50 protein-coding genes and 1 pseudogene (2 of these 51 cut by a window edge) are annotated in these 57,671 nt (G+C 58.2%); 23 read left to right on the plus strand and 28 right to left on the minus strand.

The annotated features are described in order from the left end of the window. The 9 genes from R8871_RS03555 to R8871_RS03595 all read right to left on the minus strand — a co-directional run. Positions 1–466, minus strand: the 5' portion of a protein-coding gene (locus R8871_RS03555) for a sigma-54 interaction domain-containing protein (RefSeq protein WP_175049069.1). It extends 893 nt beyond the left edge of the window; 466 of the gene's 1,359 nt are visible here — the first part of the coding sequence; its start codon is at positions 464–466; its stop codon lies beyond the left edge, outside the window. Next, positions 463–3,519 (minus strand): peptidase domain-containing ABC transporter, encoded by a 3,057-nt coding sequence (locus R8871_RS03560; protein ID WP_175049070.1) that lies wholly within the window; start codon positions 3,517–3,519, stop codon positions 463–465. Before R8871_RS03560 ends, R8871_RS03555 begins: the two co-directional genes overlap by 4 nt. A gap of 22 nt (positions 3,520–3,541) precedes the next feature. Continuing rightward, positions 3,542–4,294 (minus strand): peptidylprolyl isomerase, encoded by a 753-nt coding sequence (locus tag R8871_RS03565; protein ID WP_175049071.1) that lies wholly within the window; start codon positions 4,292–4,294, stop codon positions 3,542–3,544. A gap of 37 nt (positions 4,295–4,331) precedes the next feature. Next, positions 4,332–5,705: an HlyD family efflux transporter periplasmic adaptor subunit gene (locus tag R8871_RS03570; protein WP_175049072.1), complete on the minus strand. Its 1,374-nt coding sequence runs from the start codon at positions 5,703–5,705 to the stop codon at positions 4,332–4,334. Beyond that, entirely contained in the window at positions 5,683–8,301 is a 2,619-nt protein-coding gene (locus tag R8871_RS03575; protein WP_175049073.1) for an FHA domain-containing protein, read from the minus strand. The genes R8871_RS03570 and R8871_RS03575 overlap by 23 nt, the downstream gene beginning before the upstream one ends. A gap of 211 nt (positions 8,302–8,512) precedes the next feature. Then, on the minus strand, positions 8,513–9,925 hold the full coding sequence (locus tag R8871_RS03580; protein ID WP_175049074.1) for an efflux transporter outer membrane subunit: 1,413 nt from the start codon (positions 9,923–9,925) through the stop codon (positions 8,513–8,515). Positions 9,926–10,254: 329 nt separating this feature from the next. Then, entirely contained in the window at positions 10,255–10,539 is a 285-nt protein-coding gene (locus R8871_RS03585; protein ID WP_175049075.1) for a hypothetical protein, read from the minus strand. A 268-nt stretch (positions 10,540–10,807) separates the two neighbouring features. After that, positions 10,808–11,251 carry a DUF4399 domain-containing protein gene (locus tag R8871_RS03590; protein WP_175049076.1) on the minus strand — a complete coding sequence of 148 codons (444 nt, stop codon included), beginning with the start codon at positions 11,249–11,251 and terminating at the stop codon, positions 10,808–10,810. A gap of 47 nt (positions 11,252–11,298) precedes the next feature. Continuing rightward, a complete protein-coding gene (locus R8871_RS03595) occupies positions 11,299–11,802 on the minus strand; it encodes a DUF4399 domain-containing protein (RefSeq protein WP_175049077.1) in 504 nt (167 codons plus the stop codon). A 516-nt stretch (positions 11,803–12,318) separates the two neighbouring features. Between R8871_RS03595 and R8871_RS38840 the strand changes: the two are divergent. Both R8871_RS38840 and R8871_RS38845 read left to right on the plus strand, forming a co-directional pair. Next, a pseudogene (locus R8871_RS38840) lies at positions 12,319–12,966 on the plus strand (caspase family protein); the annotation flags it as partial. Then, positions 12,946–14,190 (plus strand): formylglycine-generating enzyme family protein, encoded by a 1,245-nt coding sequence (locus R8871_RS38845; protein ID WP_407673118.1) that lies wholly within the window; start codon positions 12,946–12,948, stop codon positions 14,188–14,190. The pseudogene R8871_RS38840 and the gene R8871_RS38845, both read left to right, overlap by 21 nt. A gap of 104 nt (positions 14,191–14,294) precedes the next feature. On the opposite strand, the gene R8871_RS03605 is transcribed toward R8871_RS38845, so the two are convergent. After that, positions 14,295–16,499: a serine/threonine protein kinase gene (locus tag R8871_RS03605; RefSeq protein ID WP_175049079.1), complete on the minus strand. Its 2,205-nt coding sequence runs from the start codon at positions 16,497–16,499 to the stop codon at positions 14,295–14,297. A 415-nt stretch (positions 16,500–16,914) separates the two neighbouring features. Between R8871_RS03605 and R8871_RS03610 the strand changes: the two genes are divergently transcribed. The 6 genes from R8871_RS03610 to R8871_RS03635 all read left to right on the plus strand — a co-directional run bounded on the left by R8871_RS03610 (position 16,915) and on the right by R8871_RS03635 (position 22,302). Continuing rightward, on the plus strand, positions 16,915–17,202 hold the full coding sequence (locus tag R8871_RS03610; RefSeq protein WP_175049080.1) for a hypothetical protein: 288 nt from the start codon (positions 16,915–16,917) through the stop codon (positions 17,200–17,202). Between the two features lie 88 nt (positions 17,203–17,290). Further along, positions 17,291–17,575: a hypothetical protein gene (locus R8871_RS03615; protein ID WP_175049081.1), complete on the plus strand. Its 285-nt coding sequence runs from the start codon at positions 17,291–17,293 to the stop codon at positions 17,573–17,575. A 183-nt stretch (positions 17,576–17,758) separates the two neighbouring features. Further along, the gene (locus tag R8871_RS03620; protein ID WP_175049082.1) at positions 17,759–17,986 is read left to right on the plus strand and encodes a hypothetical protein; all 228 of its coding nucleotides are present in this window, start codon (positions 17,759–17,761) and stop codon (positions 17,984–17,986) included. A 487-nt stretch (positions 17,987–18,473) separates the two neighbouring features. Continuing rightward, entirely contained in the window at positions 18,474–18,758 is a 285-nt protein-coding gene (locus R8871_RS03625; protein ID WP_175049083.1) for a DUF3303 domain-containing protein, read from the plus strand. Positions 18,759–18,777: 19 nt separating this feature from the next. Continuing rightward, entirely contained in the window at positions 18,778–20,415 is a 1,638-nt protein-coding gene (locus tag R8871_RS03630; RefSeq protein ID WP_175049084.1) for an MFS transporter, read from the plus strand. Positions 20,416–21,351: 936 nt separating this feature from the next. After that, positions 21,352–22,302 carry a glycoside hydrolase family 26 protein gene (locus R8871_RS03635; RefSeq protein ID WP_175049085.1) on the plus strand — a complete coding sequence of 317 codons (951 nt, stop codon included), beginning with the start codon at positions 21,352–21,354 and terminating at the stop codon, positions 22,300–22,302. Here the strand turns inward: R8871_RS03635 and R8871_RS03640 are convergent. The 12 genes from R8871_RS03640 to R8871_RS03695 form a co-directional block, all read right to left on the minus strand. Continuing rightward, the gene (locus R8871_RS03640) at positions 22,288–23,388 is read right to left on the minus strand and encodes a glycosyltransferase (RefSeq protein WP_175049086.1); all 1,101 of its coding nucleotides are present in this window, start codon (positions 23,386–23,388) and stop codon (positions 22,288–22,290) included. The two genes, R8871_RS03635 and R8871_RS03640, sit on opposite strands and share 15 nt — an antisense overlap. An 8-nt stretch (positions 23,389–23,396) precedes the next feature. Continuing rightward, positions 23,397–24,341 (minus strand): glycosyltransferase family A protein, encoded by a 945-nt coding sequence (locus tag R8871_RS03645; protein WP_175049087.1) that lies wholly within the window; start codon positions 24,339–24,341, stop codon positions 23,397–23,399. Next, entirely contained in the window at positions 24,338–25,780 is a 1,443-nt protein-coding gene (locus tag R8871_RS03650; RefSeq protein ID WP_175049088.1) for an oligosaccharide flippase family protein, read from the minus strand. Before R8871_RS03650 ends, R8871_RS03645 begins: the two co-directional genes overlap by 4 nt. Before the next feature lie 4 nt (positions 25,781–25,784). Continuing rightward, the gene (locus R8871_RS03655) at positions 25,785–26,945 is read right to left on the minus strand and encodes a glycosyltransferase (protein WP_175049089.1); all 1,161 of its coding nucleotides are present in this window, start codon (positions 26,943–26,945) and stop codon (positions 25,785–25,787) included. Positions 26,946–26,956: 11 nt separating this feature from the next. Beyond that, positions 26,957–28,177, minus strand: coding sequence for a hypothetical protein (locus R8871_RS03660; protein ID WP_175049090.1), 1,221 nt, complete (start codon positions 28,175–28,177; stop codon positions 26,957–26,959). A gap of 5 nt (positions 28,178–28,182) precedes the next feature. Beyond that, on the minus strand, positions 28,183–30,408 hold the full coding sequence (locus tag R8871_RS03665; protein WP_175049091.1) for a polysaccharide biosynthesis tyrosine autokinase: 2,226 nt from the start codon (positions 30,406–30,408) through the stop codon (positions 28,183–28,185). A gap of 68 nt (positions 30,409–30,476) precedes the next feature. Further along, the gene (locus R8871_RS03670; protein ID WP_175049092.1) at positions 30,477–30,926 is read right to left on the minus strand and encodes a low molecular weight protein-tyrosine-phosphatase; all 450 of its coding nucleotides are present in this window, start codon (positions 30,924–30,926) and stop codon (positions 30,477–30,479) included. A gap of 732 nt (positions 30,927–31,658) precedes the next feature. Next, the gene (locus R8871_RS03675; RefSeq protein ID WP_175049093.1) at positions 31,659–32,966 is read right to left on the minus strand and encodes a glycosyltransferase family 4 protein; all 1,308 of its coding nucleotides are present in this window, start codon (positions 32,964–32,966) and stop codon (positions 31,659–31,661) included. Further along, positions 32,963–34,099 carry a polysaccharide biosynthesis/export family protein gene (locus R8871_RS03680; RefSeq protein ID WP_246287471.1) on the minus strand — a complete coding sequence of 379 codons (1,137 nt, stop codon included), beginning with the start codon at positions 34,097–34,099 and terminating at the stop codon, positions 32,963–32,965. Before R8871_RS03680 ends, R8871_RS03675 begins: the two co-directional genes overlap by 4 nt. Before the next feature lie 519 nt (positions 34,100–34,618). Beyond that, positions 34,619–35,353 (minus strand): carboxypeptidase regulatory-like domain-containing protein, encoded by a 735-nt coding sequence (locus tag R8871_RS03685; protein ID WP_175049094.1) that lies wholly within the window; start codon positions 35,351–35,353, stop codon positions 34,619–34,621. 19 nt (positions 35,354–35,372) lie between these two features. Then, positions 35,373–37,751: a YjbH domain-containing protein gene (locus R8871_RS03690; protein ID WP_175049095.1), complete on the minus strand. Its 2,379-nt coding sequence runs from the start codon at positions 37,749–37,751 to the stop codon at positions 35,373–35,375. A 24-nt stretch (positions 37,752–37,775) separates the two neighbouring features. Beyond that, positions 37,776–39,155, minus strand: coding sequence for an undecaprenyl-phosphate glucose phosphotransferase (locus tag R8871_RS03695; RefSeq protein ID WP_246287472.1), 1,380 nt, complete (start codon positions 39,153–39,155; stop codon positions 37,776–37,778). A gap of 956 nt (positions 39,156–40,111) precedes the next feature. Here R8871_RS03695 and R8871_RS03700 point away from each other — a divergent pair. Both R8871_RS03700 and R8871_RS03705 read left to right on the plus strand, forming a co-directional pair. After that, on the plus strand, positions 40,112–40,267 hold the full coding sequence (locus R8871_RS03700) for a DUF3309 family protein (RefSeq protein WP_175049097.1): 156 nt from the start codon (positions 40,112–40,114) through the stop codon (positions 40,265–40,267). Positions 40,268–40,870: 603 nt separating this feature from the next. Next, positions 40,871–41,242: a hypothetical protein gene (locus tag R8871_RS03705; protein WP_175049098.1), complete on the plus strand. Its 372-nt coding sequence runs from the start codon at positions 40,871–40,873 to the stop codon at positions 41,240–41,242. Between the two features lie 6 nt (positions 41,243–41,248). Here the strand turns inward: R8871_RS03705 and R8871_RS03710 are convergent, their stop codons facing one another. Continuing rightward, positions 41,249–41,869, minus strand: a complete 621-nt coding sequence (locus R8871_RS03710; RefSeq protein ID WP_175049099.1) for a LysE family translocator — start codon at positions 41,867–41,869, stop codon at positions 41,249–41,251. Between the two features lie 394 nt (positions 41,870–42,263). On the opposite strand from R8871_RS03710, the gene R8871_RS03715 reads away from it, so the two are divergent. Further along, on the plus strand, positions 42,264–42,737 hold the full coding sequence (locus R8871_RS03715) for an Lrp/AsnC family transcriptional regulator (protein WP_175049100.1): 474 nt from the start codon (positions 42,264–42,266) through the stop codon (positions 42,735–42,737). A gap of 118 nt (positions 42,738–42,855) precedes the next feature. Here the strand turns inward: R8871_RS03715 and R8871_RS03720 are convergent, their stop codons facing one another. Together R8871_RS03720 and R8871_RS03725 are read right to left on the minus strand one after the other, a co-directional pair. After that, positions 42,856–43,014 (minus strand): hypothetical protein, encoded by a 159-nt coding sequence (locus tag R8871_RS03720; protein WP_175049101.1) that lies wholly within the window; start codon positions 43,012–43,014, stop codon positions 42,856–42,858. Between the two features lie 69 nt (positions 43,015–43,083). Further along, complete coding sequence (locus tag R8871_RS03725) at positions 43,084–44,001, minus strand: ATP adenylyltransferase family protein (RefSeq protein ID WP_175049102.1); 918 nt, start codon at positions 43,999–44,001, stop codon at positions 43,084–43,086. 146 nt (positions 44,002–44,147) lie between these two features. Between R8871_RS03725 and otsA the strand changes: the two genes are divergently transcribed. Beyond that, positions 44,148–45,575, plus strand: coding sequence for an alpha,alpha-trehalose-phosphate synthase (UDP-forming) (otsA, locus tag R8871_RS03730; RefSeq protein WP_175049103.1), 1,428 nt, complete (start codon positions 44,148–44,150; stop codon positions 45,573–45,575). A gap of 55 nt (positions 45,576–45,630) precedes the next feature. Here the strand turns inward: otsA and R8871_RS03735 are convergent, their stop codons facing one another. Together R8871_RS03735 and R8871_RS03740 are read right to left on the minus strand one after the other, a co-directional pair. Next, positions 45,631–46,776, minus strand: coding sequence for an alpha-hydroxy acid oxidase (locus R8871_RS03735; protein WP_175049104.1), 1,146 nt, complete (start codon positions 46,774–46,776; stop codon positions 45,631–45,633). 87 nt (positions 46,777–46,863) lie between these two features. Continuing rightward, positions 46,864–48,099, minus strand: a complete 1,236-nt coding sequence (locus R8871_RS03740) for a YbfB/YjiJ family MFS transporter (RefSeq protein WP_175049105.1) — start codon at positions 48,097–48,099, stop codon at positions 46,864–46,866. Positions 48,100–48,342: 243 nt separating this feature from the next. Here R8871_RS03740 and R8871_RS03745 point away from each other — a divergent pair, with 243 nt between their 5' ends. The 3 genes from R8871_RS03745 to R8871_RS03755 all read left to right on the plus strand — a co-directional run bounded on the left by R8871_RS03745 (position 48,343) and on the right by R8871_RS03755 (position 50,488). Continuing rightward, complete coding sequence (locus R8871_RS03745; RefSeq protein WP_246287351.1) at positions 48,343–49,023, plus strand: nitroreductase family protein; 681 nt, start codon at positions 48,343–48,345, stop codon at positions 49,021–49,023. A gap of 127 nt (positions 49,024–49,150) precedes the next feature. Beyond that, positions 49,151–49,630 (plus strand): hypothetical protein, encoded by a 480-nt coding sequence (locus R8871_RS03750; protein WP_175049106.1) that lies wholly within the window; start codon positions 49,151–49,153, stop codon positions 49,628–49,630. 12 nt (positions 49,631–49,642) lie between these two features. Further along, positions 49,643–50,488: a 4'-phosphopantetheinyl transferase family protein gene (locus R8871_RS03755; RefSeq protein ID WP_246287353.1), complete on the plus strand. Its 846-nt coding sequence runs from the start codon at positions 49,643–49,645 to the stop codon at positions 50,486–50,488. Here the strand turns inward: R8871_RS03755 and R8871_RS03760 are convergent. After that, on the minus strand, positions 50,485–51,183 hold the full coding sequence (locus tag R8871_RS03760) for a 4'-phosphopantetheinyl transferase family protein (RefSeq protein WP_175049107.1): 699 nt from the start codon (positions 51,181–51,183) through the stop codon (positions 50,485–50,487). The two genes, R8871_RS03755 and R8871_RS03760, sit on opposite strands and share 4 nt — an antisense overlap. Positions 51,184–51,414: 231 nt before the next feature. On the opposite strand from R8871_RS03760, the gene R8871_RS03765 reads away from it, so the two are divergent. From R8871_RS03765 to dmpG, 8 genes are all read left to right on the plus strand, one after another. After that, positions 51,415–52,398, plus strand: coding sequence for an NADPH:quinone reductase (locus R8871_RS03765; protein ID WP_175049108.1), 984 nt, complete (start codon positions 51,415–51,417; stop codon positions 52,396–52,398). A 22-nt stretch (positions 52,399–52,420) separates the two neighbouring features. Continuing rightward, positions 52,421–53,233: an AraC family transcriptional regulator gene (locus tag R8871_RS03770; protein ID WP_175049109.1), complete on the plus strand. Its 813-nt coding sequence runs from the start codon at positions 52,421–52,423 to the stop codon at positions 53,231–53,233. A 260-nt stretch (positions 53,234–53,493) separates the two neighbouring features. Further along, complete coding sequence (locus R8871_RS03775) at positions 53,494–54,126, plus strand: alanyl-tRNA editing protein (protein ID WP_175049110.1); 633 nt, start codon at positions 53,494–53,496, stop codon at positions 54,124–54,126. Positions 54,127–54,193: 67 nt separating this feature from the next. Further along, positions 54,194–54,667 carry a RidA family protein gene (locus tag R8871_RS03780; RefSeq protein WP_175049111.1) on the plus strand — a complete coding sequence of 158 codons (474 nt, stop codon included), beginning with the start codon at positions 54,194–54,196 and terminating at the stop codon, positions 54,665–54,667. Positions 54,668–54,692: 25 nt separating this feature from the next. Beyond that, the gene (locus tag R8871_RS03785) at positions 54,693–55,679 is read left to right on the plus strand and encodes a pyridoxal-phosphate dependent enzyme (RefSeq protein WP_175049112.1); all 987 of its coding nucleotides are present in this window, start codon (positions 54,693–54,695) and stop codon (positions 55,677–55,679) included. After that, positions 55,676–56,458 carry a 2-oxopent-4-enoate hydratase gene (gene dmpE / locus R8871_RS03790; protein WP_175049113.1) on the plus strand — a complete coding sequence of 261 codons (783 nt, stop codon included), beginning with the start codon at positions 55,676–55,678 and terminating at the stop codon, positions 56,456–56,458. Before R8871_RS03785 ends, dmpE begins: the two co-directional genes overlap by 4 nt. Before the next feature lie 15 nt (positions 56,459–56,473). Next, entirely contained in the window at positions 56,474–57,391 is a 918-nt protein-coding gene (locus tag R8871_RS03795; protein WP_175049114.1) for an acetaldehyde dehydrogenase (acetylating), read from the plus strand. Positions 57,392–57,404: 13 nt separating this feature from the next. Then, positions 57,405–57,671, plus strand: the 5' portion of a protein-coding gene (gene dmpG, locus R8871_RS03800) for a 4-hydroxy-2-oxovalerate aldolase (RefSeq protein ID WP_175049115.1). 768 nt of this gene lie beyond the right edge of the window; 267 of the gene's 1,035 nt are visible here — the first part of the coding sequence; it begins with the start codon at positions 57,405–57,407; its stop codon lies off the right edge, out of view.

Raw genomic sequence — 57,671 nt, forward strand, 5'->3', positions numbered from 1 at the left:
AATTCACGGAGATAAACGGTTTGTCCGAGCGCGAACCGTTCGCGTGAATCACCTTTGCCATCAGTTCCTTGCCGGTACCGCTTTCACCGTCGATCAACACCGGCAAATCGGTGGGCGCCGCCTTCTCGGCGATTTCGAGCGATTCGAGCAAACGCGGATTGTCGCCGAACGTCCCTTCGAAAATGAAACTGCGCTCGATCAACGCCTTTCTGCGCGCGCCGCGCGATTGATCGGCAGAAGCAGCAGGCTCAGCAGCCGTTGCGGCCTGCACGAAGCGCTCCTTGTGCGAGAGCTGCATGACCTCGTCGCGCAACGAGGTGGCCTGCCGGAGCAGCTTGTCGATATCGGCGCGCTCGAGCCGGGACGACCAACGCAGCGTCGAGCGCAATATCTCGATGCGTTCGATCAAGCCCGCGTATGAAATCGCCGGGCTCAGTTCTTCTACCTGGTCGAGTATCTTCATCACGCACTCAGCTGTTTCTGGACCAGCTGGTAATACATACCGCCGCGCTGGATCAGTTCATCGTGACGGCCCTGTTCGACAATCGCCCCTTCGTACAGCACCAGAATCTTGTCCGCACGCATGATAGTACTGAGCCGATGCGCAATGATCACCGCCGTTCGACCCTTCAGAATATCGTGCATATTGCCAAGGATATTGCTTTCCGACTGCGAGTCCAACGCAGAGGTCGCCTCGTCGAACACCAGCAGACGCGGATCGTGATACAACGCCCGCGCAATGCACAGCCGCTGGATCTGCCCACCAGATAGACCTATGCCACGTTCGCCGACAATCTGTTCATAGCCGAGCGGCATCTTGCTGATAAACGCGTGCGCATCGGCCATTTTCGCGACTTCCTCGATGCGGCGCCGTTCGGGCGCGTCGTCGCCGCTGGCAATGTTTTCGGCAATCGTGCCGGAGAACAGCAGATTGCTCTGCATCACGTAGCCAATCTGCGCACGGTAATAGGCTTTATCGACCACGCCGAGGTCGTAACCGTCGATGGTCATCTTGCCCTCGGTCGGCGCGTAGAAGCCGACCAGCAATTTGGCGAGCGTCGTCTTGCCGGAACCGCTGCGACCCACAATCGCCACCAGTTCGCCGGGCTTGATGTCGAAGCTGATGTTTTCCAGCACATATGCTGAGTCGTCCTCGCCGTAGCGGAAATACACGCCACTAAGACTGATTTCACCTTGCAGCTCCGGCAGCATCACGCGCGAAGGCAAATCCTCTGGCTTCTGTTCCGGCTCGATATCGAGCACGTCGCCGAGGCGCTCCATCGCCACGCCCGCATCGTTCAACATGCTCCACAAACCGACCAGGCCCATCAGCGGCCCCAGCACGCTGCCCATAAATGCATTGAACGCAATCAGCTGACCGATGGTCATTTCGCGTGCCAGCACCAGATTCGCGCCGACCCAGAGGATGGCGATCGTTGTCGCCGCGTTCAGCAACTGGCTGCCTAGCCCAATGAGAATATTGAAGGCGTGCGCCCGGTATTGCACTTCGAGCGCCTTCGCGTACTTTTTCTCCCAGCGCAACCGCACCGGCCGCTCGATGCCCATACCCTTGATGGTTTCGACACCGGCGAGCGCTTCCATCAGAAATGACTTCGACTCGGTCGAGGCCGTGAACACCTCACGCGCATAGTTCTTGATCTTCGGCGTGGCCAGTGCGGTCAACGCCATGATGGGTATCACGAACGCGATCAGTACCAGCGTCATCTTCACGTTGTAGACAAACATGATCGTGAAGTAGATGAACACCATTAACAGATTCAACGCGGTGGTCACCGTGGATTCGGTGAGGAAGGCGCGAATCGTCTGGTTCTCCTGGAAGCGCGCGAAGATATCGCCGGTCTTCCGCTTCGCAAAAAACGAAAACGGTAGCGACATGGTGTGCCTGAAGAACTGCGACATCATCGCGAAGTCCATGTTGCGCACCATGAAATTCGCCAGATAGGCGCGAATCGACGACATCAATTGCGAAAACACGTTGGCGATAATCAGGCCACCAATCAGCAGATGCAGCAGGCTGACGTTCTGATGCACGATCACGCCGTCGAGAATGTTCTGGATGATCAGCGGCGGAATCACGCCGAGTACCTGAATCACGAACGTGGCAAGAAACAGGTGGCCGAGAATCTTCTTGTACGGCCGGAGGTAGCCAACGAAACGTATCCACGGCGAGCGCGCGGCCGACATCTGCAGGAGATTCGGGCCACCGGTAAAGAGCAGACACGTGCCACTCCAGCCGCGCTCGAAATCTTCAACCGTCATTTTCCGGAAACCGAGTGCCGGGTCGGCGACCCACACGTAGTCCTTCGAGAGTCCGTACACCACCACATAGTGGTAGCCCTCCCAATGCACAATGAAGGGCAGATCGAAACCGCGCAACGAATCAAATGTGCATTGCACGCCGCGCGCGGTGAAGCCGAGCGATTCACCGGCGCGCGCGAGACTGTCGAGCGTGGCACCTTGTGTCGTGACGTTGGCGAGTTCGCGCAGTTTGCCAAGCGTCATCGGGATGCTGTAGTGGCGGCAGACCATGGCGAGACACGCGGCGCCGCAGTCCATCTCCTCAGCCTGTTCGACTAGCGCAAAACGCTTGATGACCTTTTCGCCGAACTCGGGTTTGGTCTGTAAGTCGAGCATCAAAGGCAATTTGCGTCGCTGCTCGAGACGCTTTTGCCGTTGCAATTCGCGGTCGCCGTAACGAATCCGCTCATCCAGGACTTCGCGCAGCTTCGGATTGCGCTCCAGAATGAAGTGGACGGTTCGCTCCGGAATCACCAGCAGCCGCGTATCGGTCGTCGCCACCACCGACGCCATTTGCTCCTGCCGCATCAAACACGCTTTTTCGCCGAAGATTTCGCCTTCGCCCAGGGTTGCAAGCGTGTAGTCGTGGCCTTCCTCGTGACGGACGATGCGCACGGCACCTTGCCGCACCACATAGAGCCGCCGATCGTCGCGCCCATCCTGCTTGAGAATTTCCTTGCCCTCGGCCACCCGCTTCACGCCGACGCTGCGCACATATTCTTCGAGTTCCGCCTTATTGAGCTTGCCGCGCAGATCGAACAGCTGCGCGACGAAACCGCCGGCCGAGTTGATCGCTACATAGCTCGCGACGAATGCCAACGCGGCCTGATTGGCGGCTATAACCGGCTCGATCGCAGCACGAGGAATGAACAGCAGCTCGGTCTTCGCCGACGCCCGTACCGACGCCTCATGCACATACGCGCGCAACATCGCAATGTCGGCGAAAATCTCGCCGCTTTTGCGCACGCCCATGCTGGTTTCCTTGCCATGCTCCTCGATGAAGATACGTACCGAACCCGAGCGAACCACGTAAAGACCGTCAGCCGTCTCGCCCGCCGAACACACCGTTTCGCCGAACGAATAGAAGCGTGCCTGCGCATATTCGGCGAGACGCTCGATCTCGTCGCGCGAAAACGGCGAGAGGATTTCCACCGAGGTGAGAAACTCGGCAGCGGAGGGCGCGGTCTGGGGTGCATCCATGGGCGTGCGGATCTCGGTTCGGCTAGCGTGCTTCGATCACATGTTCCTGCGAGCGGGCAATCAGCCAGCTCTCACGGAGCAGGCGTCTCACCTCAGAGGCGACATCCGCATCGAGCGTCGCCGGATATTTCGCCGTTACGGCGAAAATCTCGAAGCAGGAGCGATCCGCCGACGGAAACGGCCCAAGCAGGTCGCCCACTGCTGCGTTGAAAATCTTCGCCTCGATGTCCGGCTTCAGCGAACCCCGCAGCACTTTGCCGATCACGCCGCCGCCTTCGCGCGTATCCGCGATCGAATGCTCGCGGGCCATGTCGGCGAAACTGTCGGGATCGTCGTGCAGGTACGAGATCATTTCCTTTGCCTTGCCTTCGCTGTCGAGCACGATATGGCTCACCTCGATCGCGTCGAACTTCGGCGAATTCAGCGCGAAATAATCCTTGATCGCCGCCTCGTTGCCGACCACGTCGAGCATCTTCTCCTGATACAAACCGTCGGTAATGAAGGCCTCGAACTCGTCGAGACTCACGCCGAGCGCATCGAGGTACTGATTCATATCCGTCGCGCGATGCAAGCCGCGCACGCGGCGGAACTGATCGGCGCGTTGCTGGATTTCGTCGGCGGTAACGGCAATGCCCTGCTTCCTGGCGGCGTGCACCGTGAGCTTGTCGCGCACGATCTGCTCGATCAGGCTATCGAACTGGCCGGTCAGTTTCAGAAGACGAATGAACTCGGAAACGTCCACGACTTCGTCATCGATTCGCACTATCGCGGTCATGTCATCCGCTCCTTTAATTGACGTGTGATCGGCGCGCTCATCCCGCCACCTGTCTGAATGGATCGAGCCCCAGATCGATCAGGCGCCGTTCGCGCACCACGATCTCCGCGCTCGCCGTCATGCCGTAGCGCAGCGGATAGCGGGTGTCGGCGATCTGGTAGTAGTTCTTGTCGAGCGTGACGCGGCCTTCGTACACCGGCTGCTTGTCCTGCAAGGACGGTTTGGTGGCCGGCGAAATATAGGCGAGCGTGCCGTTGATCAGCCCGTAGCGCTGATATGGGAACGCGTTGAATTTCAGCTTCACGGGCTGGCCCTCGTGCAGAAAAGCACGATCGTGTTCGGCGATTTCGATCTTCAGCACGGGCTTCGCATCTTTAGGCGCGATGCCGCCGAGCGGCGCGTTCGCCTGGATCTTGTCGCCCCGCTGCGTGGAGGTCACGTCGGTGATGACGCCGGAGACCGGTGCGAGGATCAGCAGGAAGTTGTCTTTGTCGATGTTCTCGAAGCGGATGCGCGCAGCGGCCTCGGACACGAGGCGCGCGGTCTGAAGTTGCAGGCGCAGTTTGTCTTCAGCGTCTGTGATGTCGCGGATTGCCGAGTCGTACTGGAGTTGCAGGTCGGTGGTCTGCTGTCCGCTGGTTTCGAGTTGCGCATTGGCCTGCGCGTATTCGTGGCTCAGGCGGAAATCCAGTTCCGCGAGTTTCGATTGTGCGACGCGGTAGGCGTTATCCGCTTCCATTGCGGCGGTTCGCTTCTGCTCCACCTGCAATTCGGCGATGCCGCCGCCACCCGGTTGTGCGAAGAGCCGCGAGTAACGATCCAGTTCCTGACGCGCCGCTTCACGCGTGCGGCGCGCGTTGTCGAGCACGCTGCGCGCTTCGTCGAGTTCGGCCTTCTGACCCTCGGCGAGCTTGGTCGTGCCTTCGGAGATGCGGTTTTCGTGCTGATGGGCTTCCACTTCCATCTGCGCCTTCAGCGCGGCCGCCTTGCGCTCCATCAGCGCCTTCTTCTCCGGAAACTGCTTCCAGTCGCGCTCGGCGTCTTCGAGTTTGAGCTGCGCCTGCAGCGCGTTACTCGCTGCCTCGATCGCGCCACGTGCATTCAGCCGCGCCAGCACGTCGCCTTTCGATACCGGCTGCCCCTCGGCGATGTACAGATCGGCGAGCTCGCCGTCGATCGGGGCATAGATGCGGCGCACCTCGGATTCCGGCGAGAGCGTGCCTTGCGCGCTGACGATCACATCCGCGCGCCCCACGAACGACCACAGCAAGCCGGCCACCACCAGCGCGACCATCGCCCAGATCAGCGCGCGAGCAATCCGCACCGGCTCGGCGGTCAGAATCGCGATGCCTTCGACGCTGTGATCCTCCAGCGCTTCCGACAACGGTCTAGGGTGATTGTCGCGCTTCACTCTGCTCGCCTCCGATCAACGCCAGCTTCGCCTTCAATAGCCCCGGGTCCAGCACCATGCGCAACTCGGTCAGCGAGCGGCGCTGCAAATCCGCCTCGGCCTGGATATCCGTGAGCAGGCGATCGAAGTCGGCGGGATGATCCGCCTTCAATTGCGTGTAGATGCGCATGCCTTGTTGCGCGGCGGACTGTGCATCGGAGAGCAGACGCGCCTCACTGCGAAAGCCGGGCGAAATTCCCGCTTCCAGCCGCTGCGTGCCGCCGATGGGGCCGCTCGCCCGATATTGTTTCCACAGGCTTTGCGCACGCAGCATCAAGTCCTGGGCGCGCGCCAGCGCTTTGTCGTGCAACGCGGCGACGTCTTTCTGGATCGATTGCGCGAACCACACATCCGCCACCGGATCGAGACTGGCGTAGAACGACAACAGGCGCTCGTCATAATCCTTGCCGCCGCGCGTTTTCTGCAAGTCGGCGAACTGGTCCAGCTGCGCTTTCTTGTGCGCCAGCTCCGAGGCGATCACTTCGGACCACGGCCCCGCCGGCATGGCCTGCAAATCCGCCAGCGCCTGCTGGGTATCGCCGCGCTGCCAGGCAGCGCTCGCCGCGTCGTGACGCTGGATTACGTCCGCGGACGGTAGACGGCTCGCGGACAGTTGCTGAAACTGCGCCTGAAACGGCGGGGTGCTGAAACGCACCGTCTTCAGCAACGCTAGCAATGGCGTCAGTTGCCGGCTGAGCGCCGCGTTCAGCACATCGGTGTAGTGGCGCAAATCCTCCCGCACGCGATCGAGGCCGGCGAGGCGCGGATAGCGCTGCGCGTAATCATCGAGGACGGCGGGCAGCGCGTCGGGTTTGTCGCGCGCCAGTTCGGTGCGAATGGTGCCGTTCAGGCGATCGATGGCGGCGAGATAGACCGAGTCGTCGCTTTCCAGCTTGCGCAGATGGCTCAGCGCCTGCGCGTACGGCTCCGCAAAAATGGGCACGTATGAGGCGATGCGGTCGAGTGCGCGCTGATGGCTCCTGGCGTCGTCGTCCCAACGTTGCAGCAGGCCGCTGATGGTCGCCTCGTCGGCGTACATGCGGATGGGCGCGTCCACCCCACCGCGTCCGGCCACGAAGCGTTCCAGGTCGCCCACCCATTGCAATTCGCCGACCAGAGAGCTGGCGTCCGCATTGTTCGCGCTCAACGCTCTCATCTCCTTGAGCAGTGTGTCGGCCTGGTCGAACTGCGCTTTTTGCAGCGTATTCAGCCAGTCCGGGAGTTTTGCCTTCAGTAGCGCCTCGCTCGCCAACGCACTCACTTTCGTGTCGGCGGGGTGCTTCTCCAGATAGCCGTTTGCCGCCGACACCGCGCTCGTGTAGTCGCCGCTCGCCAGCAGATTTTTCAACTCGCGCTCCGACGAGCCGCGCAAGTAGAGCGTCAGCGCAATCGCCACCAGCATGGCGAAGGCCGCGCCACTCCACCACACGGCGCGGCGCGACATGGCGTGATCGCCACCTGCAAAGGCCTTGCTGAGCTCTCCCGCGAGCAGACGCCAACGCCGCCCCTTTGCTGCGTTCGTGCCATGGGCGCCGTTTGCGCCTTGCTTGTCATGCGTGCCGTTTGCTCTGCTTTTGCCGTTCGTGCTGCTCGTGCCGTTCGCGCCAGTCGTACCGCTTGCGCTGCCTGTCACCGTGTCGCGCTTCGCGTGCGCAGATGCGGCCTGCGCTGCTTCGTTGACTTCGTCTTCGCGTTGTAGCCCCGGGTCCACGCAAAAGATATCGAGGAACGAATGCGCGGCGCCAACGAACGTGGTCTTGTCGGTATCGGCAGCCTCGTCGCTAGCGGGATTGAGGAATAGCTGGGTCACGGTCGGCTCGACTTCAGGGGGTTTCTGCAGCGTCACCCTGTAGACGAAGTGGTCGCCGCCAAATGCAAGGAGGTCCCCCTCCACAAGCGGCACCGCGGTTTCATCAAGCCGCTTTCCGCCGACAAATGTGCCGTTGGTGCTGCCCAGATCTTCGAGGTAGAGCTCACCGCCCTTCAGAAAGATGTGGGCATGACGCCGCGAGATGTAGTTGACCTGATGCGGATAGCGATCCTTGTAGCGCGAGAAAACCTCGTCCGCCTTGCTGATGAGAAAGGGGAACGCCTGCACGTCGATCGGTTGAAGTTCGAGGTCGTCGCGCTGCGGCACCAGCAGCAGGCCGGGCGTGGGCGTCGCACGCGCGACGACGATCCGCGCGCGCGGCTCGATACTCACGCGATAGCAGAGCTCGCCGCCGAAGCACAATTCGTCGCCGGCACGCAGCCGTGCGGGGGCTTGACGCACCGCATTGCCGTTAAGCGTCGTGCCGTTCTTGCTGCCAAGGTCGGCGACATAGACCGCGCCGTGCTCCGTGAAAACCCGCGCATGACGGCGCGACAGGCGGTTAATGCGTTCGGCGGGATAGTCGGAGAATGGCGCTTCGCTCCGGCCGATCGCGAACAGGTTGTCGACGATCCGGATCGCGTCGAGTGCAGGACGCAGCGTGGACGCGACCGGCGACAACACCACGTCGAACGCGGAGTCCTGTGTCGCACGCATCTCAGCAATCGGAGCTTCGCCGGTAGCCATTTTATCTGGATCACTAATCGTTTACCCGCTGCGGCGAGAGCGCAACGGGAACGGAAAGAAGAACTACGGCGAATTTCGAATGTTCTGGTGAGCCGGGGAAAACCGGGCTCCTTACAAATTTTAAGTCACGCATCGCAAGTGTCAATTTTCTGATCGTCGGTTGAAAAGGCCATTCATGCGTCATATGCAGCCGAATCGCACGCGGATTAGCTCAATGTTCCTTTACTTCTGCCTGCACATCCACGCTCGGCCAACCGCCGCCCAGCGCCTTGTAAAGCAACACCGTGTCGGACAGGATCAGCTGATGGTTAGCGAGCAGATCCTGCTGCGCTTCCAGCAGAGTCCGTTCAGTTTCGAAAACTTCCAGTTGCGACACCACGCCGAGGCGCAATTGCGACTGAATCTGATCGGCAACGATCTGCAAACGCGATACCTGCTGCTGCAATTCCACCCGCTGCGCCTTGTGCGAATTCAGATTGACCAGCGCGTTCTCCACTTCCTCGAACGCGCCCATGACGGCTACGCGGTACTGTTGTTCGGCAACCGTCGATTGTGCTTTCGTGACCTTCACGTGAGCCCGCACACTGGGATCAAGCAGCGGGATGTTGATGCTGGGCATGAATCCGTACGTGAATGACTTCAGCAAATCGGTCAACGCGAAACTCGCAGTGCCGCCGTGGCCGGTGAGGTTGATAGTGGGCAATTGCGCGAGCTTGGCCTGGCCGACCAGGTCGTAGGCTTCCAGCACCCTGAACTCGGCGGCCACCACGTCAGGCCGGCGCGCAAGGAGCTGCGCGGGCAAGCCGTCCGGCACCACAGGCAGTTGCACGCGTTGCTGCAAATGCCCTTTGGGCAACTGGAACTCTCCCGCCGGCACGCCGAGCAGCGTGCACAAGGCATTGTTCGCGACATCGCGCGAGCGGCGCAGTTCGAGCAACTGATTGGTTAGACGGTTGATCTCGGCTTGCTGGCGTAACACCTGGGTTTGCGGCACGAGGCCGTTGCGGTGCTGGCCGTCGTAGATGGTGAGAATTTGCCGGTTCGTGACCAGCGTTTGTTGCTGCTGCTCGATCTGATCGTCGAATTGCAGGATCTGGAAGTAAGTGCTCGAAACGTTCGCCACCAGTTCCAGATAACCGGCGCGCCAATCCGCTTCGCTGGCGTGGAACTCGGCCTTTTGCGCCTGCACGCCCTTCTCCACTTTGCCCCAGATATCGATGTCCCAGCTCACCTGCGTCGCGACGTTGTACTGTTTGGCAAACGTCTGGCCGGTGCTCTTTTCGAAATCGGCGCCGCCGCCGAGATCCATCGTCGGTAAAGCGCCTGCTTTGGCTTCGCCGATCTGCGTGCCGGCCACGTCGATACGTGCGGCCAGCACCTTGATATCGAAGTTGTTCGCAATCGCTTTAGCGATCAGCGTGTCCAGATATGGATCGTGGAAGCCCTTCCACCAGTCTGGCTCGATGGTCGCGGCCGCCGATACCGGGGAGCCTTTCTGATCTGACCACGATGCCTTGGCGGGCGTATCCGGCCGCTTGTAGTCCGGCATGCTGACATCGATGCACGCGCTCAGCGACAGTGCGCAGACGGTTGCGGCGCAGATTCCGCGCAGCGCAGCGGTCATGCACCTCGCACTTGCCACCCGGCGGTCAGGACAGCACCGCACAGTGGCATTGAAAAAGCGCTGACGAAGCATTGAATCAAGCAACGCTGACACGATTGTCTCCGATGACACCCGCTACGTTGCACGAGGAGAACGCGCTATTTAAGTAAAGCATGTCCTGCCCGGCTTCACCATCGAAGCGGTGCAGGAAGATCGGCGCGGGGATCGAGCGGTGACGCTGGGGTCGTGTGGAAAGAACGATTGGATGCGAATTCTTTTTGACGCGCCGGGGTTACCCGAGCTTGCGCGTCCCGCGGAGGCTTGAGAGCCTCCGCGGCGGCCTGCGCCGTTCAATACACGTTGATGTTGTTGCTCGAGCTCACATGCGGGTCGATCGTGGTGGTGACACCGGCGACGAACGCTGCGTTGTTGCCGTTGGCGTTCTGGATGTTCATTTCGTTGCTGATCAACTGCGTGGCGCTGACGCTCTTGCTGTTGTTCGGGGCATACACGGGCGAGTAGTTGAAGAACGACGACGACGGATAGCCGTAGCTGAAGCCGCCACGCACGGCGCTCATGGCCTTGCTGTCGAGTTGAGCGGTGATGGACAGGTCTTTGATCATCAGCGTGTTCATGGTAAATCTCCTGGAAGGGTAACAGCACAGTCTTGCGGTTGGGTTCGAGCATCTTGTCTGCTCGAGTGTCACTAATGCATGGGCTGTGCCAGTTTTGCTTTCCGATCCTAAGAAATCTTGAGAACGGCTGTAGATAAAGGGTTTGGGGATGGTATGCCGCTAGTGGCAGCACGACCGCGACGATGCGGCCAGTTGGTGCTGGTGGATCACAACCAACAACGCCCGCAACTGTGTTGGCTGTGACGTGACACTGAAGTAAAGCGACGTCTCAACGCGCAATCACGGTGATCTTCTTCGAGTACACCGGTGGGTTGTGCGGTATGTGCATGTCGTCGCCCATCAGCAGTTGCAACGTGTGCTTGCCGGGCGGCAGTTGAATCATCGTTTCCGTCTCACCCGCGCCGAAATGCAGATGGTTGCGATCCGATGGAATTTCCTGATCCATCGGCGGCAGGTCGGTGTCGATCAAAAGATGGTGATGTCCGGTGTTCGGATACTTGACGCCTTTCGGCGCCACGCCCATATAGCGCAGGCCGAACCACACGCGAAACGGTTTGTTGGCCTGTACCACCTGGCCATCGTTCGGATAGCCGATATAGGCATGCGCGCCGGCCGGCGACGGCGTCGTGCCGGCCGTGGCGAGATTCGGCGAGGCCAGTGACGCCAATGTCGCAAGTGCCACGAACGCCGCGATCGCGATGATCTTGTACATGTTGGTCTCTCCGTCCTGACGGACCCGCTTTTAATGAACGGGACGCGCTAGTCTTTTAGCACGGTTATGGTGATCTTCTTCGAATACACGGGCGGCACATGCGGCACGTGGTTCTGGTCGCCAAGGATGAGCTGCAAGGTGTGCTTTCCCGGGGGCAACTCAATGCGCGCGTCGGTCTCACCCGCACCAAAATGCAGGTGATTGCGGTCTGATGGAATTTCCTGGTCGAGCGCCGGCAGATCCGTATCGATCAGCAGATGGTGATGGCCGGTGTTCGGAACCGCCACACCCTTCGGGCACACGCCCATGTTGCGCAGCCCCATGCGCACCCACAACTTGCCGCCGTGAATCACGGTGCCGTCCGATGGCCAGATGATGTATTCCTCAGCGCCCGGTGGCGAAGGTGTTTGTTCAGCACGCGCGGACCCGGACGTGAGCGCGATACCGAGCAGGAGTGACAAGGCGGCGCACGAAGCCGTGCAGAGCGCTACAAGGCTCGCCTTCGTTCCACGACATTTGTCGAGCACGCCAGGTGTGAGGGTTCTTCGCATTGCGCACTCTCCGGAAGAATAGTCGTCTCCGCCCCGGCTGCGCTAAGCACAGACCGGAGGCTCCGACTGGATGTCGCGGGCGCTCGCGTAGTTGCACGTGGGTTCACGTGACGGGTCGATGTCGACGTCGATGAGCAGCCGCTCTATTAAAACGGCCGTACAGCGCTACTTTGTGAATTAGCTTAGGACGTAACTTGCCAAAAAGATACGCCACACTCGTTAACCGTATAACGCATTAACGATGCGCGGACCATTGTCACGCGCAAACCGCGTGCTATCGTTGTTCATAGGTTGTCGATGGAGAGTCGATCGCGGCATTGGTGCTGCGATCGACTCACGCCAAGGCCTGGTGCGGGCATCGCGGTCGTCGGAACTCTATGTTCTGTCCGGAACAAACAGGATACGAATATGTGGCGAACATTCCTGCTGGTGTGCATGGTCGGGGCGATTCAGGCGTACGGGGGCAGTGTTTATGCCGCAACGCAGCGTGACGGCGCAGAGTACAGCTCTGCCGCTATGCGTACGACGGCCACATCCAGCGCGCCGCTCACACTGCAGCAAAACAATCCGCAACCGGTGCGTATCGCGCTGGTGATCGGCAACGGCGCGTACGGCGATCATGCCGACCCGCTTCGTGGCAATGCACCGCGCGACGCTGAAGCCATGCGCGACGCACTGCATGCGCACGGCTTCGACGTGATCATGCGCACCGATGCGACGCCGCAGCAAATGCAGCAAGCCATAGGCGAATTCCGCCAACGTCTGCAGGAAGGCGGCATTGGACTGTTCTATTTCGCGGGACACGGCATGCAAATCGGACGGCAGACGCTGCTCGTGCCCGCCGGTCTCGACGCATCCGCACCGGCTCGGCTGATCAGCGAAGGCGTCGATTTGAATACCGTATTGCAGGCGATGCGCGCACCGCGTGCCGACGCGATCAATCTCGTGATTCTCGATGCTTGCCTGAACAACCCATTCTCCGCTGACGTATCAGTCGATACGGGCACGTTGCCCGCCGATACTCTCGTCGCCTACGCAACAGCACGGGGTGGCTTCGCAGCGGACGGCATGCGGCACGGCGTCTACACGGGCGCATTGCTGCGTGCATTCAACGAGGCTTCTTCATCACAGGGACTTGAGGGCTTGTTTCAACGTGTCGCGGCGAGAGTTAGCGCGATTACTGGCGGCGAGCAAACGCCTTGGATTGCCTCTTCGCTTGCCAACGATGCGAGTCTGAGTGCGCCGGTATCTCACGGCGCTAGTTCAACGCGCCTCTCTGCTATCGCCGACGACGCAATTGTCGCGCTGCACAGCAGAGGTATTCTGCCGAAGGACAGCAGCGAGCAATACGAGATCACCTTCTGGGACTCCATCAAGGACAGTAACTACCCGAGCGATTACGAGGCCTATTTGAAGGCCTATCCGAACGGCCGCTTCGCCGCGCTCGCCCATGCGCGCATCGACCGGTTGCGCGCTGCAGCAGCGGCGAGTGCGCCATCTGCCGCGCCGTCAGTTGCACCGTCGCCACAAGCCGCGCGGCCGGCCGCACCGGCCAGCGTCACCCCGCGCGCTGCCACGCCGACGCCACCCAGCGCACCTGCAACGGTCACCCCACCTGCAGCACCTGCCGCGCAAGCAGCCACACAAAAGCCCGCAACACATCCGCCAAGCGCCGGCGAAAGCCGCGACTGCGCCACCTGCCCGATCGTGATCGCCTTGCCTGCAGGCTCGTTTTCGATGGGCAGCAGCACTGACGATCCGTCCGAAAAACCCGTCCATCACGTGACCATCGGCGCACCGTTCGCGATCGGCAAGTACGAAGTGACCGTCGAGCAATGGAATGTGTGCGCCGCAGCGAACGCCTGTCAAAAGCTGACGCCCGAAAGCAATACGAACAAAGCTGCGCCGGCACGCGATCTCAGTTGGGACGACGCACAACAGTATGTGAAGTGGTTGAGCAAAACGACCGGCAAACCGTACCGTTTACCCACCGAAGCCGAATGGGAATACGCGGACCGTGGGGGCACCTCGACGGCGTACTGGTGGGGCGATCAGATGCGCAAAGGCAACGCCAATTGCAAGGACTGCGGCGATCCGTGGCACAAGGAAGGGCCGGAAACCGTTGGCTCATTCGCCCCAAACCCGGTGGGCCTGTATGACATGAACGGCAGCGTTTGGGAGTGGGTCGCCGATTGCTGGCACAACTCCTACCAGGGCGCACCCGCCGATGGCCATGCCTGGGAAAGTCCTAGCTGCGACATGCGGGTGATTCGCGGCGGCTCGTGGCGCGAAGGCGGCGGTTACATGCTGAGCGCGACACGCTTCAAGTACAGCGCGAGCGTGCGCCAGTCGCAGGATGGTTTCAGGGTGGCTAAGGATCTTAAGTAAAGCGGCGGCTGTGGGAGCTGCTGTCGAACAGCCGGCGCGGCTGGAGCTGCGTGTGATTCCATGCCACGCGTGCTTCCCGGACTGCGAGCACTTCCGGTGTGCCCTTAGGGCGTGCGCGGCTTCGTCGTAATTGGCGCGAAGTCCGCGACGATATGATCCTGACCGTATTTGCCGGCGATCTGCGCGAGTCGCGTCTGCAGTGCGCGCAAATAGTCCGCACGTGATTCGCTTTCGGGCCGCGGCTTGTCGAATAGCTGCGCCGGCGTAATCAGCAGCACCACCATCTCCGATCCAAACGGCTTCGAAATGATCCAGTCGCCCGCGCTGCCGATAGTGGCTGCATAGTGCGGGGGTGCCTGATTGTCCTTCGCACGCGGACTCGGCACCATGTGCACGACGCTGCCGTCGAGCTGGTAGTAATCGAGGTTCACGTACGAGTCGTAAGCGGGCGTGGTGACGTCGACAATCAGTGGATCACCTTCGCTCAACAGGCCGCCGGGTGGCCGCACATGCAGCGATGCAACGTGGCCCGCTTGCCAGTTGCGCGTCCAATAGGATGCGAGCGCTTTGACCGTGTCGCATTTGTCGTCGGCAATTGGCTCGACCTGGAGCGCGAGCGTATCGACGCCCGGCAATGCTGTCAGCGTGTCCTTCAGATGCGCTGCGCCGTAGTGCTGCGAGACGTAGCCGCGCACCGTCAACGAATGGTCTTGTGCCGAAGCGGAGAGCGCCGAACACGGCACTTGCGCTAGCACCGGCGCAACGGCGGCTAAGGTCAACGCGGGTTTGGGCGCGGGCGGTGCGGGTGGCGCTGGCGGTGGTGCCACGGACGCCGCAGCAGCCGGCGCAGCGGTCAGTGCTGTGGTTGCCCCGCCAGTTGGACCTGAGGCCGACTTTGCGGCGCTTCCGGCGACTGGTCCCGCAGTTGCGGATGACTCAGCCGTATTCGCCGTCGCCGAAGCCGCTTGATCCGATGACGCCTCAGAGGCGGCCGCAGCCGACTGCTGTCCATCGTGACGATTCGGAGCCGACCGGAAAGCAAACACGCCGACTACCGCGGCACACACCACCGCAAACCCCGCGAATCCCGCCTTGACCAACGTCCCCGACTTCTCCGCGCGCGCTTCGTTATCGAACTCCGCAATGAAGCGCACGACACTCGGCATGCGTGTGTTGCGATCGAATGAAAGCGCGGCTCGCAACGCGCGCCACTGCTTCGCATCGAGATTGGGCGGACGCTGCGGCTTGAAATCCGAATTGCGAGCCTGCGTCGCCGATAACCGGTCGAACGGATGGTGGCCCGTCAACAATTCGTAGGTGATGCAGCCGAGTGCGTAGATGTCGTCGCGCGGGTCAGGCTCGCGATGCTCGATCATTTCCGGACTCGCATACGCGGGCGTCAACGCGCCGAGACTGCCGGGATCGAAGACGGTTGCGTCGCTCTCCTCCTCCGGCCGCTGAAACACGCGGGCAATGCCGAAGTCGATTACTTTCACTTCGGCATTCGTCGTGAGAAAGACGTTGGCGGGTTTGAAATCGCAATGCACGAAGCCGTGCTCGTGCGCATAGGCGAGTGCATTGCACATGCCGCGCACAATCGGCAGTGCGGCGCGAACCGGCATGCCCTTATAGCCCGGTGTGCGTAATAGCTGGCTGAGCGGTTTGCCGGTCAGGTACTCCATCGTCAGGTAGACGATCGGTCCGTCCCTGTCGAAGTCGTACACCGTGATGATGTTGCGGTGCGCGAGCACTTGCGCCTTGCGTGCCTCGCGTTGAAGTGCGACGAGCGAATTCGGATTGCCGCGGAACTGCACGTTGAGCACCTTGATCGCGAGATACGGTTTGCGATCCGACGCCTCGAGCTTGCGCAAATCGAGCGCCTTGTACACCGTGCCCATCCCGCCGACACCCAGACACTCCTCGAGAACGAAGCGGTTATTCAGCGTGTCGCCGGTGCCTTTGATCTGATCATGTCCCGGCGAATCGGACGCGCTCGCGGCGCCCGTCGAGCGTGAGGAGCTGGGCCCACTGGCAGAGCGTACCGACGGTATCTCGACCGTAGTTCGCATGCCGGTTTCCTCACCGCCTGCCGCCACGTTCGAGACCCGTAACTGTTCGATGCGCCGCCGCACTTCGGCGTAGAGATCGTCGGGGAGAGCGGCTTTGCGATGCGCTGCGCCGAGCATTTCCAGCAGCTGCGTGCGATCGAGTCCATCGGTCGTCAACGTGCTGTCGAGCTGAGCCACGAACTCGTCGCGTGACAGCTCGCCGCTCTGATAGTCGCGAATCACATGCGCAAGGCTAGCCATTTTTGCGAAGCGCCCCCGCTGCCGTTGGGCCGGATCGCATGCGACCGGAGCCTTTCAGGCTGATAGAAAACCTGTCGTAATCAGTTACATGCGCCGCTTCGATACTAGCTCCCGACCCGGTCTTTCGCAAACCAGGATTGCCCCGCTGCTTGCGCGGCCGGCGAGTGTCTTGCGACATCCAACAGAATCCTTCGCGTTGTTGGGTACGCGCCATCAGCCGCGAGTCGCCCTCTCGTGACTCTGTTGCCGCTGCAATGCGGCGACATGGCGTGAAAGCCTTGTGCATCAAGCGTTCGTCTACTTTCTTAGGAGACGCGAGTAAAACTGGCACAGCGCATGCGTTAGTGACACTCGAGCAGACAAGATGCTCGAACCCAACCGCAACACTGTGATGTTCCCTTCCAGGAGATTTACCATGAACACGCTGATGATCAAAGACCTGTCCATCACCGAACAACTCGACAGCAAGGCCATGCGCGCCGTGCGTGGCGGCCTCGGCTTCGGCTTTTGCTACCCCAGCACGTCGTACACCAACATCAGCCCGGTGTACGCGCCGAACAACAGCAAGCAGGTTAGCGCCACGCAGTTGATCAGCAACGAAATGAACATCCAGAACGCTAACGGCAACAACGTTGCGTTCGCTGCCGGCCTCACTTCGTCGATCAACCCCTGCGTCACGTCGAGCAACAACATCAACGTTTGATGCCTGGTTCGGCGAAGCGGAGAGGCCCTCGGCAATTTCCGCTTCGCTCCGATCACGCCCGTCTTCCGCGCACCTTTGGAGAATCACCATGTCATCCCTCATGATTCGCGATCTATCCCGCACCCGCGAGCTCGACCGCCGCGCAATGTCGGCGGTGGCCGGCGGCACCGGCAGCAGCGTGCCCGGCCTGCCCTCGGTGGCCGGCCTTGGCGGCATCGCCAATGTCAACGTCTCGGTGAACCAGAATCTCAGCCAGATTCAAAACGTCAATGTTGCCGCTCTCAACAACATCGGCGTGATCGGCGCCGGCTTCGTGCCGTTGAATCTGAATGTCAGCCCGTCGTTGTGGGCTGCCAATTACGCCAACGTTTAACGGCCTGCAGTAGCGAAGGATCGGGGGCTTCCCTACTGCTGCCTGCTCATATCCGGCAGGCGAGCTGCAAGCAGATTTCCTATACTGATAGTGCGACGAGACCTCAGCACACTTAAAAACACTCCCGAGCGACGGCCGGCCAATCGCACCAGCCGCCCGCTCGATCGCTTCCCTGGAGTCACCATGGCAAAGCTCGCTATCAAAGACCTCACCGACAGCGTCGAACTCGACCGCGAGGCGATGGCCGCCATTGTTGGCGGCGCACGCATCGGTGCACGCGCGAGTCTCGCCGTGCAGGTGGTGCCGAGATCCACACGCGTCGTCGACTATCCGCCGGGTTTTCCCGCGGCGCATCAGGCCATTGTCGATGTGCCCGCTGGTGCGAGACCGCGCAATTTGTCGCGTAGCTAGACCTCCGATCAGACATTCGCAGCAACGGCACGCGCCTAACGCGCGTGCCGTTTGCGTTTGGTACATCTGTGTTTTTTCGGCGCGCGCTTCGCATGCGTGCCGGTGGTGCCGGAACACTGTATGGCGCGCTTCGAAGCAGATCGATACAGACATTTTCGACAGCCGAATTAAAAGGTCCTTCTTATAGGACGCACGAGAGGTCCGCAATTGGAAACGAGCGCGACCGCCAGGCTATTCCTGAGACGGATAAATTTGTTCGATTAACCTGGTGAATGTCCGCACGCGGCGAGATTGGCGATCGAGCACTCACCTATGATGCTTAGGACGCCACGTGGTTTTATGCCGCTCCGGTAGAAACTGCTATCCGGACAGCATCCTGGCGCAGAAGCGTTTGTGGGGCGCGAGGCATGCAAAAGCGTCGCACAGCGCGAACGGCGATCACGACCTGCCACGAGCCGGCATCGCCAGATCATATTGGAGACGCGCAATGAAATTCATCGTGCAATGGAATGGCCTGCCGACCGCGGAAAACTCCGTCATCGAGCGCTTCATGAAAACCGGCGGCCAGGCGCCTGAAGGTGTCAAATTGCTGGGACGCTGGCATGCGATCGGCGGATTGCATGGTTTTGCAGTCGTCGAGGCGGACGATTCGCGCGGGCTGTCCGCGCTAGCGCTCGAATGGGGTGATTTGCTGACCATGAGCGTCTTCCCTGCAATGACGGACGAAGACCTCGGCGCGGCATTGGGCGCGCATCAAGCCAAACGAAAATAAGTGCGCGAGTAAGACCGTCATGACGCCCCACCTTGACACGCCCCTACCCACCGGACAACTGCTGCCGTTTCGCGAGTCGCTGCTGGCGATGCTTGGCGTTGCATTCGTCTCGATGCTCGTGGCGCTCGATCAAACCATTGTCGGCACCGCACTGCCGCGCATCGTCGCCGATCTGAAGGGCTTCGATCTGTACGCATGGGTCGCCACTGCTTACATGCTGGCTTCGGTGATTACCATTCCGATCTTTGGTCGACTGGGTGATCTGTTCGGCCGCAAACCGTTTCTGATCGCCGCGATTCTGTTGTTCACAAGCGCGTCGGTATTGTGCGGGTTCGCTACCAGCATGCTGTTGCTGGTGATTTCGCGCGGTCTGCAGGGGATAGGCGGCGGCATTCTGATCGGCACGGTGTTCGCTACCGTTGCCGATCTGTTCCCCAATCCGAAGCTGCGGTTGCGCTGGCTCGTGTTCGTCACGTCCGCGTTCGGAGTCGCGAATATGGTCGGGCCGACGCTTGGGGGCATGCTCACACAATACGGCGGCTGGCGGCTGGTGTTTTTCGTCAACGTACCGGTTGGCCTCGTGTCGCTGCTGTTCGTGCTGCGGTTTTTACCACCCCTACGTCATCTGCGACACAAAGGCCCCGTGCGACTCGACTGGCTCGGCGCGTTCGTGGTTGCAGTCACGTTCGGTTCGTTGCAATTGCTGATCGAATTGTTTCCGAGGTACGGCGTGGACACTATAACGATCGTGCTGGCCGTCGTTGCGGTGAGTTTTGCAATGACGCTGTGGCTATGGGAGCGGAGGATGAAGTATCCGATCATTCCCGTGGATATGCTGATGGACCGTAAGCTGTCCGCGCTCTTCGCGATGTCGGTGCTTGGCGGTTTCGCGTTGTTTTCGCTGGTGTTTTATGTGCCGTTGCTGTTTCAGGGTGGCTATGCGATGTCCGCACACGACTCGGGCATGCTGATCACGCCGCTGCTGCTCGGCACGACGATCGGCAGCGTGGTGAACAATCGTATTGTCACGCGGGTCCGTCGCGCGAACGGCATCATGTATGTCGGTTTCGCGCTGTCCGCGTTGGCGTGTCTCGGCGTGATCGTACTCAGAGGTACCGAGCCGCACCTGGTGTGGATGTCGTGCATGGGCATCAGCGGTCTCGGGCTCGGTCTGGTGGCGACCAGTCTGACGGTCTGTTCGCAGCAGATCGTCGCGCGTGACCAACTCGGCGCGGCAACGGCGTTGCTGCAATCGTTGCGTACTTTTGGTGGGATGCTGGGCACGGTGATGACCGGTGCGCTGCTCGGGCATCTCTATACGCAGGGGGTGCATCGCTCGCTTGCCTCGTATCAGGCGACGCAATGGTTCAAATCGTTTGCGAGTCCCGAACTGCTGGTGGATCGTGCGGAGCAGGCGGCGTTGATCAATCGTCTGGTGAGCGCCGGGCACGCGGGCGATGCCATGATGAATTCTGCGCGAGATGCGCTCGTGCAGTCGATTCATATCGGCATTCTGGTAGCGGGGGCCGCAGCGCTGATTGGGTTGTGTCTTGCGTGGTTCGTGCCGCCGGTGAGGATCAGTTATTCAGAGGCGGAGTTGGTGGCGGGTGGATCGGCGCAAGAGGATACTATTCCGCCGCGGGGGAATGCGCTTTAAATGCTGTTGCGATTGGGCTCGTGGTCTGATTTCATCTGTATTAGCCTGCATTCTCTCTTCACTTTAATAGCGGTGCGCGCAACAAAAGGCCTACCGCTACCAAGCTAGCCTCCTTCCAACAGGATAGCTCTCTGTTCTCTGCCTGCTTCTTAAGGTTTGGAGGCACTAACTTGTGCCGTTTGACATGTGTCACGTCGAAGCGAAACTGCGAGTAAAGACGCGGGTGTCTAAGGCGCGGCAAGCCACCTCCTGAAATCTCTCCGTGATCGAAATAATCCTCAAATAAAGGGACATTCGACACACTTCTCGAACGAATGATCGTAGGAAAGCTTGACCGAACGATTGTGTTTTCTTACCATGGACGTCGCCGCTTGCACACTTAAGACCAAATCGCTTCCAACCAGGCGCGCGCATAGAACAAGGCCAAAACTAAACAACGAGGTCTTCCGGGGTTCTTGCATGACAATGGATGAAGACATCGCGCACGTAGCGCGAGTGATGGCGCCGTCTTTGCGCGCCTTTCGTGGTGAACCTGTGCTGCCACCAGCATATTGGCGAAAACGACTACAACGCATACAGGATGAATTCCCCCTGACCGAATTGCAAACGTTTCAGATTGAACGGTTGCTGGGGGAGTTGGATCGGTTTGAGGCGGAGAGGGGGGCAGGGTTAGACGCGCACTTCTAGATCTCGTACAGATAGATCGTCTAACTATGCGGCCGAAACCATCGCTAGGTTGATCGCCGGTCGAACCCGGGGGCGATTGCGCCAAATCAGAATATCTTCATCGCCACTACCGCAGCTTCGGTGCTGGAAAAGAATCTGCGCGCGGCACCCGTTGTATACGTCCATCGAATCTGGCGTACTTGAACGTACTGCGTGACGCCGACTAAATATGCCACGCCTCGTATCACAATACCGATCAGGAACGTAACCTTGAAACCTTCAACGCTAATAAATTTCCGTGTCCTTGCACTGGCTTCAGCCTTGCTTTGCCTCTCTCCCTATGCAACGGCGACGTCTTTAGGTTTGCATACAGGACATGACGATTCGATCGCCCAATATGATCAGTTTGGCGGCTGGTTAGGGAAGCCGGTGCTATATCGGATAACCTTTGCTGACGACGCATCGTGGCAGACCATTTCATCTCCCTACTTTTTGAAAGCAACAGCGGAATGGTTATCTTCGAATCCGAATAGAGTGGAGACCATCAGCATCCCGTTGTTGCCCAAGCAACGGGGAGACGCCAACCTGGATGCAATCGCTGCTGGGCAATACGACGATATCTTTCGTAAACTCGCCCACAACCTTGGATCGACCCACAATCCCGCACGCATTATCGTCCGGCTAGGCTGGGAGATGAACGGAACATGGTTTGCATGGTCGGCCGTGGATAATCCCACGTCTTATATCAACGCGTTCAGACACGTGGTACTTCTCATGCGCCACGAAACACCGCAATTGCGATTCGAGTGGAACCTCGCCAACTCGGGCGCGCGTGACTTTGACTGGACCAAAGCATATCCAGGTGACGACGTCGTCGACGTGATCTCGATGGATGTGTACGACCAGTACAACAGTGGATGGCCGGATATCCTTGGTCGCCCCGGCGGATTGCGAGAATTTCGTTCCTTTGCGCAAACGCACCATAAGCCCGAGGCATATACAGAATGGAGCGTATCAACTTCCAAGCACGGCCACGGCGATGCGCCTACTTTCGTCGAAAATATGCATGCATGGTTCAATGTCCCCGGGGCAAATGTACTATATCAAGCGTATTGGAACACTAACGCCGGCGGCCCCGATGCGGCGATTTCCGGACCTTCCGCGGTCAATGTTCCTCTCTCCTCGCTTAAGTACAGAACTCTGTTTTCAAGTGGGCACTGATTTCCGCCTGAACGCCTTTTTAGACATACTCAATCGTTCGACGTATTGCAACCACCTTTTAGCGAAAGCCTCGGCCGAAAATATTTGTGCAGCAGATTGAGCACGCTCTCCACACTTCTGCCGCAATTCATCATTTTCGGCCAGTTCGCATAACGCCGTAGCTAGCAGACGACGATCCCCCGACGGAACTAGCTTTGCAACCGCCCCCATTGCATACAGTTCCGCGGGTCCCGATGAGTAATCAAATGAAACTATTGGTGTGCCATGAGCCGCGGCCTCGCAAGCGGCCAGTGAAAAGCCCTCATATTTCGAAACCGAACAGAATATTGACCCACTAGCATACATCCCACTTTTATTCTCTCGATAACCGGGCAGAAATACACACTCCCTTAAACCCTTCTCCAAGATCAATGCTTCCAGAAAAGGTCTCTGTTCACCCTCCCCATAGATCACTAAATTCCAATCACTCAATTTCTCCCGAACACCCACCCAAGCTTCTATAAGTTCACCAAAATTCTTTTGCGCGCTCAACCTACCTACCGCAACAACTATTTTGGGGCGTACTCGATCAATAGATTTTTCTGAAAACGGCACCATATTATAAATAACAGACACATCAGCGACATTATTTTTAATAAACAATGCTCGATCTCGCTCCGTCAACACTACAACTCCGTCGAGCCATCGATAAAGCCAATTCCGGAGAAACATCCGCAGCCAATGATGACGATCCTCCTCGTAGCGCAGATGCTGGACCTCAACGCAGATCGGGCCACCAACGAATGACGGAAAGGCCCAATAACGAAAAAAATTGTTTCCAATCAAAACATCGATATCTTTTAATTCATGCCGAATGAAATTCGAAATGCGTAGCCGCGTTCTAATTTTTTCTAAAATCGATATTGGGCGATATATGTTCAAATGAACAACGTCAACGCCATTTACAAAACGCGAGTCATGCCCACTCGAAAACAAGCTCAGGATTGTGACATCGTGAAATTTAGCCAAAGCAGTAGCAGTATCGAGGGCTACTTGTTCAGCTCCCCCTTTAAAACCTATATCTGGAACCGCGATTACAATTCTCACGTTTTATCCTAGCGGAATACGAAGCGAAACGCTTTACGCGCGGGACCATGAACGCGCATCCTTCTGGCCAATATAGCCAGTCGACTACGCAACCTTCTCGGATAGAACTCCGAGAAGGCAACTGTCAATTCGTTTGCTTCGTCAACAAGCAAGGGAAACGAAAATTCCGTTCTTTGACTCATGGGACTCTGGTAGCGCTGCGAATTTTCAAAATGCTCTCCGCTCCCATCCATTCCACTATTTTTTACCAGCGAGGACGAGGGATACAGGGTCAATCTATTTCCTGATATAAATCGCCCAAAGTCAAAACGAATCGCCCAAGACTCGGATTCACCCTCTGCCTGGTTGATCAGCATATCAAGCATATCCCGTCCTGCTCGACAAAACTCCACGCGTCGCGATCGATCCTTTATAAAGGCAGCATATTCTCCGAGATTCCAATCTACCGACTGCCATCTGTCACGCCAAGTGGCCCAACCCCAGGAACAAATTCGCGGGATAAAAAAACCATCATTGAAACGCTCCTTCCCCTCAACTGGAGGAGAATACCCAGATATTGAGAATACTTTGCTAGCACTTACGTACTCATTCAACGCACCACACATATAATTTAAAAATCCAGGCGAAACTTCAACGTCATCTTCTATAACGATAACGGATTCGTAGAGTGACAATGCGTGACTAACCCCCCGAATGACGGAATCACCCAGTCCGCGATTCTCGTCTGAAGTAAGTACTTTTACACTCTGAAATCCCTGCGCATTTTTTGCCACATCGCGAACCTCATTCACAGACATCTGTTCGCTCCTGCTTCGCGGGCCATCGCAAAATATCAGAACGTCTGTTTCACTTGCACCATGAGCACGCCGAAGCGCTCCTAACGTCGCTTCAAGATGCCGAGGACGGTTATATGCAAATACAACAACTGGAACATTTTTGCCGATCTTATTCATACCATGCTCCTTTTAAATAAGATTCGTCGATGTCCAGAAACCATGATGGTCACAGCGGCGACAGCGCACGCAAAAATAAATGCGCACAACGCGTTGACCCAGTATCTTTCAAACACGGACTCAAGCCAAAGCAGAGACAAACCAATTACGTAATAAGAAAATGCGGGAATTAGTATAATAGTTACAACCTCATAAACCGCCGCCCTGGATTTCCAACGATAAATAGTCAAGTAGCCCACGACCGCAACAATCAAATAACTGACTATTGCGCTAATCAACATTACATAGACACCACTCGGCGCAGCGATCAGCATCACAGCCGTCTGGACGATAAGCTGGACAAGCGTCCACCAGAAATCTGCAATCGGAGCTCCTGTACTTTGAAGAAATGCCGAGATGGCACCTCCGGCGAATGTGCGGACCGACCAGAGCATAGCGAATAGAATCAACCAATCCGCATGATTAATAAATCTTTCTCCAAATATTAACTTCGTTGACGCTTCAGAAAGCAATGCTAAGGACACGAAAAACCCTATATAAACGGCGTTCGACCAGCAGATCAACTTATTCGGTGCGGGCCGGGATTTTTCGGCAATCCGGCCCTTGTGATTCGCGAAGAATGGCATCGTCAATCTCCGCACCATAGGCGCAACAAAAGCGACCGCCTGGATAACCAGCTGCTTCATCGACGAATAGATGCCGAACGTCTCTAGAGGCATGGCAGCCGCGACGATCAGTTCATCAGCCTTGGCCGCCAACGTATTCGAGACCTGGCCGAGCATCTGAGCCACGGCGTACGACACGACGACTCCGCGCCTTCCGACTGAGCACTTCTGCCCCCTTGGGGCGATCGATAGCGCAAGAACGGTCTCATGCAAGAACAACAATCTAACAATCTGTGACGCGTAGAATCCGGCGATCACGGATATCACTGCGTGTTCAAAGAACGCCAGGAAAACAGTTGTTGCTACGCCGCACGCTTTCCCCGCGAATTCGGCAAATGCGAGGCGCTCGATACGTAACTCTCGAACTGCAACACCTTGGACCGGACCACTTATCACAGTCAATGGCATCGCAGGTGCAATCCACAGCAGCGCATTTCCAACATCCAATGCGCCGAAGCAATATCTAGCCAGGCACGCGCCTACGAGACTAATCATCACCGTTGCAGATATAAACATTGGCAAGACGGCCCGAACGTCCAGCACCGTCAATTTCATATCCCGTTTATCTTGAATTACAAAGCTTTGCAGGCCAAAGTCCGAAAATACAGTGGCTATCGCCACGATCATGAGGTTGATAGAGACAATACCCAAAGGTGCCGCAGCGAAGGAGCGCGAGATAACGCCGATCTGTATGAGCTGAAGACCCGCCATTAAAACCGACGAAATCAGCTGTACACCGCCTTTTTTCACGATTGAAGACAACGTGATTTCCATGTCATCAACCTTGAACAGCTCGAGCCGTCAAAATATTCTCGACGTATTCGACAAGAGACTTCCCTCCGACACTCCGCCTGAACAGGTTGCGGTTTATATCCTTAGGAATTGCCTGGGCTAGCGCCTCGAGACGAAGTGGATCATTCAAGCAATCCACCCATTCCGACTTGCTCTCCGCTACCACAATCGCCTCATCTTTTTCAAACCGAATCCCTCTTAATGCCTGCGGAGTGGCAATTAGTGCACGTCCATTGTAAATTGCTTCCGCGACCTTAATATTCACGCCGGCACCAAGTCTAACTGGAGCGATAAATATAGGCGATATTCCCCATGCATCTTCCCGATTTTCAACGAATCCGTATGTTTTGATCCGCGGATTAGACTGACTCCAACGATGCGAACCATGCCCAACTATGTGGAACGTAATATCATTATCTATTAAAGTTAGAACTTCGTTCACGAACCAATTAACTGCATCGACGTTTGGCCACCAATTCATGTTTCCTATGAAGACGACATCTTTCCCGGCTCGAGAAGCATTTCGCAACATTACCGGCTGATAATTAAAAGACGGCAACAACGTAAACTTGTTAGCGATAGCGCTGTCGGCGGCGGCCGACTCATCGGCCGAGAGAAAAATTACATTCTTGATTCGTTCAAACGCTTTGCCTTGAAACTTGGCGAGTCTGGCTACATCAGATGAAAAAATTCTTCGCCCCAACCGCCATTTCAGATCATCGACCCGATTCGCGTGAAGTTTCACTTCATCATTATGCTGTATCAAGATTGTCTTGACTTTCCCACCTACCAACCTTGAATATAGTGATGTTTCAAGGTGATCAAAAATAACCAAATCAGCCTTTCCGGCAGCCGTGGCACGCATGATCCGACGCGCCGCCTTATAGGACAGAAAATATAACGCCTTCGCAGGCAATCCCGATACGAACGCACCGAAAAATGCCGCAATAATTCTCAATTTTCTAAAATTAATCGAGTCCTCGTGAATGTACACAGCCTGGACGTCCGAAAATGCACCTTTTAATATATCTACAACACCTCTCGTATATACGGATCCGCCATTCGAACCGACCTCGTCCTTAACGTGAGAAATAATAATCAATCGGGCAAACGAGCAAATAGACTCGTCGGAATTTTCTGCTTTCATCGTGCGCCCCGTCAAATTGAAGCCGCAAGTTCGCGGCGAACCGGACGCCTCTTACGAACGGTACTCACATTGAAAAAATAAATTAACATTACCGATATTGGCTGAAGGAGTGCGCCAGACAATACAAAATGCGTTACTACAAGAGCTACGACTAGCGGCAGCGCACCGACAGACAATGTTATGCAAGTGGCTATGGCCAAAAGTAGCGGAACACCGCCGAGCAATCCATATTCGATTATGGCTTTAGGTATAGCCGAATAGTTGACAAGCGAATCGCTTGCATTCCCGAGCCGGTCGGAGGACCCTGCGCCATATCCTGCAATCAAACTACTGGTATTTCGCGTCGAGTATCGCGCCATTCTGGTAAATGGCTCGATAAACCTGGCGGATGCGCTCGTATCGGAAGCTCCGAATTCGGCAACACGTACCATTACCTCCGGGCGCGCAATAACTGTCCCAACGAGAACAGCAATGGCCGCCACCGTTAAAGCAATGACCTTTATGCTTCTGATGTTTTTTGTTAAAATAAATGGAGCAATAACAACAAGAAGCATCAAACCCGTCCCCGAAAAGGTCACCAGAAGCCCAAGGAGGAGCACCAATAAAATCCACAGCCTTCTCAATAAATTCAGTTCAATAATAATCGCCAGAGCAATGAACTGGGAAAGGAATGATGCCTCAAGAAACACAAATGCATTTGATTTATACAAGTCCCCACCATAGGAAACCGGATAACTTGCCAGATAACCCTGCATTACTACTGCATCGGGTAAATTACCGATTGGATCGATGTAGGGAATGTGCAGAATTAACTGGCTAAAATACTGCCATATACCAACAACAGAAAAGAACACCATCAGCAAAACGAAGTATCGAGCCGCCTCGCGCGTATTCTCACGCGTTACAGATCGTGTAGCGCTCATGGTCAGTGGCAAGTACAAGGCGAGCAGGTAAAGCAACGAGCTGATAGATGTTTTTCCGTAGGTACTCAACGAGCACAACAAGATCAAGCCGAACGAAACCCAAAGAACTATCGCATTGAGTTTGCGCGGCACCGTTAAACCATCAACTGCGAGCCACAGAACCGTCGCCCAGTACAGCAGAAACGCAACCGGAAGCTGAGTGGCGCCGAGTGGGATGGCAAATCGCTGCGTCAGAATCGTCAAGGTCATCATCAAGCACAGTGCCCGAACGGACCGCCCCACCCCAAGGAATTTTATTTTTATCGCCATGACAGCTATTTCCCGTAGGTGTATTCCGCGTGACGATAGCCGCCATACGCGGACCCGTAGCCATACTTCCCGAGCGCAGGATTGACCCCGTTAAACACCACTCCCTTCGCGTACACGCCTACCTGGGCGAGGCGCTTCGCCGACTCACCGAGTTCCGCCACTTTCGTGGATCCTGCCAGCGCCACCAAAAAAGTAGTTCCGCAATGCGGCGCCAGCACCGCGGCATCAGCCACCGCCAGTACTGGGGGCGTATCGATAATCACAAGATCATATTTCGAAGACAGGCTATTTATCAGCCCAACAAGACGCCCCGAATGAAACATTTCGCCGGGGTTGGTCGAAACTGCGCCGGCAGAGATGAACTCCAGCCCCGGCACATCGGTACGCTGGATCGCCGCACGCTCATCGACAACACCCGCCAACAATTCTGCAAATCCTGCTGAACGACCTAAGCCAAGATAGCGATGAATGTGTCCCTTCCGGACGTCGGCATCGATAAGAAGAACTTTTCGACCAGATAGCGCAAGAACGGCTGCACAATTTGCGGAGACAAACGACTTTCCGACGCCGGGTAGAGAACCCGTGAACATCACCCGATTATTCGTTGACTCGACCATCGAGAATTGCAGTGCTGTCCTAAAGCTACGAAGACTTTCGACGGCCGGATCATCTGGAAACTGCACCGCAAGCAATGTTGTCTTCCCACCGGCCGAGCCAATTTTTCGATCAATACGCTTTTGTTCCGAACTGATCGGCACCGTCGCATATACGTTGATACCCAGAATTCGTTCGATATCGCGAGAATCGCTAACTCCACCAAATAGCCTGCTTCTCACCAAGGCCACCGCGAAGCCAACGAAAAGCCCCCCCAGGAATGCCAGCGGAAGGATGACAATCGCCCGCGGCCATATCGGTTTCTCCGGAACTGGAGCAGCATCGACAAGCCGTACACTGCCAACCTTGCCGGCCTTCACCAGTTTCAATTGCTGGAGGTTATCCTGCAGTGTCAAGTAGAGTTCCTGATTCACCTGCACGTCGCGCGTGTCACGCAATACGTTTTGCTCGATCAGAGGCCGCTGCTTGATCTGCGCATCGATATCTTTCGACCGCGTCTCGAGTGCAGATATTTGCGCATCAAGCGCTTGCATCGCCGGGTGAGTCGTAGCGAATCGCGAGCCGAGATCAGTCCGCTTTTGTCGAAGCGCTGTCAATTGAGTCTCTACATCCACCGATTGCTGCAACACAAGCCCCGCTTCATCACCGAGATTGACAGTACTAAGATGCTGACGCGTTTTGTTATATTTATCCTCCGATTGACGGAGTTTTTCGGCAAGCATTGGGAGCTGAACATTCAGAAAATCGATTGATCGCTGCGCCTCTTCAGTCTTCCGCAGCACGTTTTGCTTCACGTACTGTGCGCCGATCTCGTTCATGACGCGGCTAACAAGCTCCGGATCAGTGCCATCGTAAGTCGCGGAAAGTACGTCCGAGTCCTTACCCTTTTGCGTGATATCCAGCTTTTCCTGGAGACGCGTGATCGTTTCCAGACGAGACGATCGCGTCAAGTCAAATTGCGCTCCCTTCCGACCGTCAAGCGTCTCCACCCGAAGAACAATGGGACCAGACGATGTCTGCACATTCAGCGTCTCACCTACCGCACCGATCGCCGGGCTATCGAGATCAGTTCCTGACAACTCAAATCGCCCATTGCCCAACACTTCAATTCGAAAGAGATCATCTTCCATGATGCGTGGAACATCGAAAGTACTGACATCGATTGCTTCTGTGCCCCAGACAAACCCGCCAATGCCAAACAGACCAGGTTGCGACATTTTTTTGTTGTGGCTCGCAATCCATTTCCCTACAAGCGGGAAATATCGAGGGTTCGCATTTATGAACAAGTGAAGTTTGTCCACCGCAGCCGAGACCACCAACCGCGACCCCAATAGCTGAATCTCAGCATCTGCCGACGACTTCATGTCCAGCAAAGGGGCGATGTTCGCAAGCAGGCCATTACTCGTCGCACTCGTGCCGTCCTCGATCTGAACCATGACATCTGCGCGATAGATTGGGGGGCGAAGAAATGAGTAGAGTCCGCCGAGGACAAGAAACACGCCAACAATTGCAGATATCCAATAACGGTTTTCTATCGCGACGTCGACCACCGCCGACAGATCGAGTGCGTCAGAATCGTCCTCGTGAGACCGAAAGTTTTGGGCTAGATTATTCATTTTTATCTTTCACCATTCTTGTGATTTCATCGACGCCGTTATAAGAAAACCACGTCGATTCGACCTACTTACCGCGCCATTTCCAGATATTCGATGTGCTGCGTCCATCTTTCAATCGAAGCATCGATTAGACCAAGAGACCGTTCAAACGCCTTCTGACCCTTCCTATATGGATCCGGTATATCGATGTTTTCATGATGCCCGAGCTTGTACACCCTCCCGGTTAGTACCGGGGAATGACGCTCGATTGCGTTCTTTTGTTCGCCATCCATAACAAGGATCAGATCTGCCGTCGAACATAGCCAGCCGTTCAATTGCTGTGCCCTATGCGACGAAATGTCAATCTTCCGCGCGCGAAGCAGTTCGATTGCCGCCCTGTCTGCCGGTTGCCCGATCAGAGCTTGAAGTCCTGCCGACTGCACACTGAGGCGCGGCAATGCAGCTCCCAGAACCCCTGCCGCCATAGGACTGCGGCATATGTTTCCAGTGCAAACGATCAGGATGCTAGAGATATTCATGCTTGTGAATTCGTCGGAGATCGCTTAGTTGCGGCTGCATAACGTTAGAGAAATCATTCACCACACTGCAGGCTGGAGATGGCCCCGAGACATGCGTTTCCCGAGGCGCCAGATCTTCCGCGCCCTTTTTGCGTGGGAGACGTGCTGTACAGTCCGTCACTCAAAGACTGCGACAGATTGGAGCCGCCTGCTCCTAAATCTGCACTGCTCATTCCCACGTTGGTGGGCCGAGCGTTTCGCCCTCCCGCGAAGCCCGTGCGCATTTCTAAACCGTCGATCAGATCGTCTGTTAGCGGTGGCTTCTGGCCCCGGCTGCTATGACTCGAAAAGTTAGAACGTGGGGATTTCTGATCGGATCCCGTAGCGTCAGACGAGTACGGAGTGAGCATCTGCTCCGGGGAAGCTCCGTGATTCATTGATCGAGGCGCTGACGATCCGCCGGCAGCGTGCTCCCCTTCGCCGGAGGAAGGCACCATTGGATCAATCGGCAACAACGTCTTCGCCAACGCGGGTTCGATACCTGCGGCAAAAGAGAGCGCCAGGATTAGTGTCAAATCAACAATTTTTCTGATCATAAAAACGGCTCTCCCCGATGGACACCGCCGGTTGAATGGCATTCGAACAGCACATGCTCGCGAAGCAGATTTACTCCAATTGGCTGCCATCGTTGATGTTCTTTATCTCAGGACTTCGCGGCGCCAATGGTTCAAAGTCTTTCCGCGACTATTCCTGTCAACTTACAGTACCTGGAGACGAATACATCAGTCGCGCTCGCCCCACTTCTAAGGCAGTGAATATATGTTCCCGAAACCGTTCGCGCAGCAGTGTTGGATCATGATTCCTGGCAACGTAGCTCTTAGCCTGTTCCGACAACCGTTTTCCCAATCCATCGTCCAGATTCAAGCGAGCAATTTGATCTGCAATCTCCCGAGCAGTGTCGGCAATCAACAGATCTCTCTCGTGCACAACAGAGAGTCCTTCAACACCCAATCCGTTCGTGACGACAGGGATTCCCATTGCCATGGCATCCAGTATCTTCGTCTTGACGCCGGTTCCCTCCACAATGGGCAAAAGTGCAATCGAGCAACGCTGTACGACTTCTGAGAGATCAGAGATAAATCCGTGCATCGTCACGCGACTACATCCGCTCACCGTCTCAATCGCTCGGTCGTCGTAATCGCCGACGACGTGAACGTGGATATCCAGTCCTCGTTCAAGTACGAGCGGCATAATCTCGCGAACTATTAACTTCAAAGAAGCGAGATTCTGGGAAGTACGCAGATTTCCAATGAAAAAACACTGAACCAATTTCTCCGCGTGGCCGATCATTCTCCAGTCATAGGTCGACGCTGCGGTTGCCTGCGGATTTGCGTAAACCCTCACATTTGCACCGTCACCGCGAAGCTGACTTGCCTCAGTCTCAGAGGTCAGAAAAGTCACGTCGAATCGATGGGGCGTACTTAGTTCACGCCTCGCCATCATCCTTCGCTCCCTCTCCAGGACCAGTCTTCTCAGGAGAGGCTCTGCCATGAGCAAAGATTTCGGAATTCGTTTTGAAAATGTCCCGAACACCGTCTGTTTACATCCGTTGACCAGAAACTGGCGATAACGCTCAGATAGAAGATCATCGAGGTCAAGGACCTTTGGGACGTCCATATCTTCACAGTACTGTCCGGTTCGCAACATGTCAGCTATGACGACGCTGATTCCGCTGGACACTAGCTTTCGCACGACGGTACGGGTCCGTCTTGAGAAAAATAAGTTCTCTTGTAACGAATGCAGGCGACGAATAAGGACGTTGGCCAAAACCTCCAGAGCCCCCGGAAGCTGGACTAACTTAACGGACTTGCAACCCAATGCGAGAATGCTATCTACATCCGGTTTTTCGTCGCTCCGACAAAAGACCACTACATGGAGGTCATACTCCGGCGCGAGAAATTCAATGCTCTGCGCTATAAGCCGCTCTCGACCTCCCTTGGCTGGATACGGCGGGCGCGAAGCGAGATATAAAGCACTCAGTTTTAAATTCTTCGAGATCATTTCGTCACAACCGCAGCGGTCAGACCTGCATTGATAGCTGGCAAGAGCAGACTCAACACTCTGCTAAAGCGAACCAAGCCGTTTCCGTCGACATACACCACGTCCTTCGGTTGAAGTTCGAACTGGTTGGCTAACAGCATCGACACTGGCGAATGAGCGTTCAGGTGAAACACCTGAGGTTTAGTGTCGAGAGAACCCCGGATTACGTAGAGCTGCGCTGCATCGGCACTACTGGTGTTTAGACTCCCCGCCTGCGACAGTGCGTCACTCAAGGTAAGCTTGCCGCTCTTCATAGGGACCGCGGTCAACGGTCTGTTGACCTCGCCCATGACGAAGACGCCGTTGTCGTCACGCGAGACCACCCGAAGCAGATCGCCATTTTTCAGAAGGACCCTGGAAGGGTTTTGATCGCTGTCGAGCATGCGAGACAGGTTCAAGGAGTAAGAAACTCCATCGCGGACGAGGATCATCCGACTTTGATCAGCAGATGAACTGAAACCGCCAGCCCGATTTATTGCCTCGTACAGAGACATCGGAATATCGTTTATCGGGACCGCACCCGGCGTGTGTACCTCACCGTCGACAAATACTTGCTTGGCCCGAAAAGAGGCGACTCGGACGGTGACTTGCGGTTTGATAAAAACTTTTGCGAGTTCGTTATAAACCAACTGTTGGACTTCATCCGCGCGGCGCCCTTCTACATGGATACTTCCGGCGTACGGAATTTGAATGTTGCCGTTGTCATCGACCAAAAAACCTTGAACCGGGTCATACGGGCGCGAATTTGTTTGAGGCTGCGTTCCGAGTGCCGCAGCCAGCTCAGGGTGATCCCACACTGTTATTTGCAGGACATCTCCGACGCCCAGAGTGTATGGACTCGGTTTTACCATTAAGGCACGAACGTGGTCGACACTCGCCTGCGCAGTCGCATTGCGCATTCTTTCTATCAAGGATGCGTCAATATCGGTTATGGGAATCTGTAGCTCCGCCGGCTGAGCCGCATCATCGGCGCTAGATACCGGCAGGGTCGCAGAAGACGTCATGCGCATCCCTGGAGCAACAACGCAGGCTGATAGTAGTGCGGTCGCCACCACTGTAGTCAACACGGAAGCAGTGCGGCCGAACCATCGCATTCCGTTGCTACCCCAATCCCCGAGCGAAACTGTCATCGAATTCACCTCGTTCTACGTTCGTTTTTTTTTGCTTTTAGCGGTCGAGCTGCCATCTCTTAAGAAGGCTTATTCCACTTTGCGCGCGGCGTCGTCAGTGAATTCATGCTCACCTGATCCGACGATCGAACGCCTAATCAATACGACCACTTCCCCAGCAAGCTTTAAAGCACCAAACATGCCAACAATTGGGCAGACAATCTTCAAGCGAAACCACAGTGGCATCTCTTACGAATGCCGCACTTTCTGCGTTTGAACCGACGACACACCGAAGATAGGTCCTCGAATTTGGCGACACCGATCGTCTCGTAACGTAACGTTTCGCCGTAACACGTACCTTGCTTCTTACCACGCGATCACTCTTCGGATCATCCAGCAACAACGTTCGTCAACCATTGCATCTAAGTGCGGTGAAAGGTCGGACCGTGAGTCGAACCACGATCCGACTTCAAGATGCATCTACAACCTGATTGCGCAGACACCCTACTTCGTCGTAGTCCCCGTCCCCCCACTCCCCCCCGTCCCACCCGTCGACCCACCACTCCCACTTCCAATCGGCGCCGCTGCCCCAGCCGCCTGCGCAGCCGAGGCCAACGAAGCTGCCGGCTGCCCATTACTCGTAATCGCCCCAGCCGCCAGCAACGTGTCGAGGTCCGCATCCGCCCCCGGAGCGCCCGGTGTAAACGAAGCCGTCAAGAACGAGGAAGAAGAAAGCGTGATCCCATACGTGTTCTTGATCAGCGTCGCAACTGCCGCCTGCGCATTCGCAATCACCGTGCTATTCGACAGGGCGCTCTGATACGACGAGTTAGAAGTAATCCCCGCAAGCAACCCACTAACCGTCGTACCCAACTGCCCCGCGAGATAGTTCAACAACAACTCCGTCAGCGGCGTCACGTTGTACGTACCCGCACCGGCCGCAAACGAATGAATCGTGACCGCACCACCTGTCGCCGTAATCGTGCAAGGACCATCAAACGCGAACGTCGCCGTATAAGCGCCGCTGGCATTAGCCGTCGCGCTACCCGAACCGTTCTTGCAAGTCAGCGTAATGCTCGCGTTAGCCAGTGCCGCACCGACAGCGGCCGTACCGCCAACCGTCCCGACCGGCGAGCCGCCGCTACTGGTTCCACCACCGCACGCGACCAGCGCACTGGTCGCAAGCACTATCGATCCGAACTGCAGCGTGCGCAGCGTGGCGCCGTTTAGAAGCTTCATCGCCTATCTCCAAAGAAAGTCATTCACAATTGACCGGCACCAGCGCCCGTCCGTCGCTTACACCCTGAAAACCGCTTCCGCAGACGCCATGTGAAAGCGCCGCACCCGTCGTTACGGCAGGCACACTCACTTGCGGCTTCGGTTTCGTTTCGTCACTACCAGGTCGCCCGTAACGCAGATACGAATCACGCATCCGATAGAGCTGAGTGGAGAAGTACTCACCGCTAAAACGGCCCTGATTCAGCAAGTACTGCTGTGTGCTATACGGGAACGTCATGTTCTCCGCCGCATTGGTCGTCAGATAATTCGTCGATCCCACTCGCGTGCGGAAATCAAGCCCGAACTCTTCTGAGCCATAAACCTGACTGATCCCCGGCTTCATCCCCTGGCGCAACGTCAACGGGAAGCTGATCGCGGCGCCCACAAACGTGCCTTGCCCGCTATGCTCGCCATGCACGCTCACCGAAACGTCGTCGAACCAGCGCGTCAGTGTCGCGACCGGCCCCTTGTCTCCACCCACAAAGCGCGCCACGCCCGCTTCGATCCACAACTTCCAGGACGGCTGCACCCAGCGGTAAGTCAGCTCGGCATTCTTCTCACTCGGCAGTGCGTCATGGCCCGGCTCGTGGTGCAAATAGGCAAGCCGCAAGCGAATCAGGTCGGGACGGCCCAGCACGAACACGGTTGTCTCGTTTTGCACGCCCACATACGAGTAATCGAACTTGCCGACCGACGCCACGTTGAACACCTGCGGCACGATCCAGAAGCTTTGTGCCAATGCGACTGCATTCAGGCCGCCGCGCAAGCGGTAATTGCTGAACACGCGGCCTTCGTCCATGTTCTTCGTGTTGTAGATCGGCGCGATATAACTGGCGTAAAACTCTGCGCCGCGCCACAACGGCACAAATCCTTCGATGTTTGCACCGAGAGAAATGTCGAAGTTGCCGTACTCGGTGCCGTACAGATAACTAACGATCGGTTCGATCTGAATGCGCGTCAGTCCATGCGTGTGCTCGTTGCCATGCCATGCGATCGAATCCGCGTCGTAAGTCGGACGTGTGCGCATCGTCATTGACGCGCTTGCAGCCGTCGGTGCACCGCCCGCAACGAACTGCGCAAACGCATCGCGATCGACAATGACTTCGCCTAACGGCTCATTGGCCTTCTTGATCACCACATGAATCTTGTCCGTGCCGTGCGGCGCATTCGCACTTGCCACACCAAGCACAATGCCGAGCGCGTCAGCTTCGTTCTGGTTGTACCGATGGTTCTCGTACTCAACCACCAGATCGCGACCACTCATACCGACACGCACACGCTCGAGGCCAGCAGCAAAGAGTTGCGCGGCGATTTCGTCGAGCGCGGAAGTGTCCAGCGCTTCCGGAATCGCGGGAGACTGCGTATCCGATGATTTGGCCGCCGTCACATCACTCAGCATCACGGACGCATACGACTGCAACGGTGGTACATACGTAATCGGCGCCGCAGCCAGCGGGTTGTTGTTAGCGGTTGCGGCACGCATGTCTACCGGCTGCAGGCTGGCGAGGCGGATCGGGCCGTCATCGTCGGCGTCCGCAGTCTGCGCAACCGGCACCTGCGAGCCCTCGCACAAACCGTTTGCACAACGCGCGCTGCTAAAGCGTTTGCCCAGCGGAATCTGAATGCCCACTGAGAACGACGTGCGCGGCGACACACCATTGGTCGAGCGAATCGAACGCATGAACGTACCGATCACATTCGCATCGGCCAGCCAGCTAATCCGCGGAGACTGATAGCGCACGCCGGCATAGGGCGTCTTCGAATCGTCTTCTGCAAGCAGCGACAAACCGGTGTTCCACAGCGAGACCTGCGCGCCGCCGAACAAACCATCGAGGCGATCGCCCTGGCCATAACCGGCGGTCAACGTCACCGGTCCAAAGGCTTGAGACACCACGCCGTATTTGGAACGGAAGAAATGCGTCTGGCCGCCAATGTCGCTAATGCCGAACGCAATGCTCGGCTGATACTTAAAGAACTTCGGTACTTCGAGCTTGACGTCGCCCATCAGGTGACGAAACAGGAAGTGGTCGGCGTTGCTGAATGGCGCGTGGACATCTGCCGGGTAATTGGCGAGTCCGCCGGACAACTCCACATAAGGCAGCAACCCCACTGCACCCCAATACATCTGAGCGCCCGTCGCCTTCTTCCCGTAGCGCGGATCAATGTAGTTGTTGTACTGCGCCTCCACCGTCCCCTCGGGCAGTGCAAATGCATACGGGATTACCAAACCACCCGCCTCACCGAGCGCATTGAGCGCAGGGTCGGCCGCGTGCGCCGAAGCAGAAAACGCCAAGGCTGCAGCAAGCGCCAGCGCGTTCGGCGCCGATCGAGGATGTTGTCCGCGTAATTTCATGGCCATGTATTTTTTTATTGTCTGCAGGTGTCAGTACGCGTTGCTATGAACCAGACCCTTCGCTATCGTCGCTACGACAATCCGCATGTCGAGCCCGAACGACCAATTGCGCAGGTAATACAGATCGTGTTCGACGCGTCCTTGCATCTTCTCGATCTGGTCTGTCTCTCCTCTGTATCCGTTGATCTGTGCCCATCCTGTGATCCCCGGCTTTATCCGGTACCGGTGGATGTAGCCGTTCACCACTTTCTGATAAAGCTCGTCGTGTTCAATCGCATGAGGCCGCGGCCCCACTACCGACATATCGCCGCGCAGTACATTGAAGAATTGCGGCAACTCATCCAGGCTAGTACGTCTGAGAAACGCACCCACTCGCGTAATGCGCGGATCTCCTCGCGTGGCCTGTTTCACCACGCCCGTTTCCACAGCGTGAGGACGCATCGAGCGAAACTTGTAGATCTTGAAGATGCGTCCATCCGCGCCCTTGCGTTTCTGCGTGAAGAACACCGGTCCACGCGAAGACAGCTTGACGGCGAACGCAATCGCGATCAGCACGGGGGCAAGCGCAGCAAGCGCGCAAGCGGCGAACGCACGATCGAAAATCTCTTTCTTCACCAAAGCGCGAGCCGGCACCGGCGACGCGACCAGGTTGATCGCAGGCATACCGATCAAATCAATCATGCCGCTATCGAACAGCGCAACGCTGCGCATATCAGGTACAAAACGCACGTTCACGAGGTCGTCGCGAAACTCAGCCACGAAGCGCGACAACGTGCGCTCTTCCGAGAGCGGCAACGCGAGCCACAACTCCTGCACGTCGTGAGATCTCACGTAGGCGGCGAACTGAACGATATCGTCGTATACCGGCACGCCTGAACCTATCGTTCCCATCACCGGGCGCACATCAAAGGCCGCCACGGCGCGAAATCCGCTGGTCGTCGAGCCCTCGATATTGCGCACCACCTGGTGGCAATGCGACCCGCACCCCACCACCGCAACCCGGCGGAGATTCATCCCTGCATGGCGGACGCGTGCGAGCACGGCGTGCACAGCCAGACGCGACACAATCAGCGCGCCGCCCGTCATTGCCATCCAGTAGGCAAACCAGAGACGCGAGATGAAATCCGTACGATGGAGCGAGAACATCAGCGCGAGGCCGCAACCTTGAACCACGAACCACGCCAGCGACACCTGCCCGGCCATGCGCAGCATTGCCCGCCCACGCCATGAACCGTACACACCGAATGCAGGAAATAGAACCAGCGTAAAAGCCGCGGCAAACGCAACGAAGGCGGTATCGATGCGGCTTTGCGTGAGATCTTCGAATCGCACTTGCGAAGCGGCCACCGCCCCGATGACGACGAGCATCACATCGAGCAAGCGCGCGATCAGGCTTTGCAACCCCGGTATCGTTCTTCTTTGCTGCGCAAAATTCGCCGTATCCATTCTTATCCCCCGCGCTGGTCTCTCGCGCCAAACGTTCTTGTCGAGCTGCTCAACCTGTGTTCGCTTCAACAGCTCATGTCTCTCGTACTGCCACCACCACGCTCTTCGCGACAACAACACCGCCCCGGCACGCGAAGAAGCGCGCAATGCAACGCAACCTGGTTTCATCCGCCCAGCGCGAAGCAAAACGACTGGACGTTCCTGGAACAACCATGGGGGATTGACTACAAGCCGCTCGCACCCGCACAACCTGGGCACTCAGGCAAAACGCCGCCACGACGAATCCAAACAAAAGATCACATCGCTTGTGCGTTGAGGAGACTGACCTGATAACCCCCGACCAGGCCAGTCGTTGATTCGAACTTCACCAACACGTACTGCTTGTCTTGTCTGTCTTGTGCACCGCGCAACCTATAAAGCAGCAAACATGCCAATCTTCAGATTTCTTTCACAATTGATCGGTGCACATCGGGCAAACCCTTGTTAGATATAAGTTTTTATCCGAAGCGACCCACCAGGAAGCGCTCGAAAAAAGACGCGAAATCGTGTGTGGTAACGCGCCCGTTACGTAACACCGCCCGTAACGGTCCCGATCAATCGGAGGACGTTCGTGGGACGTCGCGAGACGTTGTAAATGTCTGATGAAAGAAGTGCGCGGTGGGGTTTTTGTGCAGCGCGAGCAGCGCTCCAGATGCAGGTCGAATCGCCTCGATGGTCGATTGATTGGAGCAACACGCGTCAGTACGGGCGCGAGCAGGCAACGATCGTTTTAAACAACTCGCTGCTGCACTTCTGCTTTAGGCACATGGTTTGCTGCACACCAGGGCATCGATACGGCCTATTCGCAAGCTCGCCTAAACCGCGTGCTCCATGGCTGTCCTGACAGGCGGGTCCTGTGAACCTAAGCGGAGGTTATTAATATGTTGGGAACTATTCTTCTGATTGTGCTGATCCTTATCCTCATCGGTGCGTTTCCGACTTGGCCGCATAGCCGTTCATGGGGTTATGCGCCAACCGGTGGCATTGGCGTCGTGTTGATCGTCGTGATCGTACTGCTCGTCGCCGGCGTCATATAGACGAATTGAAGTAATCAGGTCAGCAGTTCGAACCAAACCGGCCGCCGGATATCGATGCAGCGAACTGCGTCGATATCCGGCGGCATTCTTATGTCGATTGTCGATACACGTTCGCGTTGTCGCGCTGGCTTTGCCGACAACGGTTAGACATTTGTGAACTCGTCCCTTGAATCGGACACTTTGGACTGCTGGTCATCTGGCTGGACGGCAGCACGTCAGGCACGCCGGATGCTGAATCACCATCGTATTCAAACATTGATACGAAAGGAGATCACATCATGCCTTACCTTCTTGGCTGGCTTCTTGGCGTCCCGTTGATCGTACTGGTTATCCTGTACCTCATTTTCCACTAATCCTTTGCACCAGACGCAGTTCACCTGAAGGTCATTCCGCGCGGCCCTGCCTTTCCCGGCGGCCGCGCGCCCCCAAGATCTTTGAACCCTCAGTACCGCCCTCCTCCCGTCCGCGCAAAGTCACGCGTCGGCGCATCCGCCTTTTCACTTGCGCTGTACAAAACGGTGCGTAAAACTAGGCCTGTTAGCCCGCGCAAAATGCCATATCTGCACACGCACGCACAAACTGCGTACGAGCAAGGAGGGACCGATGGCACACGACGAATACACGCTGTCACACCAGGACGTGGTGAAGGCGGTGATCATTCATCAGAACATTCATGAGGGCTTCTGGACGCTGAACATCAATTTCAACGTCGCCGCCACGCATGGTCCGCTTGTGCCGGACCCTTGCCTAGCCGTAACGATCAAGGGCATCGGCATCATGCGGGCCTCGCCCACCGATCCGCTTGCCGTCGACGCCGCTCTCGTCAATCCGCCGGTACCTGAACCAGTTGAAAGCGCCGTGCATATAGCGGCGGCCGCCAATGGCGCGCATGAAGGCGGCATGCAATTCTGTCGCGACGTGTATCGCAGTGTCGCGGTACAAAGCGCGATCAGAGCACCGACCAAGCCAGGCTGAACGCGATCAGCGGACCGCCGCCATCAACGCCCCCATACCGACGAGCAAACTGCCCATCAATCGATTGACCGCGCGCAGCCGCTTCGGCCGTTGCAAAACCGTGCGCAAGCGGTGCGAAAACACCGCTGTCGATGCCACGCCTAGCGCAAACACCAGCGCAAACGTCGCGGCGAGCAGGAGATATTGTTGATTCGCGGACCAGTGCACCTCATCCGAGGGCGCGCTAATGAACTGCGGGAAAAACGACGGGAAGAACAGCAGCGTCTTCGGATTGAGCCCGGACGTAGCGAACCCACGCCAGAACAAACCGCTTTGCTGATCCGTGCCGGCGGATGCCGCCAGGCTGCCGCTGCGCCACTGCTTGCAACCGAGATACACGAGATAGATTGCGCCGGCCCAGCGCAGCGCGGTCAGTGCACGCACATCTATCAGCAGCAACGAGTTCAAACAGAGCGCGGTGAACGCCAGTTGTAGTAACACTGCACAGGTGCCGCCCCACACGCAGGGCAACGCGGCGCGCCAGCCGGCGCTGAGCGCCTGACTCATCGTCAATACATTGACCGGACCAGGGGAATAAACGAGAACGAGGGAAGCGAGGAGAAATGAAACGTACAGCTGAATCGACATCGGTGGGCCAGGTTGCGGCTTCGCCAGCATTGCGCGCCGCCGCCGTGCTCGAAGATCGTTCAAGGACGGCGTACGGACGGTGGGTGCCAGCAAGCATTCGGTTAAGAAAATGCACCATGCCCGGCGAGCGCGTTTCCCGGCGCGGGTAACGCCGGAATTCGCCCGCGTGCTGTCTTCCTGTGAAGGCAGCGAGACACCGGATGGCCGCTTGTGGCAGCGCTTGACCGCGGGCCTGAGGCCGGCGGCCCGGACGGTTGTCCCGGGCATGAATGCACCCTGAAAATATACCCGGACGCAGGCTGGATATGCTTCCTAAAGCAATGCATCCACCCACCTGCCGCAGGATGTTCTTCCGATAGAATGGCATTTGACTGAATAAACTTCCGAGAATGCCATGACCACCCGAAGTCGCCCACTGGACAACCAGGATCGGAAGATCATGCGCGAGTTGCAGAAGAACGCGCGCCTGAGCAACGCCGAGCTCGCGGACCTGGTCGGCATGTCGACCACGGCGTGCTGGAATCGCACGCGTCAGTTGGAGACAGAGGGGTATATCCGCGGCTACGTCGCGTTGCTCGATCAGCAGAAGCTCGGTTTCGCCGACGTGGTGCTGCTCGAAGTCACGCTCGACCGTCACGACGACGACGCCCTCGCCCGCTTCGGTGCCGAACTGGCCACGTTGACCGAAGTGCTGGAGGCGTATCTGGTGTCAGGTGATTACGACTACCTGGTCAAAGTGGCAGTCGACGGAACGGCGGGTTACGAGCGATTTCTGCGCGAGAAGCTCTACAAGATCGCGGGCATCCGCCATAGCCGCTCCATGTTTGCCCTCCGCTGCATGAAGAGCATTCCGTCGATTGCGATCTAGTTCGGTTTGCGGAAGAGCCAACGTAGAAGCGCCGCGCAGTCCGATGTGGACCGCCGCGCGATCGCTGCCTCCACAACATTCGCGCGGCCCGGCGCTTCCGGACATTACGTTGCGCCTTTCAGTGCTTGTGGTGCAGCCAGTCCTTGATCGGATGCGCGTGCAGCCAGCGGGCAACCGGCTGGTCATTGTGTTCCCGCCTGTAACGCATGGCGGTAAATATCACGATGCATAGCACCACCACGATTCCCACTACAAAACTGGTCATCGACTCGGTCATGGCAACCTCCTTTGAGGTCAGAACCATGTCTATATTTTAGGTGACCGGAGAAATCACGCCTGGCCGTTCTCATTCATCTGCGCAGACCGCAACTCGTCGCAGCACGGTCATCGGACCGAGCTTCGTGATGATTTCCATCTGCGCCGCGTCTCGCACAAAGAGCGATCCCGCGAACCCCAGCGCATTCACCGAAATTCCCTCGACACGTTCCGAAGATCTTGGCACGAGCAGAATCCATCGAGGCGCGACAAGCAGGTTGTACGGCGCCGACACATGCAGCTCGCCATTCACTTCGATCGCTCGCAGGCCAACCGCTTCGAGCAACGCGAGGTAGCAATCGAACGCGGCGTGTGCGGCGTGCGCGGCGTGCCCGTCGTGCCTTGAAGCAACAGGCGCCAGTTCCAGATGGGCGAACGCGTGCCTGAAAGGCAAACCGGCCACCGTGCCAACAATCGCATCGTCCATGCACACGGACTCGAGAACGGACTCAACAGGGACCGACGGAGCCGATTCTCCAAGCGGCAGCGGCACGATCTGCAGATGCTTGTGAAGTTGACTCGCGCCAGCCTCCACGCCGCCGTTGTAGAAACCCAGACCGTCGAACTCCGCCATGCACGACGCCAACGCAGCAAAGTCCGTCAGGTCGAGCAACGTTTCCTGCGATTTGAAGCTGCGGGTGACGATCAGGAGATGATGATCGATGACGTTGAACTTGTTGAGCAACGCAACGTGCGTGTCCGAGATATCGGCCACAAAAAGGTCCGGGTCATAGGGAAGGAACGGATTGAACGTCCCAGCGTCGAGCTTGGGCGCCTGCCGGGCCTCTTCCTTGCGAGTGAGGCTTGAAACCTGGCGGATAAGGAAGCTCACGCCACCTTCTTCGATCAGCACCTGAGTTGTCTCGATCGGTCGCAGCGCGCCACAACGCAGCGCATGCTCAGTCTGGCGCAGGATGGCCGGCCACAGGGTACCGGGCTGGATTGGCATATCGAACCTCGCTGCATGGCGCCAGGAGTACCTGGGGAAGGTTGCGCTGATGACATAGTAAACTGGGTCAATCAGGAAGTGATCCTTGTCCGGCACGGCTGGCCGCGCCGGATATCCCAAGGCGGAAGCAACAACACAAGGACCTCATGAGTCGTCTCGTCGTCGTTTCAAATCGCACTGCCGACCCTCGCAAGCCCGCAGCCGGCGGACTCGCCGTAGCCGTAAGAGAAAGCCTGCAACAAACTGGCGGGCTCTGGTTCGGCTGGAGCGGCAAGATCAGGGAAGCCGCGGATGGCACGCAATCCGGCCAGGGGGAAGTTCATGTCCAAACGGCTGGCAACGTCACGCTCGCAACGCTCGATCTGAGCCGCGAGGATCACGACACGTATTACCTCGGTTACTCCAACGACGTCCTGTGGCCGGTATTCCACTACCGGCTGGACCTCGCCAATTTCGACACGCGATTCGCCGCGGGCTATCGCAGGGTCAACCAGTTATTCGCGCAAAAGCTGTTGCCGCTCCTGAAGCCGGACGACCTCATCTGGGTTCACGATTACCAGTTGATCCCGCTCGCGGCCGAGTTGCGCGCCATGGGATGCACCAACCGCATTGGCTTCTTCCTGCATATTCCGATGCCGCCGCCGCTGATCATGGCAGCGATTCCGGAACACGAATGGCTGATGCGCTCGCTCTTTGCCTACGATCTGGTGGGCTTCCAGAGCGAGGCCGACCTGACGCATTTTTCTCACTACGTCGAATCGGAAGCGCACGCGCAACGCTTGAGTCCGGATCGGCTTCGCGCATTCAATCGAACGCTGCGGGTCGGCGCCTATCCGATCGGCATCGACGTCGACGATTTCAAGCGCCTTGCCGACTCGAAGGAAGGGCGCGACATGTTCATCCGCATGCGCGACGAGTATTCGCGGCGGCGTTTGCTGGTGGGCGTCGACCGGCTGGACTATTCAAAAGGGCTGCCGCAACGCGTCCATGCTTTCCGCGAACTGCTGACCTACTACCCGGAAAACCGCGATAGCGCGACGCTGATCCAGATCGCGTCTCCTAGCCGTGAGGACGTCGGCGCCTACGACAATCTGCGGCGTCAGATGGATAGCCTGTGCGGCGCGATCAACGGCGACTTTGGCGAACTGGACTGGATGCCGGTGCGCTACATTCATCGAAACGTGGCCCGTAAGCGGCTGCCAGGTCTTTATCGCGCGAGTCGGGTGGCGCTCGTCACGCCGTTGCGCGACGGCATGAATCTGGTCGCAAAGGAATTCATCGCCGCGCAGGACGCTGCCGACCCGGGCATGCTGGTGCTCTCGCGATTTGCCGGAGCCGCGGAGCAATTGAAGGAAGCGCTGCTGGTCAATCCCTACGACACGCAAGGTACAGCGCAAGCCATTCAACGGGCGCTAACCATGTCGCTTGACGAGCGGATCAACCGGCATGAAGCGCTTCTTAACCGGATCCGCAAGTTCGATGTGCACTGGTGGAGTTCGACGTTTCTGCAAGCGTTGGAAGACTGCGAGCCGAATGAAGTGGCGGCGGACGGCACAAGGCAAACATCAGGCTGAACACCGCCAGACGCCAGACGCGTGGCATCGCGCCTGGCATCCGCCTTCACCGTCTTCACCGCCGGTCAGGCAGCAAGATCCGCTCGTCCACCTGACGGATGTCGGTGTGCCCGCAAAAGGCCATGGTGATGTCCAGTTCCTTCTGGATGATCTGCAGGCACCTTGTCACCCCCTCCTCTCCCATGGCGCCCAGCCCATAGAGGAAGCTGCGGCCGATCAGCGTGCCTTTCGCGCCGAGCGCAACGGCCTTCAGCACGTCCTGTCCGCTGCGGATGCCGCCATCCATCCACACTTCGATGCGCGAGCCGACCTCGCGTGCGATTTCGGGGAGCGCCGAGATCGAAGAAGGCGCACCGTCGAGTTGCCGGCCGCCATGGTTGGAGACGATCAGCGCATCAGCGCCGCTGTCCGCCGCAAAGCGCGCATCTTCGACATCCATGATGCCCTTCAGGATGAGTTTGCCGCCCCACTGCTTCTTGACCCACTCGACGTCCGCCCAGCTCAGCGCCGGATCGAACTGCTCGGCGGTCCACGAACTCAAGGACGACAGATCGCCCACGCCTTTCGCATGACCGACGATATTGCCGAAGGTACGCCGCCGGGTGCCGAGCATGCCGAGGCACCAGCGCGGTTTGGTCGCGAGATTGATGAGGTTCGCGGGCGTCAATTTGGGCGGCGCCGACAGGCCGTTCTTGATGTCCTTGTGGCGTTGTCCAAGGATCTGCAGGTCCAGCGTCAGCATCAACGCGCTGCACCGTGCCGCGCGAGCGCGCTCGATCAGCCGCATGATGAAATCGCGGTCGCGCATCATGTAAAGCTGGAACCAGAACGGTTGGGTGGTTTGAGCGGCCACGTCCTCGATCGAGCAGATGCTCATCGTGGACAAGGTGAACGGCACACCAAACTTCTCAGCCGCGCGCGCCGCCAGGATTTCACCGTCGGCGTGCTGCATGCCGGTCAACCCCGTCGGTGCAATCGCCACGGGCATGGCGGCCGCCTGACCGATCATTTCCGTGCGCGTGCTACGGCCTGCCATGTTGACCGCCACGCGCTGGCGCAACTTCAGGCGTTGGAAGTCGCTTTCATTGGCACGGTAGGTACTTTCGGTCCACGAGCCACTGTCGGCGTAATCGTAGAACATGCGCGGCACGCGCCGCTCGGCAAGCACGCGTAAATCTTCGATGCAGGTGATGGCAGGCACGGTTTCTCTCAACGCAAGGAACAAGCGATGAGTGTACGTGCTTAAGACAGTTGCCCGGTACTCCGGGAATACCTGGGGATCGTTCAGTCAGGCGCTGCGTAACGGCTTCTGGCAAGCCGCCAGCACCGCGCCGGCCGCGAGCAGCAACGCGGAATAGACCAGCCCGCGTGCGAGACCCGCGCCATCCGAGACCCAGCCGATGATCATCGGCCCGACAATCTGTCCGAACGCAAACACGATCGTGAATGCGCTAATGCCCTTGCCCCAGTGGCTCGCCGGCAGATTGTGGCGCACGAAAGCCGTGGTCGACGCCACGGCCGAGAGAAACGTCGCGCCGAACAGCACACCGGAGACAAACGCCACCCACGGTTGCGTGAACAACGCGGGCAACAGCGTCGCCACAGCGAGCAACGCGTTGAGTATGGCGAGTGCGTGGCCGCCGCGCATCCGGTCGAGCAGACTGGACCATAAGCGTGCCGACACAACCGTCGCCACGCCAAGCAACAGGTAGAAGCCCGTCACCACCGCGGCGCTCATTCCGGCGTTGCGCAGCAGCGCGACGATGAACGTCATGTAGCCGATGTAGCCGACGCCGAACAGTCCATAGCCCGCCAGTGCGGGGCTGAAACGCGGCCAACGTGGCGCGTCGGCGGTATCGGAAGCATCCCCGGTCGAAGACCCCGTCGCGTGCACGCTTTCGATTTTTCTCGCCGCGCCGATGGCAATCGCGGAGAACACCGCGCACGCCACTGCCAGTGCGAACCACGCAAATTGCCAGCCATGCACGACGTTGAAAATCGTCAACGGCACCAGCACCGACGAAGCGACGATGCCCCAACCGGTCCCGCCATAATACAAGCCGAGCACCAGCCCCGCATCGTGCGGTCTCGCCGACGCCAACCGCGCCGCCAGCACGCCGCCGCTGACGAAAACCGCCGCACTGCTCACGCCGGTGATCACACGCAGCACGAGTAGCGAATGCGTATCGGCAAGCAATCCGCTGATGGCCATCAGAACCGCAGTGGCCACGCAGCCCACGCAGAACAATGCACCGGCCGACCAGCGGCGTGCGAGCCGCGGATAAGCCAGCGCGCCCAGCAGATAGCCCAGCGCGTTGGCGGTATTCATCGCGCCGGCTTGGGCAAAGGTCCAGCCGAGGTCGAGTTTCATCGACGGCAACAGCAGCGCGTAAGCGAAGCGCGCAAGACCCAGCGCGATCGCGCTGCCTAACGACAGGCCGGCGGCCAGCATCAAGGTGGGGACGCGCTGCGCCGCTTCGGTGGGCGTGGCGGTCGATGCAGCGTCGAGAGATTTTGTTGGCATTGGCTAGCGTGGGTAGACAAGGATGCGGCAGGCTTGCTGCGGCATTTCGCCATCATATCTGGGGGCGCTCCGTTCGGCTGACGGTTAGTTGCGGATCAAGCGCCCGACGCCCCGCTGCAAGGCCGTCTGGCCAAGCGCAGCCAGTCCCAAGCCTCCGTTCAACATCCTGTCAAATTCATTTTCCAAATGAGAATGATTTGCATTTACATGAAAATTAGCCCATCATTTAGTCCAAGCCATCAGATGAATACCGAAATCATGATCACAGCCGACCTCAGCCGCCCCGAAACCAAAAGCGAACGCACAGCCGCCGCGGCGCCTGATACCGTCGCCGGATCGAAGACGACGGCCGCGCTCGAAGTACTGCTGTCACGCCAGTCCCACTGGCCGCTCACGGAGCCGGCCCCGGCCGACGCCGAGCTCGATCTGATCTTCGATGCCGCTTTGCGCGCGCCCGATCACGGCAATCTGCGGCCGTGGCGCTTCGTCACGATTCGCGGCGACGCGCGCGGCCCGCTCGGCGACGTGCTGGTCGACCTCGCCTGCGCCCGTTCGCCAGGCGAGCCGCGCTCCGCACACGCGCATCGGCGGCAGAAGGCCTACGTAGCGCCGATCGTGATCGCGCTCGGCGCTGCAATCTCGTCCGAATCGACCGTGCCCGAGACCGAGCAATTGCTGGCGGTCGGCGCGGCCACGATGAACATGCTGAATGCGATCCACGCGCTCGGCTACGGCGGCTTCTGGGCCACGGGCGCCGACAGCTATGAGGCGCAATTGCACGACGCGCTCGGCTTCGCGCCGAACGAGAGATTGCTCGGCTTCCTCTTTGTCGGCACGCCGAAAAACCCGGGCCAAGCAACGGCACGCCCCGCACGCAGTGAACACGTGCGCGAATGGCTGCCGCCGCAGCGGGTTAAAAACTGAAGCAAGCACCTGGCGCAAGCACTGCGTCACCGCCTATCCGTCGCGAGCGACAAGCGCTGGCCTGCGACGTGGCCTACTCCGATCAGGCCGGCGCGACTCATTGGACCGTGTCCATTCAGGAGCCTCGATGAACTTCCGTTCTCAACACAGCAGCCGTCCCGAACTGGTCGACGATCACGTCACGGATTCCACCGACGCGCCCGATCGCACGGTCCTCAGCGCCGTGCGCACCTGGCTGCGACCGGCGTGTGAAACCGTGCGCGGCGGGGTGCACTGGCGCGACATCCTGATCGGCGTGGGCTTGCGGCAAGACGGCATCGAACATTTCGATTTGCTGATGCGTTCGCTGATGCACGTGTCCTATCGTCCGCTCGACATGCGATGCCGCTGCGCCAGCGACCTCGGCAAGGACGAAGCCGTGATCCTGCAAACCATCGCACTGCTGCAAAAAACGCATAGCGGCGCTGCATTGCGCATGCTGAGCGAATGGCTGCCGGCGCCGGCCGTGAGTGGCGTGCTGAAACTGATCCGCTGGTTCGCCATCGATCTGCTCGACGCCGGTGTCGAACTCGACGTGCAAGCTCGCCGCGTCACCTATATGCATTGAGGACCGGAGCGTATGCCGTCGGAACTCGCTTATCTCGCGCCCTCGCGTGTGCGTGACAGCATCGACACTCAGGCGACGAATGGCGCTAATGCCTTGCAAGCGGATCAACCCGCCCGGCCGGCTGAAGCTGCGCGAACCGCACACCCGATCGTCAACGCGGCCGCGCCGCAATTCGTCTCGTATCCGCTGACGCGCCACTATCCGCACAGCGTCGCCGCGCCACGCGCGGGTGAGTTGCATCTGTGGCGGTTCCGCTGCGAATGGTTGCCGGTGCCGGTGCAGGAAGGCGAAACGTGGATTTCGAAGGGAGAGCGCGAACGCGCGCGGCTTCACCCGAACTCGGCGCTACGCAAACGGTTTATCAGCGCGCGTGTGGTGACGCGCTGGATCGTCGCGAATCTGTTCGAATGCGAGCCGCATGAGGTCGATCTGCAAGACGACGGCAACGAGAAGCTGCGCGCGCGACATCCGCACGACGGCCGCGGCATCACGATTGATATCGCGTACGCCGGCATCTGGATTGTGATCGGCATTGCGTCGACAACACTAGGTCTGAGCGTGGTCGTGCCTTCGCCTGGCGCCGCGCTTGACGAGGCGCAGGAAGCCTCACGCGAACGCGCGCGTTATGGCAGCTTGTGCAATGCGTTGCGCTATGCGCCCGTCGATATCGATCTGGATCTGCTCTCTAGCGATGCTACATCCTGTGCGTTCGATCTTGCCGAACATGGCCACTGGCATGTGCTTGATCTGCCGATGTCGGGCAAGATTCGTGCGGCGGTTTCAATCGCCCAGCCGGTCACGCACGTGCATGCGGTTGGATGGCCGAAGACGTTGGTGTTTGGCGAACGAGACGTTTAGCGGGTGAACGTTTTCGTTGACCACGCCATACATGCGGCATAGGCCTCAGGAGCTGCTATCCAGCGCGCGGCGATCTCGCGCATATCATCCGAAATCTTATTGCGTAGCGTCACCTCGGCGCTATCACGCGGCAGCACCGTGAGATGCTGCAAGCCGCCCGTGATGCCCACGCCCGTCGTTTTGACGAGTGCTTCTTTGGCGACCCACGCGTCGTAAAACGCGGCGCGCTGCTCTTCAACGTCCAGGTTGCCGATCCACGCCGCTTCGCTCGCATCGAGCGTCAACGGTGCGATCGAATGCCATTCGAAGCTCTCGCTGCGATGTTCTATATCGACGCCAACACGCCGCTTCGGCGACATTGCGATAAGCCCATGCGAGCCTGCATGCGATACGTTGAAATCGGGCGCGCTGGAATCGGCTAGATGCGGGCGATGGTTTGCGTCGAGTTCGAACCGGACGGCGTGTGCCGCGATGCCGAGACGCCGCGCGAGTTGTTCGCGCAGCGCCACACGCACGGATGCGAAACGAAGCGCGTCTTCGTGACGGCGAAATTTGCCGGCTCGCACACGTTCGTCGTCGCTGAGCGCGGCGAAGGCGGCATCCTCCAACGATGCGTCGAAAGCGAAATCGACTCGCCACAACGAAACGTCGGACGGGCCGTCATGCGGCAAGGGAACGGGTTCGATTGAAGACATCGCGAAGGTTCGAACGCAAGTGGTAAGGTCGTAAGGAAATATTCGCGACTCTACCCGATATGACGATCGAATCAGCTCTATCGCCTGCCCCGCCGATGTGTATAGTCAATTTTTTACAAGCGCGTTCAGATGGAATGGTTCAGAGTATTGGTCACATTGCGCTGAGAAGCTCGGCTGGGACACGCCGGTTTGCGGACGCTCTTCACTAAACCAGTCTGGAGGTTGCAAGATATGAAGGCCGCGCACTATGCCTCAAAAGGCCCCGCTCGAGACGTTCTGGTGGTTGACGAACAGCCTGATCCGGCCCCTGAAGCCGGCGAAGTCCTGGTGCGCATCGCGCACTCAGGCGTGAACCCTTCAGACGTCAAATCGCGCGCTGGCTTCACCAGCCCCGCAATGGAGTTTCAGCGCGTTATTCCGCACAGCGATGGCGCCGGCGTCATCGAGGCAGTTGGGGAAGGTGTGTCGAAACAGTGGATCGGGCAGCGGGTCTGGACGATCAACGGCCAGTGGCAGCGGCCTTTCGGTACCGCATCCGAACTGATCGCGTTGCCCGAAAGCCAGGTTGCACCGCTCCCCGACAATGTATCGACCGAGACGGGCGCCTCACTCGGGATTCCGCTCTTGACGGCCTGGTATGCGGTGCATGTTTGCGGAGAACTTCTCGGCAAGACGGTTCTTGTCTACGGCGCCACGGGCGCGGTAGGCGGCTATGCGGTGCAATTGGCCGCGCTCTCGGGTGCAAGAGTGATTGGCGTGGCGGGCAGCCGGGAGAAATGCGAACTCGCTTCTCGCCTGGGAGCCGAGTGGGTCATCAATCGCAATGAGCAGGACGTGGTGGCTTCGGTACGCGAGATCACCGCGGGCAAAGGTGTGGACGCCATCATCGAAGTCGACGCAGCAGCCAATGCCGGAAAATATGGCGAACTGCTGAAGTTTGGCGGTGACGTGATCATCTATGGTTCGGGAGCCGCATTGATCGAGGTCCCCTTCAGATCGATGATTGTTGGCTTCGCGAACCTGCGATTCTTTATCGTGTACAAATTGCCTATTGAGGTAAGGAAAGCCGCCATCGACGTACTCACCCCGTTACTGGAACGAGGGACGCTGCAACATCCTCCGGTCGAGGTTTTTGCTTTGTCGGAGATCGCGAAGGCCCATGAACGCGTCGAATCGGGCGCGGCGGCAAAGATCCTCGTCGATACACGCAGATAGGCGAGCCCTGCAGGAGACCCTGATGAAGGATCGCGTCGAATACAAACGCAGCAAGGAGATCCCAGGTCTCGTGCTGAGCGAGGCGCGTTTCTCTGAATTCCGCTTCGATCGGCACTACCATCTGGACTACCACATCGCGCTGGTGACCGAGGGTGTTCAGCGGCAGGGATTCCATGGCGAAACGCTGCTACTGACACCGGGCAGCATCCAGTTGATGCCACCCGGCGAGGTACACGACGGCATCAGCGCTGGGGACGAGTCGTACACACTCAAGACATTTCGGCTCTCACCAGAGCTACTGAACGGACTGAGCGAGGAGATTTCGGCGCAGAATCGTTTCCCTGCACTGGGCGGAGCAGTCCTTCAGGATTCGTCGCTTGCCGGTCATCTGTCGCGATTGCACGACGCACTGCGTGCGGCTCGGGCAGGGTTCGAGCCCATGGCAGAACAGTCCGAATGGCTGACGTTACTTGACCGCCTGTTCGTCCAGACACGCATGGTCAAACCGCAGTTTGTGAAAGGCACACTCACCTCGGTACAGTGGCGGCGCATCAAAGAGTATTGCGATGTCCATCTGGCCGAAAAAATCACCCTCGAAGAGCTTGCGGCCCTTTGCAACCTCGAGCGCTTCCATTTCCTCAAGCTTTTCAAGCAGACAGTGGGCATGACGCCTCACGCCTGGGTCGTGCGACTGAGGCTGGAGCGCGCGTGCTCTTTGCTCAATCACACTGACCACGGTCTGGCGCGGGTGGCTAACGAGGTCGGCTTTTACGATCATAGCCACTTCAGTCGCGCGTTCCGGCAAGCCTTTGGTGTATCGCCGTCGAAGTATTGACATACACGATCGCAGTAGACTGCCTGGCTTAAGCGTCGCCCCCTCCATCACTCCCGCAGCATTCAGACGAAGCTGCGTCAACGCAACGTTGACGCAGCACTAGCGTCACGCAGCGCGTCACGCCGACCACTGAACCCGACAAGCGAAAACCCTCAACTTTTTACAAGCGGGATAGGCGCACGTCCGTTAACTTGGAGTCATGCGGGCAGTGCGTTGTCTTTCCCGATTACCGCACTGTACGAATCGCCCTGGAACACGAAATGACGAAACTCAGATACTACGACAGCGACGAACTCACGATGCACACGCAGGTACTCGACTGCTCGCCCGCTGGCGATGGAAAGTTCCGTGTAACGCTGGCCGAGACCCTGTTCCATCCGCAAGGCGGAGGGCAGCTCTCAGACCAGGGGACTATCGCAAGCGTAAAGGTCGAGCGCGTCATTCACGAGGGTGACAAGGTTATTCACATCACCGAACAGGAAGTCGCCATCGGCGATGCGCTGATTGAGATATCGCCTGAGACCCGCATGCTGCATGCACGACTCCACTCCGCGGGCCACCTGATTTCCGGCGTCGTGGAGCAGATGGGTTGGTACGCGAGCAAAGGTCACCACTGGCCCGGTGAAGGACGAGTCGTTTTTGAACCACGCGACAACCCGCAGTCACTGACTGTCGAGGGCGTGGAGCAGACCGTCAACCAGCTCATCGCAGATGATGTGCCGCGCCATCTGGCCGAAAAGGATGGCATCAGGTCGGTGTGCTTCGGTGACCAGCCAATGCACGGCTGTGGCGGCACTCACGTCAGCTCCGCTGGACAGATCGGCCGTATCAGGATCCTGAAGATCAAAGAGAAGAAAGGACAGCTCTCGATCCAATACGACATCGAATCCTGATCCGCCCAATTTCACCCGTGCCGTGTGCGTCACGCGTCGGCACCTATTTCATACTCAAGGAGATCTTATGAACCGCGCTGAACTGGATGCCCGTCTCGCAGAACTCGGCATCGAACTGCAACCGCCGAAGGCGGCGATCGCCAACTATGTACCCACCGTTCTGGCAGATGGCTTCCTGCACATTTCCGGACAGGTCGCCTTCAAGGACGGCAAACCGTTTGCCCTCGGGCAGGTCGGCAAAGAAGTGAGTATCGAGCTGGCGAAAGAAGCCGCGCGGATAAGCGGCATGGCGATTTTGTCGCAACTTCGTTCGCAACTGACGGACGACCTGAGCGTGATCCGCGTCTGCTCGGTGACAGGTTACGTGCACGCAGCCACGGAATTTACGGAGCACCCGGAAGTCATCAACGGCGCCTCGGAGGTCCTCGTTGAAGTCCTGGGCGAAAAGGGAAGGCACAGCCGCGCCGCCGTAGGCGTATCGAGTCTGCCGTTTCGTTGCCCGGTTGAGGTTTCCGCTGTCATCCAGCTCGGCAAACGATAAAGCCTTTCACAGACGAAGTCCTGCTATGACACTGCATATCGAAACACCGCTACTCGAATCCCGGGCGCTCTCACTTAAGACCGGCAGAACAGTTCTCCTGAAGCTTGAAGGGCTGCAACCGAGTGGCTCATTCAAGCTGCGAGGCGTTGGCTTCGCCTGCGAAGAACACAAACGCCGGGGTGCGCGCCGCTTCGTCGCTGCGTCAGGCGGTAACGCGGGGTACGCGGTTGCCTACGCGGGCCGGGAGCTTGGCATTCCAGTGACAGTCGTCGTGCCGCAGACGACATCCGAGCGAGCCAAGGCGCTCATTCGCGGTGAAGAAGCAGACGTCGTGGTTCACGGGGCGTCGTTCGCTGAATCCAACGCCTATGCGCTTTCGACTCTGGGGGATGGCGACGCGTACCTCCACGCGTTCGACGACCCTCTGCTTTGGGAAGGCCACGCGACGATGATCGAGGAGGTCGCCCGGCAAACCGAACGCCCTGACTTGCTGGTTTGCTCGGTCGGCGGTGGCGGTCTGCTCGCAGGCGTCGTTGAAGGACTGCGGCGAGTCGGCTGGAGCGATATTCCCGTGCTGGCCGTCGAGACCGACGGTGCCAGTTCCTTCCACGAGGCGCTTAAAGCCGGTGCGCCAGTCGCTTTAACGAAGATTCAGTCCGTGGCCACCTCGCTGGGCGCCAACAAGGTCGCCGCGCGCATCGTAACGCTCGCCAAGGAACATCCAATCCGGAACTGCCTCGTGACCGACGCTGAAGCGATTCAAGGCAGCGTGACCCTGCTCGAAGAACATCGCCTTCTGACCGAGCCGGCCTGCGGTGCATCGGTGGCCGCACTTGTCCGGATTCCCGAGTATTTCCCAGAAGCGCAGCGCATCGTGGTCATTGCCTGCGGCGGTGTAGGCACAACGAGCCAGCAGTTGCTGGAGTGGTCCGATTTTTACCGGCTGGAGGGCGAGCAGGTCGCCGCCAGTCATTCCGATGAAGTGCATTTGCCCGAGAGTCTGCAACGATGAACGACGCGCTTATCCGTTCGCTTGGCGACGAGCTATACGCCGCGGTAAAAGACTGCCGCACGCTCGACCCGCTCACCAGCCGCCACACCGATCTGACGATCGATGACGCGTATCGCATCCAGCAACACCTGAACGTCCGCCGCACTGAAGCGGGGGAACGCATCATCGGCAAGAAGATCGGCGTGACATCGCAAGTCGTGATGGACATGCTCGGGGTCTATCAACCCGATTTCGGCATGCTCACCGACGCGATGCTTTACGAGGAAGGCGACGCAATCCCGATCGCTTCCCTGATCCAGCCCAAAGCCGAGGGCGAGATTGCCTTTGTGCTCAAGCACGATCTGCGGGGACCTGGCGTGACTGCGGCAGATGTCCTCGCCGCCACCTCGGGCGTGATGGCTTGCTTTGAGATCGTCGACTCGCGCATCCGCGACTGGAAAATCCGCATCGAAGACACGGTGGCCGACAACGCGTCGTGCGGTGTCTTCGTGCTTGGCAAGCGCGTTGTCGATCCGCGCGAGGTCGACCTCGTCGGATGCGCGATGAAGCTGGAGAAGAACGGTGCGGTTGTCACCACCGGCTCAGGTGCTGCAGCGCTTGGGAACCCCCTTGAAGCGGTGGCGTGGCTGGCCAATACATTGGGCGAACTGAATGAGTCATTGAAGGCCGGCGAAGTGGTGCTGTCCGGCTCGCTGGCGGCGATGGTTCCCGTCGCAGCCGGGGACAGCCTCAATGTTTCTATCGACGGCATCGGTAGCTGCTCGGTGCGATTCGTTTGACCCGAAGGAGGAGACATGGCGAAGAACAAGGTGAAATGCGCGTTGATCGGACCGGGCAACATCGGCACGGATCTGTTGGCAAAGCTGCAACGCAGTGACGTGCTCGAACCCGTGTGGATGGTAGGCATCGATCCCGAGTCCGATGGCCTGAAAAAGGCGCGAGAGTTTGGCCTGAAAACCACGTCGGAAGGCGTAGACGGCCTGCTGCCTCATGTGAACGCCGACGACATCCAGATCGCATTCGACGCGACGAGTGCATACGTGCATGCGGAAAACTCGCGCAAGCTCAATGAACTGGGTGTGATGATGATCGATCTCACGCCGGCAGCCATTGGTCCGTATTGCGTGCCGCCCGTCAATCTGCAACAGCACGTCGGCCAAGGCGAGATGAACGTCAACATGGTGACCTGCGGCGGCCAGGCGACGATCCCCATGGTGTATGCGGTGTCGCGCGTGCAGCCCGTGCGCTACGCCGAAATCGTCGCAACGGTGTCCAGCCGGTCGGCCGGTCCAGGAACGCGCAAGAACATCGACGAGTTCACGCGGACGACAGCCGGTGCAATCTCGAAGGTAGGCGGCGCACAGGAAAGCAAGGCGATCATCATCATCAACCCCGCCGATCCGCCACTCATGATGCGCGACACCGTGCATTGCCTCGTCGAAGGCACGCCCGATACCGCTGCGATCGATAAGTCCGTACACGACATGATCGAGCAGGTACGCAAGTACGTGCCCGGCTACCGGCTTGTCAATGGCCCGGTGTTCGACGGCGATCGAGTCTCGATCTACCTGGAGGTCGAAGGCCTGGGCGACTATCTGCCGAGATATGCCGGCAACCTCGACATCATGACGGCCGCCGCCGCGCGCACCGCCGAGATGTTCGCCGAACAGATCCTGAGCGGCTCGCTCAAGCTCGAACCCGCCGCTCATTAAGGAGGAAACAGACGTGAACTTCAAAGACAAGAAGGTCGTGGTGCATGACATGACGCTGCGCGACGGCATGCATCCGAAACGTCACCAGATGACGCTGGATCAGATGAAGGAGATCGCGCAAGGTCTGGACGAAGCGGGCGTGCCGCTGATCGAAGTCACGCACGGCGATGGCCTGGGCGGCAGCTCCGTGAACTACGGCTTTCCCGCTCACACAGACGAGGCCTACCTCTCCGCCGTCATTCCCCTCATGAAGCAGGCGCGCGTCTCGGCGTTGCTGATT

Origin of the sequence: Paraburkholderia sediminicola (assembly GCF_902859805.1) — a bacterium.
GTDB lineage: Bacteria > Pseudomonadota > Gammaproteobacteria > Burkholderiales > Burkholderiaceae > Paraburkholderia > Paraburkholderia sediminicola.

Coding starts and splice junctions, on each gene's coding strand:
- R8871_RS03665 (WP_175049091.1), bottom strand. CDS start 30,408: ATGAATAATCTAGCCCAAAACTTTCGGTCTCACGAGGACGATTCTGAC.
- R8871_RS03580 (WP_175049074.1), bottom strand. CDS start 9,925: ATGACCGCTGCGCTGCGCGGAATCTGCGCCGCAACCGTCTGCGCACTG.
- R8871_RS03775 (WP_175049110.1), top strand. CDS start 53,494: ATGACGAAACTCAGATACTACGACAGCGACGAACTCACGATGCACACG.
- R8871_RS03765 (WP_175049108.1), top strand. CDS start 51,415: ATGAAGGCCGCGCACTATGCCTCAAAAGGCCCCGCTCGAGACGTTCTG.
- R8871_RS03590 (WP_175049076.1), bottom strand. CDS start 11,251: ATGTACAAGATCATCGCGATCGCGGCGTTCGTGGCACTTGCGACATTG.
- R8871_RS03745 (WP_246287351.1), top strand. CDS start 48,343: ATGAATACCGAAATCATGATCACAGCCGACCTCAGCCGCCCCGAAACC.
- R8871_RS03755 (WP_246287353.1), top strand. CDS start 49,643: ATGCCGTCGGAACTCGCTTATCTCGCGCCCTCGCGTGTGCGTGACAGC.
- R8871_RS03565 (WP_175049071.1), bottom strand. CDS start 4,294: ATGACCGCGATAGTGCGAATCGATGACGAAGTCGTGGACGTTTCCGAG.
- R8871_RS03750 (WP_175049106.1), top strand. CDS start 49,151: ATGAACTTCCGTTCTCAACACAGCAGCCGTCCCGAACTGGTCGACGAT.
- R8871_RS03575 (WP_175049073.1), bottom strand. CDS start 8,301: ATGGCTACCGGCGAAGCTCCGATTGCTGAGATGCGTGCGACACAGGAC.
- R8871_RS03595 (WP_175049077.1), bottom strand. CDS start 11,802: ATGCGAAGAACCCTCACACCTGGCGTGCTCGACAAATGTCGTGGAACG.
- R8871_RS03585 (WP_175049075.1), bottom strand. CDS start 10,539: ATGAACACGCTGATGATCAAAGACCTGTCCATCACCGCTCAACTCGAC.
- R8871_RS03660 (WP_175049090.1), bottom strand. CDS start 28,177: ATGGCGATAAAAATAAAATTCCTTGGGGTGGGGCGGTCCGTTCGGGCA.
- R8871_RS03630 (WP_175049084.1), top strand. CDS start 18,778: ATGACGCCCCACCTTGACACGCCCCTACCCACCGGACAACTGCTGCCG.
- R8871_RS03690 (WP_175049095.1), bottom strand. CDS start 37,751: ATGGCCATGAAATTACGCGGACAACATCCTCGATCGGCGCCGAACGCG.
- R8871_RS03645 (WP_175049087.1), bottom strand. CDS start 24,341: ATGAATAAGATCGGCAAAAATGTTCCAGTTGTTGTATTTGCATATAAC.
- dmpE (WP_175049113.1), top strand. CDS start 55,676: ATGAACGACGCGCTTATCCGTTCGCTTGGCGACGAGCTATACGCCGCG.
- R8871_RS03620 (WP_175049082.1), top strand. CDS start 17,759: ATGGCAAAGCTCGCTATCAAAGACCTCACCGACAGCGTCGAACTCGAC.
- R8871_RS03770 (WP_175049109.1), top strand. CDS start 52,421: ATGAAGGATCGCGTCGAATACAAACGCAGCAAGGAGATCCCAGGTCTC.
- R8871_RS03560 (WP_175049070.1), bottom strand. CDS start 3,519: ATGGATGCACCCCAGACCGCGCCCTCCGCTGCCGAGTTTCTCACCTCG.
- otsA (WP_175049103.1), top strand. CDS start 44,148: ATGAGTCGTCTCGTCGTCGTTTCAAATCGCACTGCCGACCCTCGCAAG.
- R8871_RS03700 (WP_175049097.1), top strand. CDS start 40,112: ATGTTGGGAACTATTCTTCTGATTGTGCTGATCCTTATCCTCATCGGT.
- R8871_RS03715 (WP_175049100.1), top strand. CDS start 42,264: ATGACCACCCGAAGTCGCCCACTGGACAACCAGGATCGGAAGATCATG.
- R8871_RS03675 (WP_175049093.1), bottom strand. CDS start 32,966: ATGATCTCGAAGAATTTAAAACTGAGTGCTTTATATCTCGCTTCGCGC.
- R8871_RS03710 (WP_175049099.1), bottom strand. CDS start 41,869: ATGTCGATTCAGCTGTACGTTTCATTTCTCCTCGCTTCCCTCGTTCTC.
- R8871_RS03655 (WP_175049089.1), bottom strand. CDS start 26,945: ATGAAAGCAGAAAATTCCGACGAGTCTATTTGCTCGTTTGCCCGATTG.
- R8871_RS03685 (WP_175049094.1), bottom strand. CDS start 35,353: ATGAAGCTTCTAAACGGCGCCACGCTGCGCACGCTGCAGTTCGGATCG.
- R8871_RS03615 (WP_175049081.1), top strand. CDS start 17,291: ATGTCATCCCTCATGATTCGCGATCTATCCCGCACCCGCGAGCTCGAC.
- R8871_RS03605 (WP_175049079.1), bottom strand. CDS start 16,499: ATGGCTAGCCTTGCGCATGTGATTCGCGACTATCAGAGCGGCGAGCTG.
- R8871_RS03740 (WP_175049105.1), bottom strand. CDS start 48,099: ATGCCAACAAAATCTCTCGACGCTGCATCGACCGCCACGCCCACCGAA.
- R8871_RS03725 (WP_175049102.1), bottom strand. CDS start 44,001: ATGCCAATCCAGCCCGGTACCCTGTGGCCGGCCATCCTGCGCCAGACT.
- R8871_RS03650 (WP_175049088.1), bottom strand. CDS start 25,780: ATGGAAATCACGTTGTCTTCAATCGTGAAAAAAGGCGGTGTACAGCTG.
- R8871_RS03720 (WP_175049101.1), bottom strand. CDS start 43,014: ATGACCGAGTCGATGACCAGTTTTGTAGTGGGAATCGTGGTGGTGCTA.
- R8871_RS03670 (WP_175049092.1), bottom strand. CDS start 30,926: ATGAATATCTCTAGCATCCTGATCGTTTGCACTGGAAACATATGCCGC.
- R8871_RS03610 (WP_175049080.1), top strand. CDS start 16,915: ATGAACACGCTGATGATCAAAGACCTGTCCATCACCGAACAACTCGAC.
- R8871_RS03680 (WP_246287471.1), bottom strand. CDS start 34,099: ATGCGATGGTTCGGCCGCACTGCTTCCGTGTTGACTACAGTGGTGGCG.
- R8871_RS03705 (WP_175049098.1), top strand. CDS start 40,871: ATGGCACACGACGAATACACGCTGTCACACCAGGACGTGGTGAAGGCG.
- R8871_RS03795 (WP_175049114.1), top strand. CDS start 56,474: ATGGCGAAGAACAAGGTGAAATGCGCGTTGATCGGACCGGGCAACATC.
- R8871_RS03625 (WP_175049083.1), top strand. CDS start 18,474: ATGAAATTCATCGTGCAATGGAATGGCCTGCCGACCGCGGAAAACTCC.
- R8871_RS03760 (WP_175049107.1), bottom strand. CDS start 51,183: ATGTCTTCAATCGAACCCGTTCCCTTGCCGCATGACGGCCCGTCCGAC.
- R8871_RS03785 (WP_175049112.1), top strand. CDS start 54,693: ATGACACTGCATATCGAAACACCGCTACTCGAATCCCGGGCGCTCTCA.
- R8871_RS03780 (WP_175049111.1), top strand. CDS start 54,194: ATGAACCGCGCTGAACTGGATGCCCGTCTCGCAGAACTCGGCATCGAA.